The following is a 56081-nucleotide window of genomic DNA, read 5'->3' as shown; positions in this document are numbered from 1 at the left end:
TGCTGTGACTCATAATTTAATGATTATTGGAGAAGCTACTAAAAATATTCCTCCTCAAATAAGGCAAGAATATGAACAAATAAAATGGAAAGATATTATTGGTTTAAGAAATATTATTGCTCATACTTATTTTTCCTTAGATTACGAAATAATTTGGAATATTTTAAATCAAAAAAAATTAGATGAACTTAAACAAATAATCTTATTAATTTTAGACAAAGTTTAAGATCAAATAACATTTTTTACTTATTAAAATTTCTGTACTAACTGACTTCGTGAAAAATGTCTAATCCTATCTACCTAGATTATCACTCTACAACCCCTGTCGATCGAACTCAAAAGAAAATATCATTGAAGTAAAAGAAGGTTCAATTTAAAATAATAGTTTGTAAATTTCTTACTTTTTTAATAGTTTCAAAATCTTTATCATTATGAATTAAAATGAAATTATAACTGATAGCTAGTTGAGCAATGCAACAATCAATGCTACTTCTAACGGTTAAACCTTTACGTCTTAAATCATAGAAAACACGAGCTGATTTAATCAATATAGAACTATTTTCTGTAAGATAATCTTGATCATCCAAATAAATTTCCAATAGTTGCCATTCCTGTTCGTTTTTAGCACCCTGTAATAATTCCATTTGGATAAAATGACTCAAAAAGAAAGGATTATCTTGAATAATATTTTCTAAATTTTTTCTTTTAATTCCCGTTTTATCTCGAAAAATATTAACCAAAACAGAAGTATCAATTAGATACATTTTCGTTATTTCTTAACTCCTTATAATTATAGTCTTCTCTAAATTCAATTTTTCCACTTAAATCTAATAAATTCAGTTTTTTTCGATTACGAATTAACTCTTTTAAAGCCATATTTACTAACTCTTTTTTCGTTCTCACATTAGTTAAACGGAAGGCTTCTTCTAGTAAACTATCATCAAGATCAATATTAGTTCTCATTTTCTTGTGTAAAATGTCTAAATATACAAATATTATACACTAAGATTCTTAATGTCTAATCCTATCTACTTAGATTATCACTCTACAACCCCCGTCGATCGACGTGTTGCTGATAAGGTATATGATTATATGGTGCATAACTTCGGCAATAGTAGCAGTATAGATCATGTTTTTGGCGATCGAACCCAAGAAGCAGTAAAAAAAGCTCAACAGCAGATTGCGGATTTAATCAACTCATCCCCTCAAGAAATAATTTTCACCTCTGGCGCAACGGAAAGCATTAACTTAGTTATTCAAGGATTAATCCAGCCTTATCCTCATCGTTATATTATCTCACCCCTCGAACATAAAGCCGTTATCGATACTTGTCAGGCAATGGTAAAGAAGGGATTAGGGGAGATTGTGTGGTTGAAGGTAGATAATAAGGGCAGAATTGACTTAAATCACCTTGAAAAAGTATGCACTCACGGAGCAGATTTATTGTGTATCATGGGGGCAAATAATGAGATTGGCAATATCTATCCCATCGAAAAAATAGGGGGGATTGCCCATAAATATCATATCCCTTTTCTGTGTGATGGTTCTCAGGCAGTGGGCAAAATTCCCGTTAACTTCGAGGATTGGGGTATCACTTTTTTAACTATCTCTGGTCATAAATTATACGCCCCAAAGGGTATCGGTGCATTAGTCATCAAAAAAGGTTTTTCTTTACAACCTCTGATTTATGGGGGAGGACATCAAAAGGGCATTCGATCGGGTACATTAAATGTATCAGGGATAGTGGGTTTGGGAGAGGCTTGTTATTTACGACAACTAGAGATGAGAGAAGATGAAGGCTCGATCGAACTCAAAAGAAATCATCTACAATCACTATTACAAGCCAAAATTCCCGATTTAGTCATCAATGGAGATACAGAAAATCGCCTAGCAGGAAATTTACATATATCAATACCAAATATGCCCAATAGTGCCATTATAGCCCGAATTAGGCATAAATTAGCCATTTCTACGGGTTCAGCTTGTAGTAGTGCCACTTTTTCCCCCTCTCACGTTTTAAGAGCGATGAATTTAGATGATACAACCATTGAGGGGGCGTTGAGAATCGGCATAGGTAAATTTACCACGGAGATAGAAATAGAAAAAAGTGCAGAGATTATTAATAATGCCGTGATGGAAATTCTTAACTTGAGCAATAAATATTAGTTGGTGGGCAATGCCCACCCTACAATTAAAAGAATTGTGTAATCTTAATTGTTATTTCGGAATAAATAACTTCGTTTCTTCTACATATTGCCATGAAGTTCCATCAGGATCACGACTTTGACTCCACAAGGGAAAATCTGCCTCAGTCTTTCGTTTTGCCACTGTAGTTGGACTCACTTCTAAACGTTTAGCTAATTCACTTTGATTTAAAGCATTAATATTGCTTTCGATCGAGCTACTGGTGTTTTCTTCTGGGGATGAAGGGGGAGGAAGGGGATTATCAACAGAAGTAGATGCACTAGAAGGAATGACTGTAGTTGTAGAAGGTTCAGTTACTACGGGGATAACGATTTCTGGATTAACTGTTGGCGTTTGAGATTCAATAACTTGTGTTGTCGGACGATCGGAAAATGAAGCGTTTGTATCAGGTGCTAGATCAGTATCATCATCAGGCTCACTATCATCAAAGATACTGCCTAAAGCGTTAGCTGTCAAGAAATAATAGACAACTCCTTTATCTTCATATAATCTTTTTACCGCGCCATATTGTTGAGTTTTGTAATCTAAATATGAACGGGCATCTTTAACACTAAGGTTAACTTTAGTGGTAATATCAATTACCGTTAAGCAACCTTGATTGGCTTGTATTAATTGATTAAAAAAAGGATCTATTTGTTCAGATAGTTGTTTCAAATGGTATCTTTTCCATAATTTGTACCCCAATGCAAAGACGAGAATCCCTACAATTATGGGCCAAAAGGTAAATACTACCATTATGATTAACGCTAGGGGCAATATCACTAAAAGGATACTGTTAGCACCACTATCTATTACTTTTCCAGTCATAGTTTTCAGTGGTTATACTACATAATGCTTGGTTCTTGTACCAAGTATAAAGATTATACATGAAGAATGGAGAATGGAGAATGGAGAATGGAGAATGGAGAATGGAGAATGGAGAATGAAGAATGGAGAATGGAGAATGGAGAATGGAGAGTTAGAGAAAATTTTTAAATTACTTTTTACTTTTTACTTTTTACTTAATTATTGGGCTTGTTTCATCATTTCCACAAGGGTTGTATGAGCGTCTTTGGCATCGGTTAGGGTATGATCAAATTGGATTCTTAGGGGAGTTTCTTCTTGGTTATCAACTATGATATACATTCCTTGAGCATCGATCGAACTCATAAAAGCAGTGTTGGGAGTGTCGATTTTACCGTAATATTGGGCATATAGTTTCACAGCGTCTTGATGATCATTGTTCATGTGTTTACAAATTCGATCGCTGATAGCTTGAGTAATAACTTCTGTCATAGTAATTATATTTTAAAATTTTTATTTATTATAAAATGTCTGATGTCAAAATCATTTTAGTTGAACCAGCAGGGGAAAGAAATATCGGATCGATCGCGCGAGTTATGCGTAATATGGAGTTAACTAAATTAACCATTGTCAATCCCCGTTGTGATCATTTGTCGGAAGATGCTAGGATTATGGCAGTTCATGGAGTGGAAGTATTAGAAAAAGCTGAGATTGTGGATTCAATTCCTCAAGCCTTATATGGATGTAACAGAGCGATCGCCACCACTGGACGACAAAGAGATGTACATACAACCTTAGAGACTCCTAAACAAGCAATACCTTGGCTTAAAGCTGATCATATCACCAGTGCTTTAATTTTTGGTCCTGAAGATAGGGGTTTAAGCAATCAAGAATTGAGTTATGCTCAACGTTTCATTTGTATTCCTTCTAATCCAGCATATCCATCCTTGAATTTAGCTCAAGCTGTGGGTATTTGTGCTTATGAATTATATCAAATTTCCCAAGAATCGATCGAGCCAGAAAATTTATCTGTGGAAGATTTAGTCAATCTTGAAGATTTAGAAGGCTATTATCAACATTTAGAGTCCGTATTATTGCAAGTGAGTTATTTATATCCCCATACTGCACCAAAAAAGATGGAAAAATTACGGCGCATTGTTAATCGTGCCAATCTTACCAGTCAAGAATTAGCAATGATTAGAGGAATTTTAAGACAAATTGAATGGTCGATCGAGCATAAGTAAGCTGTGCTATACTTGGCGAGGGCATAATTTGAGTTTGGTGAAGGTAGGCAAAAGGCAAGTAGGCAAGAGGCAACTATACATTTTGCAACATCAGATTATAACCTTGATGAGTATAAAATAAGCTAGGAATTACGCAAAGATAACGATATTCTGTCATTGGGAAATATCAAGCAATCTCAAAAATCTTTATTAACGATCATTAGGGGTATATATATGTATAATTTCACCCTCAAAGATAATCCGATTACCTTAGCCGATTTTGCATTTAATGCCATCGCTAAACAGGTAAAAAAAATTGTTAAATATGAACAGAAAATCTTAACAGAAAATGATCCCGAAAATTTGCATCAAATTCGAGTCGGGATGAGAAAATTAAGAAGTGTTTTAAGTGTTTTTTCGATCGCCCTAATTATTCCATCAAGTATTACCGATAAAAAAATAGGAAATCTTGCCAGAATTTTAGGACAACAGAGGGATTTAGATATTCTCAAAATTAATTTAGAAAATAAATTTAATCATAAATCTTTAGATCAAGAAACTGTTATCATCGAAAAAATTATTCACAAAATCAGTCAACCTAATGTTGATTCTAACTCAAAAAATTTAGAAACTATTTTAACCAGTAAAAAATATCTGCATCTCAAAGAAGATTTGTTATTTTGGTTAGAAAATCCTCAATTTAGTTTGATCGCCCTGCAAAATATCCGCCGTATCTTACCTGATTTATTACTACCTCAAATTAGTAACTTTTTTCTACAATCTGCATGGTTGATAGGTACTTTTAGGGATTATAATGGACAAATTATAATTAAGGAAAATCTCTCAGAAAAAGATGTTGATTTATTGATTAATCTACAAGGAGAAAGTTTACATAAACTGAGAAAACAAGCTAAAAAAACTCGTTATCAGTTAGAATTATTTACTGAATTTTATCCTCAAGAATATAGAGAATATTTAGAGTTTATTGTGCAAGTTCAAGAAATTTTAGGAGAAATTCAAGATAATATTTGTTTACAGGATCATTTAACGGAAGTTATGGGGAATAAATGGTTAAAAAAACTGAATAATTTACATCAATTAATCCTTAAAGATAAACTAGATAAGTGGCAACAATGGCAACAATTACAAATTAAATTTTTCTCAGGAGATTTTTGTCATAATTTAAGAGAAATCGTGAATAATGGGTTATAAATTAGTTATTTGATGTATTATGTCGATCGAACAATTTACCCTCTTAATTCATCCATTTTTTACGGTAGTAGCGGTTTTTCCCTTAATTGGTATTGTGTGTTATTTTGCATGGGAAACTCGTCAAAGAAGATTAGAAATCAAAGAGGGAGAGAAAAGTAAAATTCCTCCTTCCGTCGGTTTAAATCATGTGCAGATTGGGAAATGGTTATCGACAGGAGTAGTTATTTCGTCTTTAATCGGATTAGCACGACCAATTATTACTAAAAATATTCTTAAAGAAACACTTTGGGAAACTAATTTTTTTCAGTTTATTTTTATTGTTTTAATGTTTGTTTTTACCATCGCTTCTTTTATTCTATTATTTCGATCGAGAGATAAATTATGGCGAGGAATTTTTGCTACTTTAAGCGGAATGGGAGTAGTTATTTTAGGTTGTCAAGATGGCATTTTTCGCCGTAGTAATGAATGGTTTTGGTCACATTATTATTATGGTGTAACTGTTTGTTTATTGATGATTTTTTCTGTGGCTATTATCGATGATATTTACCGAGATCGATCGAACAAATGGCGTAATATTCACATTATTTTAAATTGTTTGGCATTGTTATTATTTATAGGACAAGGCTTCACGGGCGCGAGAGATTTATTTGAAATTGGATTATGGACTCCTCCCCCAGCATAGCTGTTTGATTCTTAAACTTTTGATTCAAGTAAAGTAATGAGTAATGAGTAATGAGTAAAAAGTTTTATTGATCATCGGATTTTGTTAAGAAATATAGCTAAATATTAATCTTTTTTAAAAAATGTTATTCAAGTTAAAAGAAGATGTTAATTTGAATCAAAGACCAATTTTATCGATCGTAATCTTGTTTTACTGGATTAATCAATAATTAATTTTTCTTTAAATTTGGTGTTAATTTTACAATTATCTTACTCTTAAAAACCATGAATAATAATCAAGAAAAAGATTTAGTAACTGCTGGTTTAACTGCGGCTATTGGCGCAGGAATTATCACCTCTTATGCCGTTACTCAAGGGCAAAATCCTTTAGTAGCAACAGGAATCACCGTTTTTTCTGCATTATTAGCCGTAGTAATTCATCAAGCAGATTTAATTTAATTTAACTTAACTAAAAATGAATCACTATTGATGATGATAATTGATAATTAACAAGCAAAAGTTCCGATAAATAAAATCACTTTATAATAATGAATGTCAGAAAAATTATTATTACTTTTACAACTGTGTAATTCTAGTTTGCCTTTAGGTGCGTATAGTTATTCAGAAGGATTAGAAACTCTCGTTGAAAAAAAATTAATTATTGATAGTCAAGGCTTAAAACATTGGTTATTAAATGAGTTAAAATATGGCTCAATTCGAGTAGAATCGGCAATGATTGTTCGATCGTACCATAGTTATCAAGCAAAAAAAATAGAAGATTTATTATATTGGAATAATTGGTTTAGTGCCAGTCGAGAAACCGCAGAATTAAGGCAACAAAGTTGGCAAATGGGCAAAAGTTTATTACGGTTAATTAACTCTTTTGAACCTGATAATTTATTTTTACAAACAGTTATTAATAACCTAAAATCCTCTGGTCACTATTCGATCGTATTTGGAGTAATTACAGCGCATTGGCAAATTGAAATAGAAAACGTATTATTAGGCTATCTTCATAATTGGGTAAATAATTTAGTCAATGTAGGAGTCAAATTAATTCCATTAGGACAAACCGAAGGACAAAAATTATTATTAAATTTTAATAAAGAAATTACTCAACAATTAACAAAAATTTTATCCTTAAAAGATGATGAATTATCTAGTTGCAGTTGGGGATTATCTTTAGCTAGTATTCAACACCAACAATTATATAGTCGCTTATTTCGCAGTTAAAATAAAACGGAAAATTTATCTATAGCAATCAGGAATCATTTATGAGAAATTTAAACTAAATTCCCCCTTTATTTAAGGGGGGTTAGGGGGGATCAAATTCTCAAAATACCTGAATTTTACTATTAAAATATTATGGCAAACGCTATGATTTAATGCCCGTAGGCGATGAAGCTGGACAGTATCAAGATGAAAATGGTCAAAAAGCACAACGAGAAGACGGTTTGGACGATCGAGGTTTAATATATCGTCTTACAGATGAATCTATTTTTATTTACTGGGATACAGCCCCTTATCAATAAATTTCGATCGCAAAACGCTATCATATAAAGTTAGAATCTCTAATTTCATAGACACAAAAAGATAACAATGACCATTAAAACCCCCGTAGAATTTCAAGACGAATTTGACGTGATTATTATTGGCGGAGGACATTCGGGCTGTGAATCCGCTTTAGCCAGTGCTAGATTAGGGTGTCGCACCATGATGTTAACCCTGAATTTAGATAAAATTGCGTGGCAACCTTGTAATCCGGCGGTGGGTGGTCCTGCCAAATCTCAACTTACCCACGAAGTCGATGCTTTAGGAGGAGAAATCGGCAAAATGGCCGATCGAACTTACCTACAAAAAAGAGTGTTAAATAATTCCAGAGGCCCTGCTGTATGGGCATTAAGGGCGCAAACCGATAAGCGAGAATACGCCCATATCATGAAAAATATTGTGGAAAATGAGCCTAATTTGTCCATCAGAGAAGGCATGGTGACAGATTTAGTCTTAGGCAAAAATGATGAAATTATCGGTGTTCAAACATATTTTGGAACTTGTTTTAAAACCAAAGCAGTAGTATTAACCACAGGCACATTTTTAGACGGTAAAATCTGGATTGGCGGTAAATCTATGTCCGCAGGAAGGGCTGGAGAATTTGCCTCCATCGGACTTACAGAAACCTTGAATGACTTGGGTTTCGAGACAGGAAGACTGAAAACAGGTACACCAGCAAGGGTTGATAAGCGCACCGTTGACTACAGCAAAATGGAAGTACAACCCCCCGATGAGGAAGTCCGTTGGTTTAGTTTTGATCCTGAAGTTTGGATCGAAAGAGAACAAATGAACTGTTACTTAACCCGTACCACTCAAGCCACCCATCAACTAATTAAAGATAATCTGCATTTATCCCCCATTTACGGCGGTTTTATCGACTCCAAAGGACCAAGATATTGTCCTAGTATTGAGGATAAAATCGTGCGTTTTGCGGATAAAGAAAGCCATCAAATATTTATTGAGCCTGAAGGGCGAGACATTCCAGAGTTATATATTCAAGGGTTTTCTACGGGTTTACCTGAGAATATTCAATTGGCAATGTTACGCACGTTACCCGGTTTAGAAAATTGTGTCATGTTGCGCCCTGCCTATGCGGTGGAATATGACTTTTTACCTGCGACTCAATGTTATCCTACCCTGATGACAAAAAAAATTGAGGGTTTATTCTCCGCAGGACAAATTAACGGTACAACGGGCTATGAAGAAGCTGCCGCACAGGGGATCGTTGCAGGTATCAATGCGGCTAAATTTGCCCAAAATAAAGAGATGGTGGTGTTTTCCCGTGAACAAAGTTATTTAGGTACTTTAATTGATGACCTTTGTACTAAAGATTTACGAGAACCCTATAGAATGCTCACATCTCGATCGGAATATCGTTTAATACTTCGATCGGACAATGCAGATCAACGCTTAACGCCTCTTGGTAGAGAAATTGGTTTAATCGACGATCGACGTTGGGAATTATATCAACGTAAACAAACAAATATCATCGCCGAACAAGAAAGATTATATGAGACAAGAATCAAAGAAAGAGACGAAGTTGCCATAAGAATTGTGGCAGATACAGAACAAAAAATTAAAAACTCTATTACCCTAGCGGATTTATTGCGCCGTCCTAATTTTCATTATGAAGATTTAGAAAAATATAATTTAGGAAATTCTGAGTTAAATAAAGCGGAAAAAGAAGGGGCAGAAATTGAAATTAAATACTCTGGTTACATCAAAAGACAACAAAGTCAAATTGATCAAATTGCTCGTCATAGTAACCGTAAATTAGATGAAAATTTAGATTATCAAAACATCGAAACCTTATCCATGGAAGCCAGGGAAAAACTCAATAAAGTCAAGCCTTTAACCATCGGACAAGCTACCCGTATCGGAGGAGTAAATCCTGCGGATGTTAATGCTTTATTAATTTATTTGGAAATGCAAAATAAACAGTTAACTGTTGATACTTTTAAAAATAAATAATGAGGCGTTGCCTCATAGTATTTTGATGAGGGAAGGTGATAGGTGTTAGGTTAAAGAATGAAAAATCAAGATAATGATACTAATAAAATTAAAATAACTTCTGATGCCTTATTTTTACAAGATTTTTTTGCTTTAATATCCATTTTAGGTTATAAGTAAGATTGAGTTTTATCAATATATCGATCGAATGAACTATCCCCCTTAAGCATATCTCAACATCAATTATGGTGTGGAAAGAGAATTAAATAACCTACCTTAGATAAATCCCTATCGAGGTAAAAACAATCTCTAACACTAAACTTTTGGATTTTATTTAATCTTCATTACTATTCAGATTATCCAATTTTTTCTATTCATTAATTAATTTTTGAGGAGGCAATGTTAAATACAGTTACCCTAAAACGGGAGTGGTTTTCTAATGTTAAAGCGGATATTCTCGCTGGTGCAGTGGTAGGATTAGCTTTAATTCCAGAAGCGATCGCATTTTCGATCATAGCAGGAGTTGATCCCAAAGTTGGCTTATATGCCTCATTTATTATAGCAATCACTACCGCTTTTTTAGGAGGACGACCCGGCTCAATTTCCGCCGCTACGGGAGCAATGGCATTATTAATGGTAAATTTAGTTAAAAATCATGGCGTTGAATATATTTTTATCGCAGGTATTTTAACGGGTATCTTACAGTTATTATTTGGTGTCTTCAAGTTGGGCAAACAGATGAAGTATGTACCCCGTGCCGTGATGATGGGTTATATTAATGCTTTAGGGGTTTTAATTTTCCTTGCACAGTTACCTCAATTAACCAATGTACCCTATACGGTTTATGGCATTACGATCGTATCCTTAATGATCATTTATATTTTACCCCGTTTTACCCAAGCTGTACCCTCACCATTAATAGCTTTAGGAGTAATGACATTTATCACCATCTTCTTTAAACTAGATGTGCCGAAAGTAGGAGACATGGGAGAATTACCCACAACCTTACCCTTTTTTAGTTTTCCCAATGTACCCTTGAATCTCGAAACTTTACAAATTATACTGCCCTATTCCCTAACAATGGCATTAGTGGGATTACTAGCATCTTTTCTTACCGCCGCTTTAGTAGATGAATTAACCGATACCCCTAGCGACAAAAATCAAGAAGCAAAAGGGCAAGGTATCGCTAATATTATAACCTCTTTTTTTGGTGGAATGGCAGGATGTGGCATGATTGGGCAATCAGTAATTAACGTACAATCAGGAGGTAGAGGGAGATTATCTACATTTTCCGCAGGGATTTTTCTCCTTTTCGCTATTCTTATCCTGCAAAATTGGGTAAAAGAAATGCCCATGGGTGCATTAGTCGCCGTGATGATTATGGTATCTATTGGTACATTCCGTTGGTCATCCATTACAAACATACCTAGAATACCTCGAACAGAAACCGTTGTCATGTTAACCACCATGATTATTACTATTCTGACTCGTAATTTTGCTTTAGGAGTAGTAACGGGAATCATCATGAGTACAGTGTTTTTTTCCCGTCAAATCGCGCAACTTGTATTTGTGGATAGGGTATTAAGTGAAGACGGCAATCATCGTACTTATAATGTATCAGGACAAATTTTCTTTGTGTCGGTAGATGAATTTTTAAATCAGTTTGACTTCACAGAATTAGTTGATTCTATCACCATTAACTTAACTCATGCTCATCTTTGGGATCAAGGGGCGATTACTGCCATTGATAAAGTGGTACTCAAATTTCGCCGTAACGGTGTGCAAGTGGAGTTAATCGGTTTAAATGAAGCTAGTGCAACTTTACTACAAAAATTAACGATGAATGATGAAATAAACTTTTCTCAAAATTAAGATGTTATATTCAAGTTCATATAATTATTTACTATGAATCAACTTGTAGGTTTAGTTAAAGATAACGTAACCAAACAAAATTATTTAATTCATTTATAACTCTTGATGAATAAGACTCTATCTTCTCCTTCCCCGTCATAGTTTGAAAAATAAGAAATTTGATCATATTTACTATTTCCCTCTTGTATCTCAAATCCTAAACTTAAATGAAACTCGATCGAATTTTTATTTAGAGGGGATGTTACACATTTAACTATTTGTCGATTATATTGGTGAATAACCTCAAAAAATTTTTGATATAAAGATTTTCCTAAACCTTGCCCTCTAAAATTTGGATGAATACCAACAAAATGAATATATGCTTCCTGTGAATGAGTTTGAGATAAAAAACCAGTTAAAAAGCCAATTATTTCACCTTCTTTTTCGATAATAAAACTTGTTTGACTGAAGTGTTCAAAGAAAAGTTTGGGTAACATATTACTCATTTTTCTCCCATTCCACCAATGGTTAACAACGGAGATTATTATATTATAATCAGATGGATTTGGATTACGAATTAGCATATTCATTTTGAAGATGATAAAAAAGAGCCTTTGCAGACTCTATTTGTTTTCTTTTTTTTTAATACCCCCAAGGGAATTCGAATCCCTGTCGCCTCCGTGAAAGGGAGGTGTCCTAGGCCTCTAGACGATGGGGGCTTAGGTTTAGCATTGATTTAGCTTTTCACTCTTATTCAACGCACATTTATTAATATAACGAATATTTTTAGGAATGTCAAGAAAATGGGAAAATTTTTGAAAAAATTTTTTTGAGGTAAAAAAATAGACACAGAATCAGAGTCTGTGTCATATCCTATTCTTGTGTTTGTTCAAGTCAAAGGTTAATAAGCTAAGGCTTCAAGGGTTGAACGTAAATACTGTTTAACTTGATCATCAATACTGATTTCTAATTTGTTTTCGTTTTGCCAACGCTTAAAACCAGAACTTTTGGCGATCGCCTGTTTGAGACTGTGCCAGATTTGTTGATCTTGTACTAAATTGCTCGAAATAGTTGATATACCCATAGGTTTTCTGTTTTTTGAGGATGACTTAGTTAGTGATATTAACTAAGATAGCTTAATTGTTACCAATACTATTGTAACCGAGATCACATTGTGACGATGTAACTAATTAAGAGTTGTTGACAAATTCAATTTTTGTTCTTGTTGTAAGGATTCTAATTGAGCAAAAGCCTTTTCAGAAATAACAATAGTGGGGTTTGAATCATCTTGTCTCACCAAAGAACGACGAACCTGCCCTAAGTATAAAGGAATTGTTACTCCTTCTTGATGAAATTGTGTTCTTGCCCTAATCGTAAGCTGATCATCACCACTGGTGGCTGTTCTACCATAGGAGAATAAATCATTGGATGCCTGTTGTAAAGTGCTTTCTAGTTGATCTTTGGTGATGTCAATGGGTACAGTAATTACTGCTTGGTTTCCGCCAGTATCATAAACTAAGTTAAATCTGACGGCGTTGGGTATTTCTACTCGATCGAACAAGCCTAAACTTAGGGCAAATAAGCCAACGGTTAACACTCCCATAAATCCCGTAGCGCCCACGAGACGGAAACGGAAACCCCATTTAAACAAAAAGCCCACAATAGCGAGAACAAAAAAGCCAATGGTTGTATATATTGACCAAATAGTATAAGTTTTAAAATCTAAAGGTAAATCCATTTTTGTCGATAATATAATGTTAATTTCTCAATTGTACTGGATTGAGTAAATCCTCACTTAATCAGTCAATAAAATCAATGATATAGTTACCATAAAACTAATTAGTTAGAGTTATTAGATAATATGCAAGAAACCCGTTTAAACTTATTGATAGAGCGATTAGTTAATCAATTTTTTGGGTTTTTAACTAATCCTTGGCGACAATTATCCTTAATAATTATTTGTGCATTGTTGGGTTTTTTCCTTGCCAATGTGATTACTACTTCCGCAGGACAATCAGCTAGATGGGATACTTCGATCGCACTATTTTTTCTTTTATTTACAGAAACAAGCAATTATATTATATATCGTCGTCGCAATGAAAAACCTCCTTGGATGGACTTATTAAGCTCTTTAAAAATCGGTTTTGTTTATGGCTTATTTTTGGAAGCCTTAAAACTTGGTTCATAAGTATTGTTTTATAGGGTGTGATGAAAAAGTCTTTTGATGAGGGTAGGTATTAGGTGTTAGGTGTTAGGTATTAGGTGTTAGGTGTCAGGTATTAGGTGTTAGGTGTTAGGTGTTAGGTGTTAGATTAAATAATGAAAAATCAAGACTTTGATAAGCATTTATCATAACAATATTCCAGAAAATCTAAATAGGATTGCTTAAATACTTCTGTGCTAAATTTTTCCGCTTGGGTACGACAGTTTTCCAGATTAATCTCTTTCTCTAATTCTAAAAAGGTTTCTACTCCTTCTATCAACCCTTCTACTGTTTGGGGAGAAAAAAGAACTCCTGTACCTTTTTCTTTATCTTGGCGAATATCAATGACAGTTTCTGTTGCTCCGCCAGAGTTGTAGGCAATAACAGGAGTACCACAGGCTTGGGCTTCGACGATCGCAATGCCAAAATCTTCACAGGCGGCATAAACAAAGGCTTTAGCGTTGGCTAAATATTCCTTAAGGATACTATATTCCACAGACCCCAAAAGGGTGATATTGGGCTTGGCTATAGCCTGTATTTGTGCCATTTCTTCACCATCACCGATAACCACAAGGGGTTTTCCTAATTGATTGAATGCTTCTACTATCAAAGAGATTTTTTTGTAACTGACTAAACGGGAAATGGTGATATAGTAATCAGATTTTTGAGGTTGAAAAGGAAATTCTTGTACTTGCACAGGGGGATAAATAACTTTTGCTTCCCTGCGGTAACAGCGCCAAATTCTTCGTGCGGTGTGATGAGAATTGGCGATAAAATAATCAACTTGGTTAGATGAGGTAACATCCCATTGGCGCAGACGATGCAAAATATAACGGGCAATTATGCCTTGTATTCCTTTCCCTAGTTTACTTTTGTCTAAATAATCAAAGGTTAAATCCCAAGCGTAGCGCATTGGTGTATGGGAGTAACAAATGTGTAGCTGATCAGGACGGGTAATAACTCCTTTAGCTACGGCATGGGAAGATGACAGAATAACATCATACTCTGTCAAGTTCAGTTGCTCGATCGCAATGGGTAACAATGGTAAATATTTTTGTACTCCATTTCGACTAAGGGGAAAGTGTTGTAAAAAAGTCGTGTGAATTTTCCTCTGGTATAAATAGCTATGGGGATTAGTTGATTCAAAGTCGATCAAGGCAAAGATTTCAGCATCGATAAAACTCAATATCTCCTTAACAACTAATTCCGAACCTCCCGTGGCTTTTGGGGTTAACCATTCATGAACCAGAGCAATTTTCATGGATATTTTACTAAACGCAACACTATAGTTTAATGGTTCACTGTGAAGGGTGTCAAGGTGTGAAGTACCTAACACTAACCTACGGTATAGTGTAGGCTTCTCGTCTCATTTGCCAATGCTTTACAACACTCCGTTGCGTAGCACGGACGTTAGTCCGCCCCAAATCCAAGCATTGTCGAGTCTTACTTCGCATCTCTACCTATTACTAGGCTTTATGGCACATCGCCAATCCGAGCAGGAGTCCGCCTTCCGCAGACCCATAGAACACAAAATTCTATTCGCTTCCTACCAGCGTCTTGCGACCTTTTATACTACTGATAGTTGCTTCCCCGAACTCCGCTAGTACATAACTTTATACCTCAAGGGTGGCCTTTTAGTCGGTCGGGCGGGTCAATGACCAACGTTATTATAGCATAGATTTTGATTTTTTGGGGAAATGTCCTATCGGACTCTGTTATGCTGGTCGATCGGCATCCCACGCCGAAACGTTGTTTTCTTTTTCGTGTTTACGGCGTGGGACTTCTTTCTCCATTTCTGTTAAAAGTCTCCACCGCCCCCACTATTACTATAATTGTCATTGTCTTTTTTAGAGCCTAATAAATCGAGATTATTCACTCTGATTAAGGGTTTAGTGCGTTTGTCGCCACTGTTTCGATCGTTCCATGTATCAATTTTGAGAGAACCTTGAATGCCAACTAAGCTACCTTTTTTGACGTAGTTAGCGGCAATTTCTGCGGTTTTATCCCAAATTTCCAATTCAAACCAGTCTGGTTGATCTTCTTTTTTACTACGACGATTTACGGCAATATTAAACTTACAAAGAATTTTTCCACTATCAAAATAACGAATTTCTGGATTTGAACCGGCTCTACCGACTAAATGTACTATATTTAAAGTCATGATCGTTAAAAATGTATGTATGTACTAGCTTATTCAAAAATTATAACATAAGGAATGGGTAATCAGGAGCAGGAGGAGGAGAAAAAGATTCAAAACCTCGATTTTTCATTATTTAACCTAAAACTTAAAACCTGACACCTGACACCTTTACTCCATCAAAAATTTTATCTCGAACTCAGGTAATTAACTATAGATTAGTGTGCATTAGACTGATAAGATAACAAACAATAGAAAATTACTGGTATAAGTAAAATTTAGTTTTAACTATAGAGGAAAATATGACTCAAGATAGAGTAGTAATTATTGGGGTTGCGGGTGACTCTGGTTGCGGTAAATCAACTTTTTTACGTCGCTTAGAAGATTTATTCGGTAAAGAATTTATGACTGTTATCTGTCTTGATGACTATCATTGTCTCGATCGAAAAGGAAGAAAAGAAGCAGGAGTTACCGCGCTTGATCCTCGTGCCAACAATTTCGACTTAATGGCAGAACAAGTTAAAGCGTTAAAAAATGGTCAAGCTATTGATAAACCTATTTATAATCATGAAACAGGAGAACTCGATCCTCCGGAAAGAATAGAACCCAATAAAGTAATTGTGATTGAAGGTTTACACCCTCTTTATGATGCAAGAGTGAGAGAGTTAGTAGATTTTAGTGTGTATCTCGACATCAGCGAAGAAGTTAAAATTAACTGGAAAATTCAGCGTGACATGGCGGAAAGAGGTCATAGTTATGATGATGTTGTGGCTTCTATCATGGCGAGAAAACCTGATTTTACTGCTTATATTGAACCTCAAAAACAGTATGCAGACATCGTTCTTCAAGTTTTACCAACCCAATTAATCAAAGACGAAAAAGAAGGTAAAATTTTACGAGTTCGTCTCATCGAGAAAGAAGGCATCCCTCACTTTGAACCTACTTACCTCTTTGATGAAGGTTCTACCATTGATTGGCGCCCTTGTGGTCGTAAACTTACCTGTGCTTTCCCCGGTCTTAAAATGTATTATGGACCTGATAACTATATGGGTAACGAAGTTTCCATCCTTGAAATTGATGGTCAATTCGACAACCTCGAAGAAATTATTTATGTTGAAAGTCATTTAAGTCGTACTAGCACTAAATATTATGGTGAGATGACTGAATTGTTACTTAAACATAAAGATTACCCCGGTTCTAACAATGGTACTGGTTTATTCCAAGTTTTAGTGGGTTTAAAAATGCGTGAAACCTACGAACAATTAACGGGAGTTGTGGCAAAATCTGAAGAAAAAGAAGTCGCAACTGTTTAATTAGGAATCAGGAATTAGGAGTATTTATCTGCCCGTTGATGGGGAATGCCCACTTCGATAAAAGTTTCTCCTATGGGTGTGTATCGGTTTTTGAGATAAAATTTAAGGCTTTCTTGTCGTGCATGGAGATAAAAGTGTTTAATTCCTAAGTCAGAGAAAATGTCTTCAATTTTTGTTAATAACAAACTGCCGATTCCTTTTTTTTGATATTCAGGAATGACTAACATTTGTCGAATTTTGACTTTTTTATCTTCCTGAATACCTAAAACACAGCCGATTACTTTACTTTCATCATAGGCAATAACATGACAGGCTGATCGATCGATTTCTAAATCTTCGGGAGTAAAAACTAAACCAAGGGGATTACGAAGATATTGTTGTCTTATCTTTTTTGCTTGATCATATCCTTCTGACTCAAAACTAACGGATTTAATTAATATATTTTTGTGTAGCATAAGATTTTTTTTTCTTGATTATATACTGATAAAAACAATTTCAAGTTAACATTGTTAAATTATTATTAAAAATTAAATATCAACCGTGTGAGGAGATCAAATGTCAGAGGAAAATTTTAACCGTCAAGGTAAGCCTAGTAATAATCAAAAATTTGTCAACAATTCTGTCTCTAAGTCTCCAAAAAATCCTAATTGGTTATTAATGGGTTTTGGTTTAAGTGCGATCGCTGTAATCTCCTCTGCTATGGGGGCATTTTTAGCCCTATCCTTATCTAACACTCCCCTCAGACAAGCTAGATTAACTCCCGAACAAGAAGCCGTTTTTAATGACGAGGAAACTTTAACTTTTGATACTCTTCAAATTCCTAAATTAAGTCGCCCTGTTAATATTCTTGTATTAGGAATTAAAGTAACTACCGATGATGTACCCCATTTAGTCCATGAAGATGTCGGCTATCACGCCCTTGTTAATTCCTTTGAGGGTTTATCTGATAGTATGTTATTACTAAGAGTTGATCCCGAAAAAGATTATGTAACAGTATTATCTATTCCTAGGGATACCAAAACTTTGGTGAGGGGTAGGGGAATTACAAAAATCAATGATGCCAATGCTTTGGGGGGACCAGCTTTAGCGGCGGAATCCGTTAGTCATCTTTTAAATGATGTGCCGATCGATCGATACATTAGAATTAATGTGCAAGGAGTAGAAAAATTTATTGACGCATTGGGGGGGGTAAATTTATATGTTCCCCAAAATATGAAATATACTGATCATAGTCAACATCTCTATATCGATTTAAAAGAAGGGCAACAACACCTTGACGGCGATAAAGCCTTACAATTCCTCAGATTCCGTTATGATGCCTATGGTGATGTGGGTCGAGTTCAAAGACAACAAACTTTCATGCGCGCTTTGATTGAACAGGCTTTGAGTCCGAGAACTATTTTAAAAATGCCTGATATTCTATCGGTAGTTCGTTCTCATCTTGACACTAATTTAAGTACTAATGAATTAATTGCGATCGCTGGTTTTACGGCACAAAAAGATCGCTCTAGTATTAAGATGGTCATGTTACCCGGTGATTTTAACGTCCCCGGAGAAGGAGAATTAAGTTATTGGTTGCCTAATGATTCCAAAATTAAAGATGTGGTGGCACAACATTTTGACATGGAGACTGATTATTATGCCACTTCTACTATTTCAGACCCTAGTAGCCTCAGGGTAGCTATACAGACGACAAAAGAAAATCAGGAAACCGCTCAAGAGATTGTGGATTATTTACGATCGCACGGTTATAATCGCAGTTTTGTGACGAGACAATTTACGACACAACCCTTATTAAAAACTAAAATTGTGGCACAACAAGGGGATAATTTTTCCGCAGCTCAAGTGAGAGCCGATTTAGGAGTTGGGGAAGTAGTAGTGGAAAGTACAGGAGTTTTAAATTCTGATATAACTATTCAAGTCGGTCAAGATTGGCATAATATTAATTTCGATCGACCTCAAGATAATTCTTTTAAAACTATATCCTATTAAGAAGATTGAAGACCTCGATCACGAAGTGGCGCTGCGCGATCGAGCTTAACCTTTAGAGATCAGCAAAACCTCTTTTCTTCTTAACTTTTTTCGGTTTTTTAGCCGGAGGTTGATTGCGATAACCGGGACGATTTCCGCCAAATAATCCGCCCATACCTCCCATATCAGGCATTCCGGGCATTCCGGGCATACCTCCTCCCATGCTCATTTGTTGCATCATGGTGCGCATTCGGGTAAAGTCACTGACAAGACGAGATACTTCTTTTTCCTCATGGCCTGAGCCTTTAGCGACACGGCGACGACGACTAGGTGATTGGGCTAAAAGTTGCGGATTTGCCCTTTCTTCCTTTGTCATGGAGTTGATCATAGATTCGGTTTTTTTCAGTTGCACTTCTCCTTGTTCGAGCGCCCCTGCCCCTAATTTATTCATACCGGGGATAAGTTTCATTACCCCTGCAAATGATCCCATATTTTTCAACAGGCGCATCTGTTTGACGAAGTCGTTAAAGTCGAATTTCGCTTCCATCATCTTTCGTTGCATTTTTTCAACGTCGGCGATGTCTAATTCTTCCTGCGCTTTTTCCACAAGGGTGACAATATCCCCCATATTTAATATACGGGATGCCATGCGATCGGGATAAAAGGGTTCAAGCGCTTCGACTTTTTCCCCTACCCCAATAAATTTAATGGGTTGCCCTGAAATGGTACGCACGGATAAGGCTGCACCCCCTCGGCTATCCCCATCCATTTTGGTTAAAATCGCGCCTGTAATGCCAATTTCTTCATGGAATGTACGGGTAACGTTGGCGGCTTCCTGCCCTGTCATGGAGTCCACTACTAACAAAATTTCGTGGGGTTGCACTACTTCTTTGATTTGGGCTAATTCTGCCATCATGTCTCGATCGATCTGCAAACGTCCAGCAGTGTCTATAATGACAGTATCGACTTTTTGCTCTTTGGCTTGGGCGATACCCTGACGGGCAATCTCTACGGGGTTAGCATCCTTACCTAACTCAAAGACGGGGATAGAAATTTGTTTCCCTAAAGTAATTAACTGATCGATCGCCGCAGGTCGATATACGTCTGTCGCAACTAATAAACAGCTACGATTTTGTTTTTGCAGATATAAAGCCAATTTAGCGGTAGCGGTGGTTTTCCCCGCACCTTGTAAACCAGCCATTAAGATTACTGTGGGGGATTTTTCGGCATTAGCAAGGGGTACATTACTTTCCCCCATGACTTTGACTAATTCATCGTACACAATCTTGACAAACTGCTGTTGAGGATTTACCCCAGAGATAACTTCTGCACCAAGGGCTTTTTTTTCGACTTCGGCAACAAAACTTTTGACAACCTGAAAATTAACATCTGCTTCTAATAAAGCTCGTCTGACTTCCTGTAAAGCATCTTGAATATTACTTGAGGAAATTTTACCTTGTCCTCGTAACTTTTTCCATGAATCTTCTAAACGTTCGGCTAAAGCATCAAACATAATTTATTTTATATAAAAATTATCATAATATAACTAATTATTAGTTATTCCAGATGAATTGACAATATTTTTAAGCAAGGAGTAAGAAATAAAACGTAAAAAGTGAGAAGGAATAAGGATGTTAATTAGGGTTTTCCTCATAGTCTTTATCGATTAGGAAGATAGGAGTCAGAAGACAGGAGAGAGGAGAAATACTGAAACATCAAGGTTTTGATGGTGTTGATAGATAGAATAAGTAGGGTTTGCTGAAAAAGTATTTTGGTGAAGGGGAGGTATGATAAAGAATCTATGTTAATTCAATGTGAGAGTCATCACCAATCATAAAACTTAGAGCTTTTGGGCGTTTTAAAACAAGGTTAATTTTTGCTCTTTGTCCAATTACACTATCGACAATTCTTTGTTGAATACCTAACACTTGTGCTGACTCTAAAATAACACTATGTTCTAAATCTGTGTCAGTTAATTTGGCATTATCTGCTATGCTTGAATAAGGACCAATAAAGCAATTTTCTAAATAACAATTATCTCCAATAATAACAGGTCCTCGGATAGTTGAATTAATAATTTTTGTCTTTTTACCTATTTTTACTCTCCCAATTATTTGAGTACTTCCTTGAATTATTCCTAAATTTTCGGAAGTTAAATTAGTATCTAAAATAATGCGATTTGCCTCTAATAAATCATCTTTTTTTCCTGTATCTAACCACCAATTTTTTAATTCTCTTGCTGATACTAATTTTTTATTTTCTAATAAATTTTGAATGGCATCAGTTATTTCTAATTCCCCTCGTGCAGAAGGTTTTAAAATTTCGATCGAGTTGTGAATTTCAGGAGAGAAAAAATAAATACCCACTAAAGCTAAATTAGAAGGAGGATTTTGTGGCTTTTCTACTAAGGCTAAAACTTCTCCCTTTTCATTAACTGTTGCCACTCCAAAAGCCGAAGGATTAGAGACTTTTCTCAGCAGAATTAAAGCATCTAAATTTTTGAGAATAAACTCATCTAAATATTCTGATAAATCATCAGCAATTAAGTTGTCACCTAAATACATGACAAAGGGAGAATTACCGAGAAAAGGTTGAGCTATTTTAACTGCATGGGCTAAACCATCGGGACTATCTTGTAAAATATAGGTAATATTTGCCCCAAAATTACTACCATCTCCTGTTTTTTCTTGGATTTCCGCGCCAGTTTCAGGGCTGATAATGATACCTATATCTGTAATTTTTGCCTTCACTAAGGCTTCGATACCGTACCAAAGAATCGGTTTATTCGCTACAGGTACTAATTGTTTCGCCCCGGTATAAGTTAGAGGACGTAATCTTGTACCTTTTCCACCTGATAAAATTAATGCTTTCACAAATAATAACCTATTGTAAGGAGTAAGGAGTAAGAAAGGCATTTTTATTCTAACATATTTAACGATAAAAAAAGGTATTTTAAAAAAAAATTAGATTATCTTCAAGTAAGAATATACTTTTATATATCAATAATTAATCGTTAAAAATTCTCTGTTTTTTTCGGATCAACTGTACCCGGACGATTAAAAAATAAGTTTCCTGCCGCATCGTTTTGATAGACACATTCTATCCTAGGAGAACTTTCTAAAGTACCAGTAAATGCAAAAGTATTCATGCGATTTTTACACAGTCTTACCTGCTCATCAGTAATTAATTTTTGTTGTTCTAAAATTGACCAATTATTCTTTCTTAAAACACATCCGGGCTTCATGTTTGGCTGTGTTACATAAACGTTAAAAGGATTAAGGGTGATAAAGACTCGTAAATCAGATACAATAGCACTTGCGCCAAATTGTACACAAATTTCGGGGTTGGGCGCACTTCGATCGATCACTTCCCTTGACGCTACATTAGGAGTACTAATAGTCTGTCCAGAGCTTAAAGCAATACCAACTCCGATACCGAGAATAAAAATACCCGCACAAATAGCGACTAAAGTATAGTTTAAACCTTCCATAAATGAGGGGGAAGGAGGTTTATTTGTTTTACGAGGTGGCGAATTATCGTAAGGGTAGGGATTTTTTGATCTAGGTTGGCGTTTCATTCCTTTTGTGGGATTATTGATGGTTTAGTCTATTAGATAATGATAGCTTAATATGAGAATTTGATGAATTTAAAGCAATAATTTTTGAACTTTATAAACTTATTTTAAGATTTTTTTACTAGGTTTAGTGTATAATAATATAGGGCTACTGGTTGCTCGATCGCTAAAAAATAATCTGGGTCTTCTGTGGATAAATAAACGGCAGTAATTTGTTCTCCTTCTATTTTATTTTCATTAATTAAGTGATATTTTGTGGTAGTTTCTACTAAGTTTAAATAGACACTATTTGGACGGCGAAAAAATTGTCTTGTGATTTCGCTAGTGATAAAATCATTAGGTGAAACGGTTTCTTGTTTTCTTCCTATGACAGTGGAGATTAACTCATTATCTTTTTGAAAAACTGTTTTTTGTTCTGTAGAATTAAACTTATTAACAATTACTTGTTTAACATTTTTTTCTCCTAAATATGCTTGAGCTATAGATAAACCATTAAAAGCTCGATCGGGAATTATCACTTGATTCTTATTAATAATTGTTGGCACAAAATTATTATTTTTAGGTATTAAAATTGTGGGAATAAATTTAACTAAAAAATTGATCTTTTTATCAACATATATCTCATTACTATCAAAACTAGGAGTTTTAAATTGAGGTGAAAGGGGGGCAATTTGTTCTTTTAAAGTGCTAGTAACATCCCATATACCTTCAAACCAATCGGGAAAAATTAACTCTTGCCTAGGCTTCGGTAAAGAAAGTTTATGATCCCATTGGGGATATTGTGATATTCTTTGATCTAAGATACTGGCATTAACACTGGAAATATTTAAGAATAAAAAGCTCAATATTGTGAGAATAAAAAGGAGGTATTTCGTGATAAAATTAAAATTCATAAAATATAGGAAATAGGAGTTAGAAATATTTATAACTTTTCAGGAATGATTTAAGATTAGGATAACTAATTTAGAATAGTTAAATAAACATAATAAATTATATGACATTAACACTCAATAACTTAATTTTAATGGCGGAAGATCAATTAACACAGTATAGCACTGATGCTTTAAAAATTGAAAAGTTACGCCGTAAAATCGGTATAGCGTTAACATTTAAAGAACAACAAAAATTAAAAGAAGAATTATTAGCACAAATGCCCCAAGGATTTTGGGCAAAAAAACTGGAAAAAGAGCGTCAAACCTTTGCGTTACCGTTTTGGGGAATTGCAGGTTTAGGTTTATTATTAGGGATTTCTTCTCAACAATATTTAGATTTTTTAGCTCCAGCTATTGCACTTCCTATTGCCATAAAAATTCAACAATTAGGCTGGAAATTACAAGCTCAAACTTTGTTATTAAAAACTTTTGAAGACATCGAAAAAAGAGTTAATAATTGAGCAAATTTAAAAGAAATATTAAAAAAAAATATGAATTTACGAATAGTTTAGACTAAATAGAGATTGCCGAAAAATTCAGAAAGGGATAAAAATTAAGGTAAAAAATTACGTTAATAACACAGTTTTCTATCTTATGATTATTTAACAACTTAAATTTTTTTTGACTATTTACGAAGTAAAATATTCTTCCTTTATTGTTTGTCTTGTTAAGGGCATTTTTGATATTTTTCCTTTGTGTTAAAATGACAATAAAATATTTATAATATTTCATAAGTAACCTGTCTATTTTTATATAGTTATTAAGGTTTAATTTTATATTATAAAATTACTTCTGCCTTTTGGCTTTTACCTACTTGCACTAAGAGTAATCCAAATGTTGCTTACTCTAATCAGGCTCAAATTATGCCTTAGTCAAGTATAATATAATCAGAAATTTCTCGATCGAACACAATCAATCCTATGACTAGATTAAAACGCACCCCTTATCCACGTTTAGAAGTACATCTCCTTAGAGAAGGGATAGTGGAATCTATCCATCAGGGAGAAGTGGTAGTGGCGGACGATCGAGGACGTAGCCTAGCTGTCGCTGGAGATGCTGAAACTGTCTCTTTTATGCGATCGTCCATGAAACCGTTTCAAGCTCTTGCGGTGACAAGCACAGGGGTAATGGAGAGGTTTGATTTAACCGACAAGGATTTGGCAATTATTTGTAGCTCTCATCAAGGTAATATTGAACAAGCTAGACAAGTATTTAATATACTATGGAGAGCGGATATTGAGCCCAGTTACCTAAAATGCCCGATTCCTCAAGGAAAAGATAGCGCGTTACAACATAATTGCTCAGGAAAACACGCAGGTATGTTGGCGGTGTGTCAACAAAGAAATTGGGATTTAGATACTTATACTCATCGATCGAACCCTGTACAACAGCTAATATTACATAAGATAGCCGAATTATTGTCAATTCCGGGTGCAGAAATTATGACGGCGAGGGATGATTGCGGTGTGCCTACCTATGCTTTAGAATTAGGACAAATGGCGACTCTTTACGCTAAATTGGCATCGGGTAACAGCATTGATTTAGAAAGAATAGTTCGATCGATGACCCATCATCCCAGTATGATAGCAGGAGCTGGAGCATTTGACACCGAATTAATGAACTTAACCGATGGATTGTTAGTGAGTAAATCAGGGGCGGAAGGTATCCAATGTATTGGTAATATTGGGCAAAATATGGGATTAGCCATCAAAATTTTAGATGGTGCAAAACGGGCGAAATATGCCACGGCTATTCATGTATTAAAACAAATGGGATGGATTACCCCAACGGTTGCAGAGAATTTAGGGGATAAATTTTTGCGCATTGATAATTATAGGCGTTTGGAAGTAGCAGGAGAATTGGCTTTATTGTAAAAAGATAAATGATGAAAATTACCGTCAAAGTTAAACCTAATTCCTCACAATCAAAAATCACCCAAAATAGCGAAGGTATCTGGATAATTAACTTAAAATCTCCTCCCGTTGACGGTAAAGCTAATGAAGAATTAATCTCTTTATTAGCAAAACAATTTAAGGTAAAAAAATCTCAAGTTATCATCAAATTAGGGTTATCTAGTAAGAATAAAGTCATTGAAATTATTGACAGTTAATTTTTCTTAAAAAACAAACTATTTACCCCTTTTAATTGTTTTGTGCTGGAGGAATAAAGCGAATTTCAATACGTCTTCTTCTTTCGTCAGCTTGACGATTTAAGGGGGCTAATTCTCCTGATGGTAGGTATAATTGGGCAGCGGAATAGGCTCTAAATTTGACATTTTTTAAGTCGGGATTTGATTGTAATTCTTGTACCACTGCTAAGGCTCTCATTAAGGCTAAATCTGCATTTGAACCTGCATTTAATTGGTTGACTTTTAGCTGATTTTGTGCTACTTTTTCTAAGTTTCGATCGAGATTTCCTGTTAAACCTAAAACTTGTCCATCTGTATGGCCAATTACTTGGATAAAGTCGATATTTCTTTCTTTAACAATTGTTTTTATTTGGGGAATAATACTATTATTTAGAAGATATTTTAGAAACATTATTAATTATTGAAACATTTACAGAAGATTTAACGTTTGATTCTTTTGTCAATGATACAAAAACTCTATTTGCCATAAATCACGCCATAGAAAGAATAGGAGAAGCGACTAAAAATATCCCTGAAAATATCAGAATAAAATACCCTCAGATAAAATGGAAAGGATTGACTGGTATGAGAGATAAAATCATTCATTATTATTTTGGTATTAACTATCAAATTGTCTGGGATACTATCACAATAGATTTACTTTTACTAAAACCAGTCATTGAGGATATTATTCAAAACCTTTAACTAAGGATTAATGAAATAAATTTATTTTATGGAAACAGCAACAACCAGATACATACAAGAAATAAGTTATGTGGACGAATTTGAAATGATAGAAATTAATTCTAATCAAGAGTTAAATGATTCTCTCAATAACGCCAGAAATGATATTAAGAATAATAGGAGACGTATAGTTAATTAAATATCAAGTATTAACTTAAATAATAACTTTTAGCCATACATTCATTTAAAATATTGAGAACTTCATTGTTAATAAAATAAGATAAAGATAGATTATTTTTATTTGCTTTATAATGCCTAAATCTTGATATTTGATAGGAAAATAAAGAAGTTACTCTATACATTAATCTTAAATCTGATATATTTTGAATATTTCTTATTTCCATGCCTAAATATCTTAATTCATTAGCAATTATTTCTGCTTCTTCAGGAGTACATTTTCTTCCATCTTTATCAATATGATCATAATGATATTGTTTAAATTGATTTGCAGTTTCTCTCAATCTTTCTTCTATTTTGGGTAAATATTTAAAAGCAGTTTCTGTGAGAATTTTATCTCCTTCAATTCTTGATAAATAATTAATATCTTTAGCCTTTTGTTTTACCTCACTAATTAATCTATAAGTTAAGCCTTTTAAATCATAATTATTATTGGATATATCTTGCCCCAATTCGCCAATAAGAGAAGGATAATTATTATTAAAATTATCACTAAATTGCTTTGTTATCCTGTTTAAATTATCAATAACTTGACTATGGCTATTATTGGTATTAACTGCCATTTCTCCCAGTTTTAATAAAATTTCTCCGCTGGTATTAGTCATTTCTAAATATCGATCGTTAATCATGTTAATATTAGATTGAATTTGGTCAATATTTTCTGCTAGTTGTTGCATTTTGTTACTAGAAAGTTTTAAAGTTCTAATATTAATTGTTATTGGCTCTACTATGTCACTAAAATTTTTAATATTTTCTAAAAATATATTTTCCATTTTAATTATGTTACTTGTTGTTTCTTGTAAACTATCGTTAAATTTACTTTCTTTAATTGTTTCGGCGGATTGTATAAAAATATTAGCACTTTTATCTAAGAGTTCGATCGAATTGGCAAATTGCTGATAATTGGGTGAAATTTCGCTCATTTTATGAATCGATAAATTAAAAGTTTGAATATTATTTTCAAGAGGTTTAATTAAATGGTGTAAGCTATCAATTAAATCTAAAAATTGTTCTTTAATTGTTTTTAAATTATCACTAGCATAGAGTAAATTTTGAGTAAATTGACTTTCTTTAATAGTAGTAGCTGAATCGGCAAATAAAACCGAACTTTCCTCCAAACTTTCACTAGCTGTTTTTAACTCTTGGTAAATATTTAATGCTAAATCAGTGGCTTTTTTACTATCATTATGAAAAATAATTACACTTTGGGTTAATTCTTTTGTCGATAGGGTAAACTCTCTTTGAATTTGAGCTAAATTATCAGTAATTTTCTCTAAATTTTCACTAAACTTACTCGCTTCTATTTTATTCGATGCTTGTAAAATAAGTTGAGAACTATTCGCAAAATTATTGATATTTTTATCTAATTTAACTACAATATTATCGAGATTCTTTACTTGACTAGCTAATTTATCCATCGATAATTGAAAAGTATTTGCCCCTGTATTTAAACTACTAGAAACTTCCCATAAAGCATTATAAATTTGAGTAGCTAATTTTACTGATTTCTCATTTTCTTCGGCAATTCTATCTGCCGCTTGTTTAAAAGTTCGCTCTAAAACTTGCCCGACTTTTTCATGAAATCTCTCTAAAAATTCTGTTTGTTTATCCACCATTTTATTAACTGCTTTATCTAATCTGGTGTCACCTTCTACCAAAGGTTTATAAATATTATCGAGATAGTCTTCTAAGTTATTTAGTAAAGAATTTTTCTCTAAACTAATATTATATTTAAGATTAATTATTGTCAAAATTGATGCACAGAATAAACCGATTAAACTGGTAATAAAAGCAATCCCCATACTTTGTAAAGGTTGCTGTAGCTGGCTTGTTAAATCAATAATATTTGTACCGCCAGTATTAATAATTTGACTGATACTATTTAAGTTTAAGGTGATGCCTAAAAATGTACCTAATAAACCAAAAGCTAAGAGTAAATTAGGAATAGTTTTAGTGATATATTCCGCTTCTTCACAACGAATTTTAATATTTAAAAAAGTGATGGTTTCTTGATGATATACTCCGTCAATTAAGGCAATGGTATTAACATTTTCTATCTGTTGACTTGATTTTGTAAATCGTTGTTGCAAAAGATTAATAAATCTAGGTTGTATTCCTTCACTATCACCATTAACTAATCTTCTTGTTTTCTTTTCTAAATCTCGTAAATGTTGATATAAACTACGTCTAGTAAAAGCTGATAAAATAGCAGGTAAAATAACGAAAACTATTGTTGTTATGGTTAACCATAGCGGAAAAATTTTAAATGTTTCTAACATAATGTTTTTAGTAATTATAGAGTTTATCAAAAATATATCTAAGTTAAAGTTATCGTGTCATGTAATTTTATTTCATTTATATATTTTTTAAACTAGATTTATTCGATCGACTGTGGTATATTTTTTTAATAATTTTATCAGCAGTCTTGGTGTCTTTCGATTGTCCAAATGTTGTTAATAAATTTTTAATAAATTTTGACGATAGAAAAACTTATAAAATAATGATTTGATTACCTCATAAGTTTAATTCTATCTTCTAATTTTTAATCATTATAAACCCAAGACATATTTTTTGATTTTATTTACCTCCTCTGTGCTTAAAATACCTTCTTTTTTCATTTCTAATAATTCTAATGGAGTTATATTTTTCCATTTCTCATAAAATTCTCGATCGACTTCTTCTACATTAATATTAATATAATTATCCGAATTATCTATTTCAGCATCAACGAAATTAGTCTCATTATTTTGATCAAATTCTAATTCTTGATCTAACTCAGTTTTAATTTCTTCTAAAATAGTCATAAATTGCTTATAAATTCTAGTTAAAATACCTTCTTTGGGACGAGAATTAAGATTAGCAGGTTTTCCCAATAATAAATCTTTTTCTGGAAAGTTATCATCTGATTCTTTCATTTGACTAACTTTACGAGCAAATGATTTGAACTTTAAATCATAAGAAGTCCATAATTCTGGTTGAGTTTGAATGTCATAAATTAATTCTTCTTTTATATCTTCTAAATGTTCCACTAAGGCTTTATTTTGTGAAATTTGTTCTAATGCTTCAGACCAATTTTGACTTAATTCTAACTCATAATTTTCGCCTGTTAATTCATTTTCAGTTTTTAAAACTATTGCTGTATAATGACTATCAGCAGGTTTTATTTTTTTATATTTTTTATGAGTAACAGGAATATTTTTAGTAATTTTTCCAAATCCTAAACAAGTGTAAAATAAATCTTGTAATTGTTCCATTTCTCTAGCTGGAGGTGGAATTATATCTAAAAAGTTCTTTGTATAATCGTTATGTAATGAATAACCATTGAGAGATGATTTTTGTTGTTCATATTGAGATTTTAGAGTTTGTAAACCATTAATAATTCTTAAAGGAAAAGCCGCAATTTCTTGAATAATTATAATTTCATTTTTTGATTGTATTAATGGAATAACACGATCAGAAGGAAAACCTAATTTTTGAGTAATTAATTCTTGAAATTGTTTATTTTCTCTTTCATCAGTTCCTTTAAAAGCAATTATTGGTTCTACTCTAGGAGATTCATTTTTACTAGGAGCAAAATTATTTATTAAATAGGGTTCACTTAAATTTAATGGCAGTAAAAAATCTCCTTCATCAATAATTTGCTGTAAACGAATTTCACCACTAGAAAAAGGATATTTCTGCATAAAACGATTAACCACTGATTCAGTTAAATCGATAGTCTTATTCCCAAATTTTCCCTCAATATTATCATCAATAATTTCACTTAATTCTCTTTCATCAATGGCTCTTTCGGCGGTGAAAAAATACAATAATGAAGAGGGGAGAGTCGCTGTTTCGTTAATTTTATTACTAACTTCTACGAATAAGTTTCTTTTTTCTGATTCAGGTAATAAAACTTGATAATATTGATCATTATCTTCAGGTTCAAATATTGCCTCTCCGTTAATTTCATCATCATCGATTTGACTTAAATCTTCTCCTTTGCGTTTATAAAAACTTTCTATATCTTGAAGGAGATTATAAAAATTACTGGCTTTAGTTTTTAGATTTATGACTAATTGTCTTAAGTTAGTTACTATTTTGAGTGATTCTTCTGTTAAGGTTAAATCAAAGTTTCGTTGAATAAGTTTATCAATGTCTTGAATACTTTGATTTGCTTCTCGCTCAAATTCTTGATTTTTTGTTTTATTAGATTTACCACCAATACCTAAAAAACCTTTTTTATCGGTTTCAATATCATCAAATCTTTGACAAGAATCTTGCCATTTTTTATCTATATTTTCAAGGGTAACAAAAGCCATACCTTTTTCTTTTTCTTCTTCTAATTCTCTTACATATTCATTTAATTTAGTTAATAATGCCTCTAACCAACCTCGAGTATTATCTAAGGCAAAAGTAGGGTTAGAAGGTTCGAGTAAATTAGCAAAATAATCAAGAATATCTTGAGTAAATTGTTTTTCTAATTTAATACTATTTTTCTGTAATTGAGTTAACCATACACCCCTAATATTTTCGGTTTCTCCGAGTTGTACTTTTTTGAATTGGCTTTTAATTTCACTACGGATTTTATCGATAAATCTCTGTCTATCATCTGCATTGTTGCAGTTATCTATTTCAGTTTTATTTTTACTTAACCAGTTATTTAATACCTGTTTAAATGTCTTATCATTTTCTTGGGTAACAGATTCTAGTTTGGCTTTGAAAATGTTAGGATTAGTTTCATTTTTTGACTGCCAATTTAATAAAAATTTGTCTAATAATTCTACTGAATCTGGACTCTGCCCGTCTCCATATAACCAGAAGTTAATTAGTTTCATTTTAACTTTATTCAGGCAAATCGCAATGGTTAAATCTCGGGGAAAATAAATTTTTGATAAACCAAATGTTAGATAATTTTGAACATTACTACGGGGATGTTCATCAAATAATGTAATCGGTAAATCAAAGTTTTTCCGATTACGTTTTAATCCTGCTATAATTTCTTTATCTTCTGCAAAATCTGCAAAAATTTTATAGGCAATAATTTGAGAAAGTTTGTTTTTATTTAGTATTCGATGATCATTAAAAGTGCGATCGCCCACTAGGTAACAATAATCAAAAGGAGGGCGAGATTCATCAATGGAAACAATGCCTTGTGCATCATAATTTTGTTTAAATCGACGCTTAGGAGAACTATAATAATCTAATTCTTTTAATGCGGCGTAAGTATTCGCTCTGACTCCAGCGTTATTACCGTATAGTTCAGGAGTCATGACAAAGTAACCAATAATTTTGTTATACTCGCAAAGGCTATAATTTGATGTTACAAGAAAACTTTTGCCTGTTGCCCGTAGCCGGTTGCCTACCTTCACCTCGCTCAAGTTATGCCCTTTCTGAGTATATTTACTTGATCACTATACATGGCTCTGAGAGTATAAGCCATATCAATAAATGTACCGCTTCCTGTACCTCCACACAATGAACCAAAAACGAAAATATTAGTACCCGATTCAACGGCTATATTTTTACTTAATAGTTTTTCAGAATGTCCGATAGTTCTATTATCAGCATTTTTGATAGCACTCTGAATTTTATTATGATTGTGAAAAAAGGCTAATCTTCCCACTGGGCGAATTGCACCTGCACCATCTTCTATAGCTTGTAAATTTCTTACTAATTGTGGGGGAAACCAATTAGCAATATGATTGTAAGGTGATGTTCTTTCATGGGGATTTCTTTCTTCTAATCCTGCTACTAAATCATTGATTTCCTGTTTATTCATCGTAGCCGTAACATATTCGGCAGGTTTAAACAAGATATTCTCGCCGTGATAGGTGTCTCCACTTTTTAACCCTGCTACTTGGGAGGCGTTTTTATCGGTGTCTATATGCACGAAACTGACAACGGGTAACTCGCTCAGTTTACCATATCGATCGACTATTAAACGGCGAATTTGCATTAAAATATCTCTACCAGTACCCCCTAAGCCAATACATACGGTACGTTTAATATTGAGGGTTTTTGTTTCTGTAGGACTCTTGCTAACCATAATAGTTATAAAATAATTGGACTATTAATTAATTATCAGTAGGAAATGGGGAATTTATGCAAAATTTGAGATTTTTTATTCTCGTTGTGATAAATTTTTCTTTCAAAAGGTTAAATTAAAACAAGATTAGAAGTGTCATAATAAAGTAGTATTAATTGTTCTGCCCTAAGAGATACTAAAGCATAAGTTTGCCCATTGGAGTCTGAAAATTCTACTTCAAAGGCTTTTTCTTCAGAATAAACTTCAACTATTGTACCAACTTGTCCTCTGGGTATAACTATTTTTTTATCAGTCATAAATTGATTCATTGTGATATTTTCAGTTAAAGCTACAGTGTCATGTAATTTAATTTTATTCATATTTTTTTGCCTTATTTTAAAGGATAAACTGTCGTTAAACGGGGATAGTTTTCTTTATTAAGTATAATCCAAGCACTTCTGACGATCGAAAAACCATCGGGAGTTGTTAATAAAAAATCAATAACATATTTTTTGCCATAAGGGCTATTTTCACTGTGACAAATATCTTCTTCTTTAGCTATTTTAATTAATGCCTCAATTAAGAGATATTTATTATTTAGTGTAATTCCTAATATTGATTTGAATAAACGAGCTTTATTTTTACCATCTTTATGATCTTCTTTTAAAATATAAGTCGTTAATTTTTCATCAATTTGAGTTGGGTTAACTTTATTTTCATTGGGTAATTTCATCTTTTAATTGAACTTAATTTATCATAGTAAGTGTTGTATATTTTTTATTATTTCCTCATAAGTTTTCTTATCTTTTCTTCATATTCTTCTAAAGTTATATAATCTCCTGCTTGATAATCTTTTAAGGAAATAGCGATGTTAATTTTTTCTTGTTCAGTAATTTTATCTTCACTGTTATATCGTTGTTTAATAAATAACAGGAAGTCAAGAAGTTCGGATATTAAATCTTCAGGAGTTTGCTCTATTTCTTGGATTAGTTGTTCTTTAATACCCATAAATTTTTACTTATTATTTTCTTATATCTTAACATAAGAATATTCGATCGAATATGGTAGAGTTTTTCAACCTGAAACTACTTTAAATTTAAAACCTAATCAAAAATATCAAGTCACATTAATTACTGAGTTAGAAAATAATGTACCAGATGATATGATTAAATCAACAAATCTCATTCGCAATCATCAAGGATTTTTAAATGGATATGCTCCTGAAGATGAGGGTTTATATAAAGACGGCTAAAGCCGTTACTACGAACCAAGTTATAATGATTTTAGAGAAATTTAATAGTTAAACTAATTTTTAGATACAATAATTTTAATTTCAAAATCTCTGTCATTATAAGGTAAATTAAGTCTAATAATATTCCCTTCGATTAATTGTTTTTGTCTTAATTCTCTACCTCTATAAATAATAGGTAAAGTGTTATTCGGCTCGATAAAAAGTTTATTGCCTTCTCGTTTTAAATAACCTCTGATTTCTCCGCCAAAACATTCTATATCCTCCCCAATGGCTAGACTATTTTGATTTTTTAAATATTTGATTTCTTTGTCATCATTATTATTAATTTCGATCGATAATTTCAAAGGCTTACTAATACTATTAATATATCTCCACCAAAAAATTCCTCCTCCCAATAAGCTAAGAATAATGAGGGATAAAATGGTAGTAGGTAGCCATAATTGACTAGCGATATAACTATTTACTACACAAGTTTCTTTTCCGCCGGGGGCTGGAGTACAAAATTCTTGTACAGTGGGTTTAATATCAACAACAGTGAGTTGATAATTGCTAATATTCTTGCTACGAGAGTTGAGAGGAAGATGATTTAACCAGTTGGCTCGATCGAGACTCTCTGGACTGTTAGAATTACGATAGGGGCTATTATAGGGCGTTTCTACCCAGACATCAGAAGTGATACCCGCTTCGGTTTTTAAAGGTGCATCCGTTAACCACACTACGGATTGATGTTTAATAGGTTGATTCTCACAAAGACGTTTTTGATTAATATGGGCTAAATTTTGGTAAATAAAATGCTCTGCTTGGTGAATATCGGTATTTTTCTCGTTAAGATTCGCACTGAGGGGAATTTGCTCAATAATTCTCTCAATATCTTCTTTCGGATTAGCGAAGATAATGGCATTTTCCATGGAAATAGGGTTAATATCGGGATTAGTCGGATTAACTTGAGAAGAAAAGGGTACAATATAAACTCGATCGCCCTTATTTAAACTATCCTGTACAATTTGTGTTAGTCTGACTCTACCTTCCTCATCCAAACTCACACTCTGGGTTAAATCAACGGCAAAAACTACATCTCTACCGCCACTAAATTTAGAGACTAATTCTAAGCCTAATTGTTGATTATCGGATAATGTCTCACCGATGGTAATTCGATCGCAATTTTTAATCACTTTAAAGCATTAAGTTACATATTAGGGTTTGCTGAAAAAGTATTTTGATGAGGATAGGAGAGAGGAGTCAGGAGACAGGAGATAGGAGAAATACTGAAACATCAAGGTTTTGATGCTGTTGATAGATAGAATGAGTATAGTTGTATTTTAAAAAGTAAGGTCAAAAGTGTCGAATTTTTGAATAAAAATCCTCAAAACGGCGCACTTTTTGGTTAATGTATTATGCCTAAACCCTTGATTTTTATAGTTTTCTGACTTATTCAGCAGACCCTAATTACCCTCCTCCGACTATGGTAACTACTTCCAGTCGATCGAGTTCTTTGATAGTGGTAGTATTCCAGTATTGACGATGGAGGATTTCACCGTTATATTCTAGGGCAATCAAACGAGGATTGAAGCCAAATAAGTCTAATAAATCGGGTAATGATAAATTGGAAGGACAATTTTTTAATTCACCGTTGATGGTGATATTGATATTTTGACTCATAAATTTTTGATGGGATTGTGAGGGGTTGCTTCCTTCTAAGAGAGATAGGAAGCAAGAGAAAAGTTATACTAAAACTTCAAAGGCAACACCTTCTAGTTTAAATTGAGGGAAGTTTTGTAAAATACTATTTTTTTCATCTTCTCCCACAAAAATATATGTGCCGGGTTGTTGGGTATTTTGCATACGGTAAATATCAACTCCTCGATTAGCGTCTTTGTCGTAGGCATAAAATGCAACTCCCTCCTCGATAAATTGGGGGAATTTTTGACGAATATTTCGACTTTCTGCTTCTCCTGCATAAAGATATGTACCAGAAACGGCAGTATTGCGAAAACGATTAAAGACGATTAAATCATCATCGTCGGTTTTACTGACATTGAAAGCGTAGCCTTCTTCTTTAAATTGGGGAAATTTGTTGAGAATATCTTGTCTTTCAGCATCATCTGCAAACAAATATGTTCCCAGTCGATCGAGATTTTGAAAACGATACAAAGGAGAGTTAAGATTATCGATAACCGAGACTCTGACAGTATTGTTTTGGGTTTCTCCTAATAAATTGGTAGCTTGGATAGTAATTTCAGCGACACCATTAGTATTGTTCTGGTAATTAAATAAAATTTCTCCCTGATTGTTAATGGTAGAAGTAACTAAACTAGGATTGGTGTTATTTTGAACAGAAAAAGTCAATTCCGGTGTATTGCTAACGGTGACATTCTCGAATCTTACTAGATCATTGTCATCATTAACAGGAGAATTAATCACGGGTAAGTCAGTCAAGGCAGGATTCGTCTCTCTAGCATCGATGGTGTTTAAGGAGGCGATCGAATCGATAGTATTTAAGTCATTTTGAGAAAGTACTTCCCCAAATACTGTAAAACCGCCGTTTTGATTATCAAGGTTACTAGCATTATTTGCTAAGTTGAAAAACCATTGATTTGTAGCACTATTAGGATCATTTCCCAACTTTGCCATAGCAATTGTACCCCTTGTATTAGAGCGATTTGGACTAAACTCGTTAACGACAGGGGGATTGGTAGGGATGGTATTCACATCAAGATTATTAACAGTAAAACCGCCCCCTTGAATAATAAAATTAGAGATCGATCGATGGATAATAGAATTTACATAGCTATTACTATTAACATATTGTAAAAAATTGTTAACGGTTTGGGGCGCACCCTGTCCATTTTGATCAAATAATAGAACCTTAATCTCGCCATTACCAAGAGTATTGTTATGTAAATTAAAAGTAGCGATTTTACCTGTGGTAAAAGGATCATCAAAATATTGAAATAGATTTAGAATAGTATCATTACTGTTAGCATTGACAACTAAAGTGTTAAAAGGATTCGTATTGATAGTCATATATTAAGAATAAAGAATAAAGAATCGCACTATTACCTATTACCTATTACCTAACACCTAATTAGAGGATTATGGCATTTTTACCCGATTTTACCAAAAAAAATAAGTCATCCCAGATTCCTCTCAAATGGATTTTGATAGTTCCTTTTGTGTTGCAAGTAGGTATTTCCGTTGGAATAGTTGGTTATTTATCCTATCGTAGCGCCCAACGATCGATCGAAAATGTTGCTCAAAATTTAATGACAGAAATAGGGGCAAAAGTTGAAAAACATCTCGATACTTATTTACAAACAGCACAGCAAGTTAATCTCCTCAATAAACAAGTGCTAGAAAGTGGTATTATAGATCGAACTGATTTTGAGACACTAGGAAAATATTTTTGGCAACAAATACAGCAGTATAACTTTACTTATGTTAACTACGGTACAACAACACAAGAGTTTATTGGGGCAGGTTATTTTAAAAATGTTTTAGAAATAGCACAAATTAAATCACCTGATATTAATAATCTTTACAGCTACAAAGTAGATGAAAAAGGGAATCGTATTTATCCACCAAGGATTTTTGCCGGGCATACCCCCAATGATGCTGAATGGTATCATCAAGCAAAACAAGTACAAAAACCCTTGTGGAGTCCAATATATAATTGGACTGATAAATCTGAAGAAATAGCTATTTCTGCCAGTGCGCCCGTGTATAGCGAATCTCAAGAATTTTTAGGGGTAGTGGGTATAGATTTAAGTTTGTCTAACATTAGTAAATTTCTGCAAACCTTAGAAATTGGTAAAACAGGGCAAGTTTTTATTCTCGATAAATCTGGTTTATTAGTGGCAAGTTGCACCAAAAATCAACCCTACAAAATTATCGATGGTGACGCAAAAAGAATCCCTGTTACCCAAATGTCTAGTGATTTGAGTAAAAAAACCGTCAATATTCTGTACTCTCAATTACCTAATTTTCCTCAAGGTATCGAAACAGAAAATAATTTTATTAGTTATTCTGGTTTATTTATTCAAGTCATACCCTATCAAGATAATTATGGTATTGATTGGTTAATGGTTATTACCATCCCTCAATCTGATTTTATGGTAGAAATTGAAGAAAATAAACAAAACATTTTGATAGTTTCTGGTATTACCTTAATTACCACTACCATTATGGGGATTATTACCACTAAATGGATTACTAAACCTATTCTCAAAATATCTCAGACGAGTCAATCTATCATCAAAGGGGAAGCCAAAAACTATTTACCAGAAGCTACTTCTATTCAAGAAATCAATACTTTATCTTATTCCATCTCTGTTATGGCAACTAAGTTACAAGAAGCCCTTAACCAGAGTGAAAATCGTTATCGTCAAGTAGTTGAGCAACAAACCGACTTCATAATTCGATCGAACCCCGACACCAGTATTACTTTTACCAATGAGGCTTTATGTTTTGCCTTGGGATGTACCTTAGAAGAAGTTATCGGCAAAAAATGGCTAGATTTTGCTAATCCTGAAGACTTAAAAACAACCTTAGTTAAAATAACTCAACTAACCCCTGAAAATTCGAGTTTTAGAACAGAAAATAGAGATAATCGTCGTAATGGCGATATAGGTTGGACTCAATGGATTAATCAAGGAATTTTCAACGAAAATGGACAATTAATAGAAATTCAATCCGTAGGGCGAGATATAACAGAACAAAAAATAGCAGAAATTGCCTTAAAGAAAAGTGAAGCTAGATTTCAAAAAATGGCTATTTCATCCCCCGGAATTATTTATATCATAGTTCAACGTCCTGACGGTTCACGATATTTTGAGTACATTAGTTCAGTAGTAGAAGAAATATTAGAGATAAGTGCCGAAGAAGTATTAAATAATCCTGATAGCTTTTTGAGTCTATTTTATCCTGATGATATAGCAGGATTTGAACAAGCGATGATGGATAACATTCAAACAATGGAGGCTTTCACCTATCAATGGCGCATGATTACCCCCAGTGGCAAAATTAAATGGTTACAGGCAAACGATCGACCCGAATTAAGAGACAATGGAGATATAGCATGGACGGGAGTAATACTGGACGTAACAAAACAATTAGAAATGCAACATCGCTTAGATGAATTAGCCCGTCATATACCCGGGATGATTTATCAGTATCGATTACGCGTAGATGGTACGTCACATTTTCCCTACGCCAGTGAAGGCATTAAGCAAATATATAATGTTACCCCTTTAGATGTCAAAGAAAGTGCCGACAAAGTTTTGGATGTACTTCATCCAGAAGATAGAGAAAGAATTTTAGATAGTGTTTTTGAATCTGCTGATAAGTTAACCCCTTGGCATTGCGAATATCGAGTTTGTCTTCCTGAAAACAAAATTATTTGGGTAGAAGGTAATGCTACTCCCCAAAGGGAAGCGGATGGGAGTGTTATTTGGCATGGCTATATTACGAATATAACCGATCGAAAACAAGCAGAAGAAACCCTCCGACAAAGTGAAAGAAAATATCATCAAATCCTCGACTCTATCAGCGATTTGATAGTAGTCAAAAACCCACAATTTCAAATTATTTGGGCAAATAAAGCCTTTAGAGATTACTATCGTATGACTTTAGAGGAAATGCAAGGAATTGTCGATGCACATTTTAATAATCCAGATTTCACTCAACAATATATAAGAGATGATGCCTTTGTTTTTAACACAGGAGAAGTCTTAAACATTCCCGAAGAATTTGCTACCCGTTACGATGGCGAAATTCATCCTTTTAGTACCATTAAATCTCCCATTTTTGATGATAATGGAGAAGTAATCATGTTAGTTGCCGTTGCCAGAGAGATTACTGAGAAAAGACAAGCAGAAATTGCACTATCCCAAGCTAAGGAAACCGCCGAAGCGGCTACCAAGGCAAAAAGCCAATTTTTAGCAAACATGAGTCATGAAATTCGTACTCCCATGAATGGAGTCTTAGGCATGGCAGAATTATTATCCCTTTCTACCCTTAACTCGAATCAAAAAGAATATATCAACATCATTCAAGAAAGTTGTAAAACCTTATTAACCATTATCAATGATATTCTTGATTTTTCTAAAACTGAGTCGGGAATGTTGACGTTAGATAAACAACCTTTAAACCTCGAAGACATTCTTAAATCCGTTTGTCATTTATTCTCTAAACAAGCTAAAGATAATCATATTCTACTAAAATATGAGATAAAGAACCCTTTACCCAAGATATTGGGGGATAGCTCTCGATTACAACAAATTTTCTTTAATTTAGTCGGTAATGCTATCAAATTTACGAGTCAAGGAGAGGTAAATATAATAGTACATTCTGATACTGCTAATTTTGCTGAAGATGAAGAAATAGAATTGATGATCAAAATAGAAGATAGTGGGGTAGGTATAGATAATGATCGAATTACTCAGTTATTCCAACCCTTCACCCAAGCAGACGCAACCATCAGCCGTAAATATGGGGGTACAGGATTAGGGTTAGCGATATGTAAAAACTTAGTTGCCTTAATGGGAGGTACAATCTGGGTAGAAAGTAACGGTAATATGGGAGGGCTTCCTCCTTGGGATTGGGTAGTAAAACCTTCCCAAAAACAAGGCTCAACATTTTATTTCACTTTAAAACTAACCACCGTTACGGATGATGTTATCACCGAAGACAGTATCCCCACCCAAGCAAAAAATCTCTGTTCGATCGACACTTCAAAGGTTAAAATACTCATAGCTGAGGATAATAAAGTTAATCAAAAAGTTTTATTACTTACCCTCAAAAAACTTGGTTACACTGCGGATATTGCTAGTAATGGGGTAGAAGTTCTCAATTTACTAGAAACACAATGCTATGACGTGATTTTTATGGATATGCAGATGCCTGAAATGGATGGAGTTACTGCTACTAAAATTATCCGTGCATCATCACAACATCAACCCTATATTATCGCACTAACGGCTAATGCTTTAGAAGTCGATCGAGAAATTTGTGTTTCGGCTGGTATGGATAATTTTATCACCAAACCGATTAAAATAAACGAGATCGATCGAGCTTTACAGTTAACAATTAATAATTAAATTTAAGTTAAAATGAATTTAATAATGAAAAACATTACTTACCTTAAAATTGATTATTTGAAATTATTAAATTAATCCAAGTAATTTTATTTTTAACACTATTATATAAACGTTTATCTCCTGTATAAAATTGACAATTAAGACTTTGAGATAAAGCAAGATAATGAGAATCATAGGAGGCAGATAAATTAAATTGATTCGCTAAATTAATTGCTTCTTGATGAAGATTAGGTAATTGCAAATTTCCATAGAGAATAATATTAAAACTTAAAGCATCGATTATAGATTCCTTTACTTGCTCAACAGTTATTATTCCTGCTTTACCCATTCGATAAAGAGCGTTAGTTACTTCATAATAAAATAGAGTCGGTGCAACAATTACCGTTTGATTATTTTGCCATTTTTCCCATAAAATTAAAAAAGGAGAATTTTCTGATTCACTATTAACTAGATTAATCATAAAATTAGCATCAATACAAATTAAATTATTACTCATTTTCTCCTCCCTTAATAGAATTAGCAAAATCAAAATTCATCAAATCTTCACTACGCTCTTCTCGCATTTGTTCAAATATATCATCAATAAATAATTCTTGATTTTGTTGTGCTAATTGTTGTTTAATTATTTGACTACGATTAATAATTCTGCTTTTAATTGTGTGCCAATCTTTTTTATTATTTAATTCAGTTTCTAATAAGTTACGTTCTTCTTGGGATAAAGATTGAATAATTTGAGCTAGAGTTTTAATCAGTTGACTATTCATATTATTTTTTCCTTTTACTAAGGAATGAGGATTTAATAAAATATAAAAATTTATTTTAAGAGATTGCTTCGTGCCTCGCAATGACAATCCAACTTAACTAAATTATTTAATTTCCATTCCTAAAATAATAACAAATGAATTTAATCATGAAAAACATTACCTATGTTAAAATCAATTTGAGCTTAGCCATCTTTACCTAAATTTGAAGATATGTGATGTTACTCATCTTAAAATAAATGATCTTGTTGGCGAAATATTTGTTTAGATTTCCAATCCCTATTTTTCTGTAGATTAGTTTACAAGATAGTACCTAGATAAGTTAAGACGCATTTAAGTTGCATATTATTTTGTCACTTATGAATAAACCGAAACCCCAAAAACCCTTCCCCAAAAAGTCAGAAAACTCTAACAATTTTTCTTCTCCAGAGAAAAAAATATTTACCCCTCCGATGGAAACAGACACGGAAACGGAATTAAATCCAGATTTAATCTATGGTTGTTATCCTCTCTTAGCGGCGCTAGAAAATAACCATCAATTAAACCGTCTTTATATTACTGGAAAAATGGCGCACGATCGAAGGTTTGAGCAATTTTTACCCCAAGTCAAAGCCAACGGCACAGTAATTGATATAGTTGATAATAACCGCCTCAATCAAATTACTAACTTTGCTAATCATCAAGGAGTTGCCGCTACGGTTGCACCCTATGAATATATAGAATTACCAGAATTAATTAACCAAGCAAAAGCCCAAACTCAAAACCCTGTCATCATTATAGCCGATGGGATCAATGATCCCCATAACTTAGGCGCAATTATTCGTACTGCTGAGGCTTTAGGTATGCAAGGTTTAGTTATTCCTCAACGTAGAGCAGTTGGTGTTACTTCCACCGTCAAAAAGGTAGCCGCAGGGGCGTTGGAATATTTCCCCGTAGCTAGAGTTGTAAATCTACAGAGTTCGATCGAGCAATTAAAAGAAGCAGGATTCTGGATTTATGGCACAATAGCAGATAGTGGTAATGATTTACACAAAACAAAATTAGATGGAGCGATAGGATTAGTTATAGGCTCTGAAGAAAAAGGTATAAGCCACTCTACAGCAAAATCTTGTGACTTTTTAATATCAATTCCCATGACAGGAAAAACCCCCAGTTTAAACGCTTCCGTAGCCACGGCTATTTGTCTTTATGAAATTCATCGTCAACAACTTTTAAAACAATCTAGCTAAAAAATGGGTAATTATCCCCTTGTTAATTTTAGAAGTAGAAACTAAAGTTAAAGATAAGTTTTCTGATATTTAGGTTATTAATCATATTTCCTAAATAAATTGCACTTAATCGGATCGATCGATTATTATTCTAAAAATTGCTCTCATATAAATAATTAAGAACATCAAATGAAGGAACTTTTAATTAAAATTTTAGACTTGTTTGGACTTGCTTGTTGGTTAGAAATTAGTACAGAATCCCCTAGGTGTACTTATTATTTTGGTCCTTTTCTCACCAAGAAAGATGCTAGAATTTCTCAAGATGGATATATTGAAGATTTATTAGAAGAAGGTACTAAGGGTATCACCGTGACAACTAAAAGATTTAAGCCTAGGGATTTAACTATTTTTGATGAAGTAGGTGATTCTGATATTTTTAAGCCGTTTTTGAAAATTTCTACCCAAATAACCTAAATTCACCTGACTTTGAAAAACTCCGACAAACACCCCAATACCCTAAAATCTTAACTAAAAATTTCACAACATGAAAACGAGCTTAGGGGTGTTGGGGAGGTTATTAATTAGGGTTTGCTGAATAACTCATAAACCTATTAAAATCAACGGTTTATTCTTCCTCGTTGGCGACTTCCTCTCCTGCAGGAGGTACAAGTGCGATGGCTGCGATCGCATCATCGGAGTCTAGTTTTTGTACCCTTACCCCACTAGCATTACGGGATTGTAAGGATACGGCATTAACATCACAACGAATAATAATACCACGAGTAGTAATAATCATGAATTCGTCATCACCGTTAACGATGTGTAAAGCCGCTAACTCCTCCGTTGCCTTACGGAAACGAATGGCTTTAACTCCAATTCCCGCTCGTCTTTGTAAGCGGAATTGCGATACGGGAACTCTTTTTCCATAACCGCTAGTGGTGACGGCTAAAGCCCAAGGAGCATTTTTACTGGTATCATTATCGAGGATTTCTTCATTGTCATCAGTGTAGAGATTCTCGTCTTCTTCGTTTTCCCCCGCCTCAGGGATATTTGCCACGATTTGAGAAGGTAGAATATCCATACTAATAATTTGATCCCCCGATCGTAACTTCATCGATTTTACACCTTTGGCGGTACGACCGAGAGGGCGCAGTTGTTGATTATCGGCATGGAAATGAATCGCCATACCACGACGAGAACCAATGAGGATACTATCATCGGCTGTTGCGAGTCTTACCCAGCGCAATTCGTCATTATCTTCTAAGGTAATGGCAATTAAACCGTTACTACGAATATTCCCGAAAGCAGAAAGGGCAGTTTTTTTGACAAACCCTTTCTTGGTAAGCATAACTAAATATTCGTTATCGGTAAACTCGCTTACAGGGATGATGGAAGTAATTTTTTCATCCTTGCTAACAGGTAATAGTTGTACGATGGGTACTCCCCTCGCAGTACGAGAGCTAGACGGAATTTGATAGGCACTGAGTCCATATACTACCCCTTTATCGCTAAAGAATAACACTCGATCGTGATCACATCCAGTGAAGAAATGTTCCACCACATCATCTTCTTTAATTTTTGCTCCCGATTTACCTCTTGTGGCGCGATTTTGAGCTTCAAAGGTATTGACTAACATTTTTTTTAAGTAGCCCTGTTGTGTCAACAAAATTACCACTTGTTCATTAGCGATTAAGTCAATATCCCCTAAATCCCCATCATTTTGGACAATTTCCGTGCGTCTGGGAGTAGCGTGGAGGGTTTTGATCTCCGCTAATTCTTCCTCAATAATGGTAAAAATTCTTTCTCTACGAGCTAAAATGTCGTTCAAGTCGTTAATCTGTGTCATTAAGTCTTGATGCTCGGCTTCGATTTTCTCCGCTTCAAGGGCAGTTAAACGGCGTAACTGCATTTGTAAAATTGCATCCGCTTGAGTTTCTGACAGTTCAAAATTAGTCACTAACTCTTGTTTCGCATTAGCGGTATCCGCAGCACCTCGAATAATTCTGATCACCGCATCAAGGTTGCCTAAAGCGATTAACAACCCTTGTAATAAATGATCTCTTTCTTCCGCTTTGCGCAGTAAATAACGAGTACGTCTGATGATAGTTTCTACACGAAACTCTAGGAATACTTCTAAAAACTTGCGGATGGTTAATAATTGTGGCTCGTTGTTGACTAAAGCCAACATATTGGCTCCAAAATTGCTTTGAATTGCGGTTTGTTTGTAAAGATTGTTTAGCACAACCCTAGGGTAAGCGTCTCGTTTCAATTCTATCACTATGCGCATCCCAGTTCGATCGCTCTCGTCTCGGATGTCGGAGATACCATCAATTTTTTTATCGTTAACTAACTCGGCAATTTTTTCGATGAGGGCGGCTTTATTAGTTTGATAGGGTAACTCAGTGACAATGATTGCTTCTTTATCCTGTCTGCCTTTGTTAGAAACGGTTTCAATGTTTGCCACACCTCGCATGGTGATCGAACCTCTCCCCGTTGTATAAGCATCTTTGATGCCTTGTCTGCCCAAAATTTGCGCTCCTGTCGGCAAGTCAGGACCGGGGATGTATTGCATCAATTCTAAATCCGTAATTTCAGGATTATGAATCATCGCTACCGCACCATCGATTAATTCCCCTAAATTGTGAGGGGGGATATTAGTTGCCATACCAACGGCGATACCCGTTGCACCATTGAGCAATAATTGGGGTACTCGTGCAGGTAATACAACAGGTTCTTGTTGTGAACCATCAAAGTTATCGATAAAATCAACGGTTTCCGCTTCGATGTCTCGTAATAAGCCATTGGTAGCTAAAGCCTGTAAACGACACTCTGTATAACGCATGGCGGCGGGAGGATCATTGTCGATACTACCGAAGTTTCCATGACCATTTATGAGAGGATTACGCATGGAAAAATCTTGAGCCATACGCACTAAGGCATCATAAACTGCCGTATCACCATGGGGATGATATTTACCCAATACTTCCCCTACAACTCTAGCACATTTTCGGAAAGGTCGATCGGGCATTAATCCTAATTCATACATAGCGAAAAGAATGCGACGATGAACAGGTTTTAAGCCATCCCTAGCATCGGGTAACGCTCTACCGACAATGACGCTCATGGCGTATTCTAGGTAAGAGCGAGACATTTCGTTAGTGAGGTTTGTAGGTACTATGCGTTCTTGGATAGATGTCATAAGTGTTCTTTGGCAATGATTAGTTATCTACTGTAATAATGAGCTTGAGGATAACAGTATGATTCAATGAATCGTTACATTTTAGCATATTTTGCTCCATTAACCTGAAAGGGCAACAATAGACTTCTTGCAGAAGTGGAGTAATGGGTAATGAATAATAAGTAATAAGTAATAAGTAATAAGTTAAGAAATTTATGCTTTTCACCCTCAAATATATTTTACTAAGTCGTATTGCTTTGATGATTGTTGAAGATTATGAGCGAATAAAAAATAGTGGTTTGTACTCAGGGCAATATACTTTAACGGATGCAAAGGTAATTCCCCAACTTATGGCTTCAATACCATGAGGGGTATTCGGTGGAATATCTCCATTGGTAAAAAATTCTCCGACTAAGGAGGCATTGTCAGAGATAAACCTTAAATATTTAGTTTCATTTTCTGTTAATTGTTGTTTGATTGAAGAAAAATCTTTGGAAATAGGATAATTTTCTTGGAGAAATTGACAAAAATATTGAGCCGTTTCGATCGATTTTAAATTACCTCCATAATCATTAAATGTTTCCTGCATTTTTGAGGATAATTCTTTTTCTTTTAAGGATTCTTCTGCGTATTTATGAAACCATTGCAGAAATTTAAAATTATGATAAAAGTTAGATATAAAAGGAATTAATAAGATAGTAATAAAACCGAATAAAAATATATATTTAAAGTGTTTTTTTGATGATGATTTTTGATAAATAACTCGATTCGATCGAGTTTTTGGGGTAGGGTTCGATCGAAACTTACTATAGAATGGGTATTCTCGTCTGGTATCAGCTACTTTAGCAGAATTATTATGATTTATTTTACCCTTTAATTGGTTAAATTTATTAAAGTCTGCTTCTGCCCTTAAATTGAATCCTTGTTTTTCTAAAATACTACCTCGATAAAAGTAAGCCTCCGCAAAATTTTCATTAATTTTGATAGCATGAGTAAAATAAAATATTGCTTCTTCCCATTCTTCATTTTCTGCGGCTAATACCCCTAAGCGATATTGATAAATCGAAGTATCTTTTTCTCGGTTAATTTTTATCTCTTGACTATTATTTTCTGATGATAAATGTTGATTTTCTTGAATTAAAATATTATAGGCTTCATTGATATTAATAAATTTTTCTGTCGCTAAATTTTGTTCCCTCAAATTATCAATAAAATTATCAGGATGCCACTTTTTTGCTAATGTGCGATAGGCTTTTTTAATATCGTCTTTTGTAGCGTTAGGAGATAATTCTAGTATCGAATAATATCTATCTAAATCTGTCATGCTCGATCGTTTCCATAGTAATCTTTCTTTTCACTACTATAGCAATTCTATGGAGATTGTGAGAAAGAATCTAAATAGGGAGTTAGAAGATAAGGATAAAAATCCTCATTCCTAATTATTAATTTATCTAACAATAAGGACAAAAACAGCAACAGTTAAGACAAAATAACCAAATCCTTTTTGCAAATATTGAGGATTAATTTTTTTAGTTAAAAATCCACCGATAATAATACCGATACTAGAAGAAATAGAAAAAATAATCATAATTAACCAGTTTAAATCAACTTGATTTAAGTATCCATAGAAACCACTAACAGAATTAAAGGCAATAATAATTAATGATGTACCAACGGCTTCTTTCATAGGGATTCCTCCCACTAATACTAAAGCTGGAATAATTAAAAATCCCCCTCCTACTCCCACAAATCCTGTTAAAATTCCTACTCCTAAACCTTCAATTATTGTCAATAAAATTTGATTAGTTTGATTTTTAATAACTGGATTTAATTCGGCTAAATTTTTATTTTTTTGCGGAGATTTATCGCTACTTTTTTTTATCATTAAAATACTGGCTAGTAACATAATTATTCCAAAACTAACCAGTTGAATTGTGTCGTTGATGAAGGGTAAATCGCTCATTTTTGCCCCTAAAAAACTCCCTATCATCGCTGGAGGAATAAAAATTAGGGCGATCGAAAAATTGACGTTTCCTTGTCGCCAATGGGGTATTAATCCGATCGAACTTACTATCCCGACGATAAATAAACTCATGGCTATAGCTTCTTTAGTCGAAACACCAATGACATATTTAAGAATGGGTACAGCTAAAATTGAGCCACCTCCGCCAATTAAGCCGAGACTTAACCCCACGAAGATAGCTAAAATAACACCAAATGTTAAGCGCATAGAGAATTAAGAATTAAGAATTAAGAATTAAGAATTAAGAATTAAGAATTAAGAATTAAGAATTAAGAATTAAGAATTGAAAAATAAAATGGCTCTTCTATAGTAGTTATGATAAATTACTAGAAAATAATCCCTTAAAACTTTAATATATATAGTTGTGATAATTGTAAAAATGCAATTGTTATAAATTGAAAGTTTAAATTTAACCTAATACCTGCTACCTGACATCTTTTTTGAGTGATTTTCTTTTACTTGGTTAGAGGAAAATTTGCCTTTTGCCATGCCATAATTCCCCCTTCTAATTCAGTGATATTAGATATACCTAAATCAATTAATTTTTCTGCTACTTCCCGGGAACGTTTGCCCGATCGACAATATAATATAATGTTAGTTTTATTTAACCATTCTTCAGCTTTAAATTGAGAAGAAGGTTTTAAAATTGCCGTAGAAATATGACCAAAATTATATTCTTCAAATTCTCTTACATCTACTAAATAATAAGATTCGCTCATTAATTTGCTCATTAAATCTTGAGAATTAATTACTTTTATTTCAGGTTTTATAGTAGTCATTATCATAATATTTATTAGGTATTAATGTATAAATAAAATTAAATTTTTCCACATAATTGATTTGCGGGTACAGCTTCCATCATTTTATGGGGATGAGGTAAATTAAGGTTATTCATTAATTCAATAAATTCATCTCTTTTTTTGTGGGAAATTCGAGGATTAAATTCTTTTTCTTCCCCAATCGTTGATACCATATGACCACGATAATCATGACCGGGATAAACTAAGGTATCATCAGATAAACGGAAAAATCTTTCTGTGATGGTGTCGTATAAATCTCCAGCATTGCCACTCTGAAAATCTGTCCTTCCGCAACCCCGAATAAATAAAGCATCCCCTGTTAACAAGTGATTTTGGTTGACTAAATAGGCAAAATGGCAGTCTGTATGCCCCGGAGAAGCGATGGCTTTGATGTCAATATTGCCAACTTTCAACACTTCTTCATCCTTTATGTGTCGATCGGCACAGTTTACTTGAGCTTTTTCGGGTACGATGCCAAGACAATGGGTTAACTCTTTTAATTTTCCTGTACCTGTTATGTGATCTGCGTGAACATGGGTTTCTAAACAATACTTTAAGGTTAAACCTAACTCACCAATTAATTGTAAATCTCTTTCTACTTGTTCTAACACAGGATCAACTAATACGGCTTCTTTGCTATCTGTATCAGCGATAAGATAAGTATAAGTCCAAGTGTCTCGATCGAAAAGTTGACGAAATAACATTTTTATTACTTTTTGATTTTTGATTATATAATCATCTTACTCTATGGTTATATAATTGACAATATTAAAATAAGCGAAAGTAGATCTAAAAGACTTCTGGGAGAAATTAAATTTTTGATGCCTGAAACTATGTAAAGACGCAAAATTTTACGTCTCTACTTAAATTATTGGAGATGTCTCATGATGGATAAAGACGATCGAACCTTCCTCTACAACCTCAAAAATCGATCGCTAAAAGCGGCGCTGCGCGATCGAACTCCCCTAAACTCGATCGCTGTTAATCGGATCAAATTAAGAAAAATAACTTATAATCAAAATGATACGATAATTACTCCTAAAAATTTAATTTAATTGATTATTGATCAAAAATGAAAACTAAAGAATTGAAATTATTGATTAAAGAAAGTTTACGAGAAGTTTTAAGGGAAGAAAAATTACTGTTATGCAATAATCTCATTCCCTATGTTAGTCAAGACGAACAAAATGAAATAGAAGCCGAATTTGGAAAACCAACAGATTATGAGCAAGATGAATTAATAGATATGACAGACTGGGTAAAAAATGGTGGTAAAGTTTCGTAAACACGCACTAAAATTTCTACAGAAAACTACTGGTGATGATGTTAGTCAAATACAAAGTCAGCTTAGACAATTAATAATTTCTATTGAAGAAAAAAGTATTATCCCTTTTACCGAATTAGATATTAAAAAACTAAAATATCGATCGAACCCTCCCCTACAATCCTATAACCTCGATCGAACCTCACCTATAATCTGAATCTTGATCACGAAGTGGCACTGCGCGATCGCACAAAAATAATTAATGAGGTATTTTTTGATTTAACTTTGATTGAAAAATTTGTTCCATTTCCTCTGCGGACAAATCAGGAGAATATCCCTGATTTTCGTTCAAATTACCGAGTTTTTCCATAAAAACAGACCATGCTTCCTCATCTTGTCTATGAGATAGTAAGTATTCTTTGATCTGTTTTCTTGTCATATTTTCATAATCTTGTTTCATCATCAATAAATCTCCAAATACCGTTAGCAAAAATAATGATTTGTAATTCTTCATCAATATCGTTTTGATTTTTCGCTAATATAAAAACTGTTTTATATTTTGAGTCATAGCGAAACAAATAAATAGCTTGGTACAGATTTGATAACATTTGACAAACCCGTACACAACTTAATGCCTGTTCTACTGTTAACAATTATCCTCCCCAATTTTAACTTATCCTTACATTTATAGCATATCCCACAGTCGATCAAACCTCCCCAAAATCGATGCCAAAGGCACGCTGCGCGCCCGAACTTCCCCTATCCTGTCATTGCGAGGTACGAAGCAATCTCCAAAATTGATCGCTAAAAGCGGTGCTGCGCGATCGAACCCTCCTCATGGCGAGGCACAAAGCAATCTCTTTACTCCTTGACAAAAAGCTAAAAATTAGAGTTACAATTAGGAAAATCTAAAAACTTTGCTTAAATGTCAGAAATAACAGCAAATTATGATGAATCATGGAAAGAGATTATAGGAGATTATTTTGAGTCTTTTTTAATCTTTTTTTATCCCGATATTCATAGTCAAATTAATTGGGAAAAAACACCAATACCTTTGGATAAAGAATTAGAACAAATCACAGCCTCTGCTGAAACAGAAACTCGTCATGCCGATAAACTATTTCAGGTTTGGTTATTAAATAATTAAGAAGTGTGGTTATTAATCCATATTGAGGTGCAAAGTCAGTATGATAAGCAATTTCCCCAAAGAATGTTTATTTATAATTATCGAGCTTTTGACCTGTATAATAAACCAGTAATTAGTTTAGCTATACTAGGAGATGACAGTAAAAAATGGCGACCTAATTCTTATGAATATGGGTTAGGAAAAAGTAAATTAAAACTAGACTTTTCGATTATTAAATTACAAGATTATTCATGGGAGGAATTAGAGCAAAGTAACAATATATTTTCGATCGTGGTAATGGCACACTTAAAAACGAAAGCCACTACCAGTAATTTATCAGAAAGAGAACAATGGAAATGGAATCTATCCCGTTTACTTTATGAAAAAGGTTACAACAGAAAAGAAATAACCGATTTATACAAAGTCATTGATTTAATGATGACATTATCGGAAGATTTACAACTACAATTTGAAAATAAATTAACACAATATGAGGAGGAAAGAAAAATGCCTTTATTAACTAATATTGAAAGACGTGCTTTACAAAAAGGAGCTAAAGAAAATTGTCAAGAAAATATCCTTGACTTACTTAATATACGTTTTAATTCTGTACCGAAAAGTATAGAAGATTCCCTCAAAAATATTGATGATTTAGCTTTCTTAAAACAGTTACATTTAGCAACAATTAGTGTTAAATCTCTGGAAGACTTTGAACAATTAATTAACAATTTACGCTAATTTTATCTCTCGATCGAACCCTCCAAACCTCGATCGAACTCCTCCTGTCATTGCGAGGTAACGAAGCAATCTCTCTAAATTATCTGTCGTTTGTAGATTGGCTTAGTCACAGCGTAACCCAACATCTTTAAGAGAGCGATCGCGCCTCCTCTTTTTCCAAAATGCGATCACCCTAGTAAAAATAGATCACACTTTTTTTGTTTTAAGATAATCTTTGTATAATTGGAGTTTTTATCTAGGAGGAAAATCTTATTGTTCATCGTTTTTCTAGAAAAAGAGTGATTGATATTCTCAAGCAAAAAAAAGGGAGTATCAAACAAGCACACCTACCCGAAGGTTCACCCAGTTGGGATGAAATTAATTAGATGACTTGGGAAGAAATTGAATCCAATGCCAATAGCAATGTAACAGGATTCAAAGCTATTCGTAAACTATTAAGCGATCGGAGATTTGACAAATGAAAACAGTTTTATTTAATAAGTTCCTTACTTTTTTAAATGAGTTAGAACAGAATAAAATTAATTATCAAATTGCTCATCATCGGGATGAAGCAGTTATGATAACAGTTTCCATTGTGGGAGAACGTTGGGAAATTGAATTTTTAGATAATGGCGATATTGAAGTTGAAAAATTTATTAGTAATGGAGAAATCCAAGGAGAAGAATCGTTAAAAGAACTTTTTGAAAGGGAAACCGCAAATGATCCGATAATTGAGAAAATATCTGTTTTAACTTAGTGATCAAATCCTATAAGTATCAATGCCTAAATGTTTTGGGGTTTCAATATTAATTTCTTAAAACTGATCGCCCCCCAAAATCGATCACTAAAAGCGGCGCTGCGCGATCAAACCCCCTCAACTGATTAGTTTAAAACTTTGTTTAAATATTGTTTACGTTGATTACGATTTTCTTGCTCTAAGAGTGCGATCGCTTCGTCTAATTCTAACCTTGCTAATTCCATTTCTTGACAAGCACGACGAGCTTTTTTCAGAGTTTTGGCAATTTTTTCCGGATTTGGGATTTTTGGTTCTGGATTCATCATAAACTCCAATCTAATTTAATTTCTTTAATACTTTGTTCTAAGGCAGGAATTCTCTTTTCGATTTTATCAATTACTTGATGGATAAATTGTAGCAAAGATGGAGAAATAACTGGTTGTGCTTCTGCAATATGTATTTGTAAATTATTAATTTGAAAAAAGCCTTCTCTAGCTTGTTCACTAATTTCGGTTAATTGTTCTAAACTAATTAAAGTATCTGAGTTTTCACCAAAACGCTGTAATAACAAAAACTCAACTTTTTTAGCTTCGTTCAAAATTTCTAACAATTTATCTTTAAGATGATTGATTATTTGTTTATTTTCTGGAGACAAATCAGCCATAATTTATCGTATTTTAAAGGACTTGAGAATATATTATACGCAAAAGATTCGATCGAACCTCCTTCTAAACACGATCGAACTCCCTTATCCTGTCATTGCGAGGAAACGAAGCAATCTCTCAAAACTCGATCGAACTCCCCTTATCTTGTCATTGCGAGGCACGAAGCAATCTCCGCAAAATCGATCACGAAGTGGCGCTGCGCGATCACGAAGTGCCACTTTTAGTGATCGTACTCTGATAAAATAAAGAATAAAATCTGTGAAACCGATAAAGTGAAAACCGATAAGTTATTTTACCGTATCTTTTTAACTCAACCCAGTCTCATCTCCGAATTAATCCCCGAAATTCCCGAAGGTTGTCAGTTTGATTATAACGCTCCCGTAATCAAAGAAAAAGAGTTTCGTCTTGATGGATTATTAACACCCCTCGGCAGTGATGAAAATGTCCCCCTTGTGTTTCTCGAAGCACAAATGCAGAATAACACAGAATTTTACAGTCGTTATTTTGGGGGAATATTCGTCTATATTCATCAGTATAAAGTCAAAAGAAATTGGCGAGGATTGTTAATATTAAATAACCGTAATCAAGAATTAGGTTGTGAAATTCCTCATGGAGATTTGCTAGATAAAAGAGTGCAAAGATTATTTTTATCCGACTTGTTAAATCAAGAAAATTTAAGTACAAATTTAGCAACATTAAAATTAATCGTTACCCCAGAAAATGACGCAGTATCCGAAGCTAATAAAATCTTAGAAAACACTCAAACTCAAGAGGAGTTTAACTTAAGATTAGATTTAGTGGAGGCTATACTGGTAAATAAATTCCCTAAACTAACCATCGAGGAGATACAAAAAATGATTAACTTAAGAGAAGCAGACGTAACCCAGACTCGTTTTTATCAACAAGTTTTACAAATTGGACGTAATGAGGGAGAAGCAAATATCGTTATCCGCTTGTTAACTCGCCGTTGTGGTAATCTCAGTGATGCTTTACAAGCAAAAGTTCGAGCGTTATCCATTCCTCAATTAGAATCATTAGGAGAAGCGTTATTAGATTTTCAGGATATTAACGATTTAGAAAATTGGTTAATTAACCACACTCCCAATTAATCCCATAGGTTGGGTTAAACGAATTGCAACCCAACATCATCAAGCAAAAATACGATCGAACCTCCCTTATCCTGTCATTGCGAGGTACGAAGCAATCTCCAAAATTGATCGCTAAAAGCGGTGCTGCGCGATCGAATCCTCCTCATGGCGAGGCACAAAGCAATCTCTTTACTCCTTGACAAAAAGCTAAAAATTAGAGTTACAATTAGGAAAATCTAAAAACTTTGCTTAAATGTCAGAAATAACAGCAAATTATGATGAATCATGGAAAGAGATTATAGGAGATTATTTTGAGTCTTTTTTAATCTTTTTTTATCCCGATATTCATAGTCAAATTAATTGGGAAAAAACACCAATACCTTTGGATAAAGAATTAGAACAAATCACAGCCTCTGCTGAAACAGAAACTCGTCATGCCGATAAACTATTTCAGGTTTGGTTATTAAATAATCAAGAAGTGTGGTTATTAATCCATATTGAGGTGCAAAGTCAGTATGATAAGCAATTTCCCCAAAGAATGTTTATTTATAATTATCGAGCTTTTGACCTGTATAATAAACCAGTAATTAGTTTAGCTATACTAGGAGATGACAGTAAAAAATGGCGACCTAATTCTTATGAATATGGGTTAGGAAAAAGTAAATTAAAACTAGACTTTTCGATTATTAAATTACAAGATTATTCATGGGAGGAATTAGAGCAAAGTAACAATCTATTTGCGATCGTAGTGATGGCACATATAAAAACGAAAGCCACTACCAGTAATTTATCAGAAAGGGAACAATGGAAATGGAATCTATCCCGTTTACTTTACGAAAAAGGTTACAACAGAAAAGAAATAGTCGATTTATACAAAGTCATTGATTTAATGATGACATTATCAGAAGATTTACAACTAAAATTTGAAGATAAATTAACACAATTTCAGGAGGAAAGAAAAATGCCCTTATTAACTAATATTGAAAAACGTGCTTTAGCAAGAGGTGAAAAAAAAGGAGCGAAAGAAACTCGTGAACAAGATATTCTTGATTTACTTAAACTACGGTTTAATTCTGTACCAAAAAGTATAGAAGATTCCCTCAAAAAAATTGATGATTTAGCTTTCTTAAAACAGTTACATTTATCGACAATTAGTGTTAAATCTTTGGAAGAATTTGAGCAGTTAATTAATCGTTAATGCAAATTTTAAAGTTCGATCAAACTGCTCAACCTTTGACGATCAAACTCCTCTATCCTGTCATTGCGAGGTAACGAAGCAATCTCTAAAATCGATCGAACCCTATAACCTCGATCGAACCTCCTTCTAAACACGATCGAACTCTCTTATCCGTCATTGCGAGGCACGAAGCAATCCCAAAACTCGATCGAACTCCCTCTAAACTCGATCAAACTTCCCCCCTGCCCCCAACTTTGGGGGAGAATGAATGAATTAATAAATTGAAGTCCCCAGTATTGGGGATTTAGGGACGTATCAATGTAAACAAATAAAACAAATTGTTACGATTTCGTGATCTTTATCCCTTAGGG

General features: G+C 33.7%; 65 protein-coding genes and 1 tRNA gene (1 of these 66 running past the window's edge). 30 read left to right on the top strand and 36 right to left on the bottom strand.

Going from position 1 to position 56081, the window contains the following annotated elements; all coding sequences use genetic code 11:
- A protein-coding gene (locus SYN6308_RS14540; RefSeq protein WP_017295180.1) for a HepT-like ribonuclease domain-containing protein crosses the window boundary here: on the top strand, positions 1 to 226 show its 3' portion. 116 nt of this gene lie to the left of the window's left edge; the window shows 226 of its 342 coding nt (coding positions 117-342); its start codon lies off the left edge, out of view; the stop codon is at positions 224 to 226.
- Positions 227 to 368: 142 nt separating this feature from the next.
- On the opposite strand, the gene vapC is transcribed toward SYN6308_RS14540, so the two are convergent.
- Both vapC and SYN6308_RS14530 read right to left on the bottom strand, forming a co-directional pair.
- On the bottom strand, positions 369 to 764 hold the full coding sequence (gene vapC, locus SYN6308_RS14535; RefSeq protein WP_017295179.1) for a type II toxin-antitoxin system VapC family toxin: 396 nt from the start codon (positions 762 to 764) through the stop codon (positions 369 to 371).
- The gene (locus SYN6308_RS14530) at positions 751 to 963 is read right to left on the bottom strand and encodes a type II toxin-antitoxin system VapB family antitoxin (RefSeq protein WP_017295178.1); all 213 of its coding nucleotides are present in this window, start codon (positions 961 to 963) and stop codon (positions 751 to 753) included. The genes vapC and SYN6308_RS14530 overlap by 14 nt, the downstream gene beginning before the upstream one ends.
- Before the next feature lie 51 nt (positions 964 to 1014).
- On the opposite strand from SYN6308_RS14530, the gene SYN6308_RS14525 reads away from it, so the two are divergent.
- Positions 1015 to 2166, top strand: a complete 1152-nt coding sequence (locus tag SYN6308_RS14525) for a cysteine desulfurase family protein (RefSeq protein ID WP_017295177.1) — start codon at positions 1015 to 1017, stop codon at positions 2164 to 2166.
- 51 nt (positions 2167 to 2217) lie between these two features.
- On the opposite strand, the gene SYN6308_RS14520 is transcribed toward SYN6308_RS14525, so the two are convergent.
- Complete coding sequence (locus SYN6308_RS14520) at positions 2218 to 3012, bottom strand: hypothetical protein (protein WP_017295176.1); 795 nt, start codon at positions 3010 to 3012, stop codon at positions 2218 to 2220.
- Positions 3013 to 3210: 198 nt separating this feature from the next.
- Positions 3211 to 3480 (bottom strand): DUF2470 domain-containing protein, encoded by a 270-nt coding sequence (locus SYN6308_RS14510; RefSeq protein WP_017295174.1) that lies wholly within the window; start codon positions 3478 to 3480, stop codon positions 3211 to 3213.
- A gap of 35 nt (positions 3481 to 3515) precedes the next feature.
- Between SYN6308_RS14510 and SYN6308_RS14505 the strand changes: the two genes are divergently transcribed.
- The 8 genes from SYN6308_RS14505 to SYN6308_RS14465 all read left to right on the top strand — a co-directional run bounded on the left by SYN6308_RS14505 (position 3516) and on the right by SYN6308_RS14465 (position 11456).
- Positions 3516 to 4232: an RNA methyltransferase gene (locus SYN6308_RS14505; protein WP_017295173.1), complete on the top strand. Its 717-nt coding sequence runs from the start codon at positions 3516 to 3518 to the stop codon at positions 4230 to 4232.
- Positions 4233 to 4445: 213 nt separating this feature from the next.
- Positions 4446 to 5423 (top strand): CHAD domain-containing protein, encoded by a 978-nt coding sequence (locus SYN6308_RS22585; RefSeq protein WP_017295172.1) that lies wholly within the window; start codon positions 4446 to 4448, stop codon positions 5421 to 5423.
- A gap of 19 nt (positions 5424 to 5442) precedes the next feature.
- On the top strand, positions 5443 to 6105 hold the full coding sequence (locus SYN6308_RS14495; RefSeq protein WP_017295171.1) for a DUF4079 domain-containing protein: 663 nt from the start codon (positions 5443 to 5445) through the stop codon (positions 6103 to 6105).
- Positions 6106 to 6368: 263 nt separating this feature from the next.
- On the top strand, positions 6369 to 6542 hold the full coding sequence (locus SYN6308_RS25165; protein WP_017295170.1) for a hypothetical protein: 174 nt from the start codon (positions 6369 to 6371) through the stop codon (positions 6540 to 6542).
- A gap of 93 nt (positions 6543 to 6635) precedes the next feature.
- Positions 6636 to 7316 (top strand): urease accessory protein UreF, encoded by a 681-nt coding sequence (locus tag SYN6308_RS14485; protein WP_017295169.1) that lies wholly within the window; start codon positions 6636 to 6638, stop codon positions 7314 to 7316.
- A 152-nt stretch (positions 7317 to 7468) separates the two neighbouring features.
- On the top strand, positions 7469 to 7615 hold the full coding sequence (locus tag SYN6308_RS24955) for a hypothetical protein (protein ID WP_017295168.1): 147 nt from the start codon (positions 7469 to 7471) through the stop codon (positions 7613 to 7615).
- A gap of 67 nt (positions 7616 to 7682) precedes the next feature.
- On the top strand, positions 7683 to 9605 hold the full coding sequence (mnmG, locus tag SYN6308_RS14475) for a tRNA uridine-5-carboxymethylaminomethyl(34) synthesis enzyme MnmG (protein WP_017295167.1): 1923 nt from the start codon (positions 7683 to 7685) through the stop codon (positions 9603 to 9605).
- Between the two features lie 378 nt (positions 9606 to 9983).
- On the top strand, positions 9984 to 11456 hold the full coding sequence (locus SYN6308_RS14465; RefSeq protein ID WP_017295165.1) for a SulP family inorganic anion transporter: 1473 nt from the start codon (positions 9984 to 9986) through the stop codon (positions 11454 to 11456).
- Positions 11457 to 11545: 89 nt separating this feature from the next.
- Here the strand turns inward: SYN6308_RS14465 and SYN6308_RS14460 are convergent, their stop codons facing one another.
- From SYN6308_RS14460 to SYN6308_RS14445, 4 genes are all read right to left on the bottom strand, one after another.
- The gene (locus SYN6308_RS14460; protein WP_026102091.1) at positions 11546 to 12019 is read right to left on the bottom strand and encodes a GNAT family N-acetyltransferase; all 474 of its coding nucleotides are present in this window, start codon (positions 12017 to 12019) and stop codon (positions 11546 to 11548) included.
- 62 nt (positions 12020 to 12081) lie between these two features.
- Positions 12082 to 12154, bottom strand: a tRNA-Glu gene (locus SYN6308_RS14455).
- A 182-nt stretch (positions 12155 to 12336) separates the two neighbouring features.
- The gene (locus SYN6308_RS14450) at positions 12337 to 12519 is read right to left on the bottom strand and encodes a hypothetical protein (protein WP_017295163.1); all 183 of its coding nucleotides are present in this window, start codon (positions 12517 to 12519) and stop codon (positions 12337 to 12339) included.
- 102 nt (positions 12520 to 12621) lie between these two features.
- Positions 12622 to 13173, bottom strand: a complete 552-nt coding sequence (locus tag SYN6308_RS14445) for a Ycf51 family protein (protein ID WP_017295162.1) — start codon at positions 13171 to 13173, stop codon at positions 12622 to 12624.
- 123 nt (positions 13174 to 13296) lie between these two features.
- On the opposite strand from SYN6308_RS14445, the gene SYN6308_RS14440 reads away from it, so the two are divergent.
- Entirely contained in the window at positions 13297 to 13623 is a 327-nt protein-coding gene (locus tag SYN6308_RS14440; protein ID WP_017295161.1) for a DUF565 domain-containing protein, read from the top strand.
- A gap of 139 nt (positions 13624 to 13762) precedes the next feature.
- Here the strand turns inward: SYN6308_RS14440 and SYN6308_RS14435 are convergent, their stop codons facing one another.
- Positions 13763 to 14899: a glycosyltransferase gene (locus SYN6308_RS14435; protein ID WP_017295160.1), complete on the bottom strand. Its 1137-nt coding sequence runs from the start codon at positions 14897 to 14899 to the stop codon at positions 13763 to 13765.
- A 537-nt stretch (positions 14900 to 15436) separates the two neighbouring features.
- Positions 15437 to 15799 (bottom strand): single-stranded DNA-binding protein, encoded by a 363-nt coding sequence (locus SYN6308_RS14430; protein ID WP_017295159.1) that lies wholly within the window; start codon positions 15797 to 15799, stop codon positions 15437 to 15439.
- 278 nt (positions 15800 to 16077) lie between these two features.
- Here SYN6308_RS14430 and SYN6308_RS14425 point away from each other — a divergent pair, with 278 nt between their 5' ends.
- A complete protein-coding gene (locus SYN6308_RS14425) occupies positions 16078 to 17088 on the top strand; it encodes a phosphoribulokinase (protein ID WP_017295158.1) in 1011 nt (336 codons plus the stop codon).
- A gap of 14 nt (positions 17089 to 17102) precedes the next feature.
- Here SYN6308_RS14425 and SYN6308_RS14420 read toward each other — a convergent pair whose 3' ends face one another.
- A complete protein-coding gene (locus tag SYN6308_RS14420; protein ID WP_017295157.1) occupies positions 17103 to 17543 on the bottom strand; it encodes a GNAT family N-acetyltransferase in 441 nt (146 codons plus the stop codon).
- Positions 17544 to 17643: 100 nt separating this feature from the next.
- On the opposite strand from SYN6308_RS14420, the gene SYN6308_RS14415 reads away from it, so the two are divergent.
- Positions 17644 to 19080: an LCP family protein gene (locus SYN6308_RS14415; protein WP_017295156.1), complete on the top strand. Its 1437-nt coding sequence runs from the start codon at positions 17644 to 17646 to the stop codon at positions 19078 to 19080.
- A gap of 52 nt (positions 19081 to 19132) precedes the next feature.
- Here SYN6308_RS14415 and ffh read toward each other — a convergent pair whose 3' ends face one another.
- The 4 genes from ffh to SYN6308_RS14395 all read right to left on the bottom strand — a co-directional run bounded on the left by ffh (position 19133) and on the right by SYN6308_RS14395 (position 23478).
- Positions 19133 to 20572 carry a signal recognition particle protein gene (gene ffh, locus SYN6308_RS14410; RefSeq protein WP_017295155.1) on the bottom strand — a complete coding sequence of 480 codons (1440 nt, stop codon included), beginning with the start codon at positions 20570 to 20572 and terminating at the stop codon, positions 19133 to 19135.
- 286 nt (positions 20573 to 20858) lie between these two features.
- On the bottom strand, positions 20859 to 21932 hold the full coding sequence (locus tag SYN6308_RS14405) for a glucose-1-phosphate thymidylyltransferase (RefSeq protein WP_026102090.1): 1074 nt from the start codon (positions 21930 to 21932) through the stop codon (positions 20859 to 20861).
- Positions 21933 to 22072: 140 nt separating this feature from the next.
- Complete coding sequence (locus SYN6308_RS14400) at positions 22073 to 22636, bottom strand: DUF3172 domain-containing protein (RefSeq protein WP_017295153.1); 564 nt, start codon at positions 22634 to 22636, stop codon at positions 22073 to 22075.
- 104 nt (positions 22637 to 22740) lie between these two features.
- Positions 22741 to 23478: a DUF6816 family protein gene (locus tag SYN6308_RS14395; RefSeq protein ID WP_237741220.1), complete on the bottom strand. Its 738-nt coding sequence runs from the start codon at positions 23476 to 23478 to the stop codon at positions 22741 to 22743.
- Between the two features lie 149 nt (positions 23479 to 23627).
- Here SYN6308_RS14395 and SYN6308_RS14390 point away from each other — a divergent pair, with 149 nt between their 5' ends.
- From SYN6308_RS14390 to SYN6308_RS14380, 3 genes are all read left to right on the top strand, one after another.
- The gene (locus tag SYN6308_RS14390) at positions 23628 to 24026 is read left to right on the top strand and encodes a hypothetical protein (RefSeq protein ID WP_017295151.1); all 399 of its coding nucleotides are present in this window, start codon (positions 23628 to 23630) and stop codon (positions 24024 to 24026) included.
- 459 nt (positions 24027 to 24485) lie between these two features.
- Positions 24486 to 25439: an asparaginase gene (locus tag SYN6308_RS14385; protein ID WP_017295150.1), complete on the top strand. Its 954-nt coding sequence runs from the start codon at positions 24486 to 24488 to the stop codon at positions 25437 to 25439.
- Between the two features lie 11 nt (positions 25440 to 25450).
- The gene (locus tag SYN6308_RS14380) at positions 25451 to 25675 is read left to right on the top strand and encodes a DUF167 family protein (protein ID WP_017295149.1); all 225 of its coding nucleotides are present in this window, start codon (positions 25451 to 25453) and stop codon (positions 25673 to 25675) included.
- Between the two features lie 31 nt (positions 25676 to 25706).
- On the opposite strand, the gene SYN6308_RS22580 is transcribed toward SYN6308_RS14380, so the two are convergent.
- Positions 25707 to 26105, bottom strand: a complete 399-nt coding sequence (locus SYN6308_RS22580) for a hypothetical protein (protein ID WP_017295148.1) — start codon at positions 26103 to 26105, stop codon at positions 25707 to 25709.
- On the opposite strand from SYN6308_RS22580, the gene SYN6308_RS26020 reads away from it, so the two are divergent.
- Positions 26093 to 26398 (top strand): HepT-like ribonuclease domain-containing protein, encoded by a 306-nt coding sequence (locus SYN6308_RS26020; protein WP_026102089.1) that lies wholly within the window; start codon positions 26093 to 26095, stop codon positions 26396 to 26398. The two genes, SYN6308_RS22580 and SYN6308_RS26020, sit on opposite strands and share 13 nt — an antisense overlap.
- Positions 26399 to 26426: 28 nt before the next feature.
- Positions 26427 to 26576: a hypothetical protein gene (locus SYN6308_RS24950; RefSeq protein WP_017295146.1), complete on the top strand. Its 150-nt coding sequence runs from the start codon at positions 26427 to 26429 to the stop codon at positions 26574 to 26576.
- 10 nt (positions 26577 to 26586) lie between these two features.
- Here the strand turns inward: SYN6308_RS24950 and SYN6308_RS23465 are convergent, their stop codons facing one another.
- The 9 genes from SYN6308_RS23465 to SYN6308_RS14315 all read right to left on the bottom strand — a co-directional run bounded on the left by SYN6308_RS23465 (position 26587) and on the right by SYN6308_RS14315 (position 36897).
- On the bottom strand, positions 26587 to 28893 hold the full coding sequence (locus tag SYN6308_RS23465; protein ID WP_017295145.1) for a MotA/TolQ/ExbB proton channel family protein: 2307 nt from the start codon (positions 28891 to 28893) through the stop codon (positions 26587 to 26589).
- Between the two features lie 270 nt (positions 28894 to 29163).
- Positions 29164 to 31965 (bottom strand): tubulin-like doman-containing protein, encoded by a 2802-nt coding sequence (locus SYN6308_RS14355; RefSeq protein WP_272943064.1) that lies wholly within the window; start codon positions 31963 to 31965, stop codon positions 29164 to 29166.
- A gap of 5 nt (positions 31966 to 31970) precedes the next feature.
- Positions 31971 to 32642 (bottom strand): tubulin-like doman-containing protein, encoded by a 672-nt coding sequence (locus SYN6308_RS25805; RefSeq protein WP_026102087.1) that lies wholly within the window; start codon positions 32640 to 32642, stop codon positions 31971 to 31973.
- A gap of 110 nt (positions 32643 to 32752) precedes the next feature.
- A complete protein-coding gene (locus tag SYN6308_RS14345; protein WP_017295144.1) occupies positions 32753 to 33001 on the bottom strand; it encodes a DUF4926 domain-containing protein in 249 nt (82 codons plus the stop codon).
- A gap of 11 nt (positions 33002 to 33012) precedes the next feature.
- A complete protein-coding gene (locus tag SYN6308_RS14340) occupies positions 33013 to 33354 on the bottom strand; it encodes a DUF6883 domain-containing protein (RefSeq protein WP_017295143.1) in 342 nt (113 codons plus the stop codon).
- Positions 33355 to 33401: 47 nt separating this feature from the next.
- On the bottom strand, positions 33402 to 33629 hold the full coding sequence (locus SYN6308_RS14335) for a DUF2281 domain-containing protein (RefSeq protein WP_017295142.1): 228 nt from the start codon (positions 33627 to 33629) through the stop codon (positions 33402 to 33404).
- A 297-nt stretch (positions 33630 to 33926) separates the two neighbouring features.
- Positions 33927 to 35045: a vWA domain-containing protein gene (locus SYN6308_RS14325; protein WP_017295140.1), complete on the bottom strand. Its 1119-nt coding sequence runs from the start codon at positions 35043 to 35045 to the stop codon at positions 33927 to 33929.
- 274 nt (positions 35046 to 35319) lie between these two features.
- Positions 35320 to 35532: a sulfur carrier protein ThiS gene (gene thiS / locus SYN6308_RS14320; RefSeq protein ID WP_017295139.1), complete on the bottom strand. Its 213-nt coding sequence runs from the start codon at positions 35530 to 35532 to the stop codon at positions 35320 to 35322.
- 63 nt (positions 35533 to 35595) lie between these two features.
- On the bottom strand, positions 35596 to 36897 hold the full coding sequence (locus SYN6308_RS14315; RefSeq protein WP_017295138.1) for a peptidylprolyl isomerase: 1302 nt from the start codon (positions 36895 to 36897) through the stop codon (positions 35596 to 35598).
- Between the two features lie 71 nt (positions 36898 to 36968).
- Here SYN6308_RS14315 and SYN6308_RS14310 point away from each other — a divergent pair, with 71 nt between their 5' ends.
- Entirely contained in the window at positions 36969 to 40967 is a 3999-nt protein-coding gene (locus SYN6308_RS14310) for a PAS domain S-box protein (protein WP_017295137.1), read from the top strand.
- Between the two features lie 43 nt (positions 40968 to 41010).
- On the opposite strand, the gene SYN6308_RS14305 is transcribed toward SYN6308_RS14310, so the two are convergent.
- Positions 41011 to 41463, bottom strand: a complete 453-nt coding sequence (locus tag SYN6308_RS14305) for a type II toxin-antitoxin system VapC family toxin (RefSeq protein ID WP_017295136.1) — start codon at positions 41461 to 41463, stop codon at positions 41011 to 41013.
- The gene (locus SYN6308_RS14300; protein ID WP_026102085.1) at positions 41456 to 41731 is read right to left on the bottom strand and encodes a hypothetical protein; all 276 of its coding nucleotides are present in this window, start codon (positions 41729 to 41731) and stop codon (positions 41456 to 41458) included. Before SYN6308_RS14300 ends, SYN6308_RS14305 begins: the two co-directional genes overlap by 8 nt.
- A 356-nt stretch (positions 41732 to 42087) precedes the next feature.
- On the opposite strand from SYN6308_RS14300, the gene rlmB reads away from it, so the two are divergent.
- Both rlmB and SYN6308_RS14290 read left to right on the top strand, forming a co-directional pair.
- Entirely contained in the window at positions 42088 to 42957 is an 870-nt protein-coding gene (gene rlmB / locus SYN6308_RS14295) for a 23S rRNA (guanosine(2251)-2'-O)-methyltransferase RlmB (protein WP_017295134.1), read from the top strand.
- Between the two features lie 168 nt (positions 42958 to 43125).
- Complete coding sequence (locus SYN6308_RS14290) at positions 43126 to 43410, top strand: DUF1816 domain-containing protein (protein WP_017295133.1); 285 nt, start codon at positions 43126 to 43128, stop codon at positions 43408 to 43410.
- Between the two features lie 151 nt (positions 43411 to 43561).
- On the opposite strand, the gene gyrA is transcribed toward SYN6308_RS14290, so the two are convergent.
- The 5 genes from gyrA to SYN6308_RS14265 form a co-directional block, all read right to left on the bottom strand.
- Positions 43562 to 46135 carry a DNA topoisomerase (ATP-hydrolyzing) subunit A gene (gyrA, locus tag SYN6308_RS14285; protein ID WP_017295132.1) on the bottom strand — a complete coding sequence of 858 codons (2574 nt, stop codon included), beginning with the start codon at positions 46133 to 46135 and terminating at the stop codon, positions 43562 to 43564.
- Between the two features lie 253 nt (positions 46136 to 46388).
- Positions 46389 to 47438: a J domain-containing protein gene (locus SYN6308_RS23460; protein ID WP_017295131.1), complete on the bottom strand. Its 1050-nt coding sequence runs from the start codon at positions 47436 to 47438 to the stop codon at positions 46389 to 46391.
- 123 nt (positions 47439 to 47561) lie between these two features.
- A complete protein-coding gene (locus tag SYN6308_RS14275) occupies positions 47562 to 48344 on the bottom strand; it encodes a sulfite exporter TauE/SafE family protein (protein ID WP_017295130.1) in 783 nt (260 codons plus the stop codon).
- 248 nt (positions 48345 to 48592) lie between these two features.
- A complete protein-coding gene (locus SYN6308_RS14270) occupies positions 48593 to 48916 on the bottom strand; it encodes a rhodanese-like domain-containing protein (RefSeq protein ID WP_017295129.1) in 324 nt (107 codons plus the stop codon).
- A gap of 38 nt (positions 48917 to 48954) precedes the next feature.
- A complete protein-coding gene (locus tag SYN6308_RS14265; RefSeq protein ID WP_017295128.1) occupies positions 48955 to 49641 on the bottom strand; it encodes an MBL fold metallo-hydrolase in 687 nt (228 codons plus the stop codon).
- 180 nt (positions 49642 to 49821) lie between these two features.
- Between SYN6308_RS14265 and SYN6308_RS24945 the strand changes: the two genes are divergently transcribed.
- The 3 genes from SYN6308_RS24945 to SYN6308_RS22560 are packed head-to-tail and all read left to right on the top strand — an operon-like array spanning position 49822 to position 50418.
- Positions 49822 to 49992: a hypothetical protein gene (locus tag SYN6308_RS24945; RefSeq protein ID WP_158412758.1), complete on the top strand. Its 171-nt coding sequence runs from the start codon at positions 49822 to 49824 to the stop codon at positions 49990 to 49992.
- 17 nt (positions 49993 to 50009) lie between these two features.
- A complete protein-coding gene (locus tag SYN6308_RS14260; protein ID WP_017295118.1) occupies positions 50010 to 50222 on the top strand; it encodes a hypothetical protein in 213 nt (70 codons plus the stop codon).
- Complete coding sequence (locus SYN6308_RS22560; protein ID WP_017295127.1) at positions 50203 to 50418, top strand: hypothetical protein; 216 nt, start codon at positions 50203 to 50205, stop codon at positions 50416 to 50418. Before SYN6308_RS14260 ends, SYN6308_RS22560 begins: the two co-directional genes overlap by 20 nt.
- A gap of 42 nt (positions 50419 to 50460) precedes the next feature.
- On the opposite strand, the gene SYN6308_RS14250 is transcribed toward SYN6308_RS22560, so the two are convergent.
- A complete protein-coding gene (locus tag SYN6308_RS14250) occupies positions 50461 to 50640 on the bottom strand; it encodes a DUF6887 family protein (RefSeq protein ID WP_237741219.1) in 180 nt (59 codons plus the stop codon).
- A 4-nt stretch (positions 50641 to 50644) separates the two neighbouring features.
- Entirely contained in the window at positions 50645 to 50854 is a 210-nt protein-coding gene (locus SYN6308_RS14245) for a DUF6888 family protein (protein WP_026102084.1), read from the bottom strand.
- 272 nt (positions 50855 to 51126) lie between these two features.
- On the opposite strand from SYN6308_RS14245, the gene SYN6308_RS25575 reads away from it, so the two are divergent.
- From SYN6308_RS25575 to SYN6308_RS14225, 3 genes are all read left to right on the top strand, one after another.
- A complete protein-coding gene (locus SYN6308_RS25575; RefSeq protein ID WP_017295126.1) occupies positions 51127 to 51348 on the top strand; it encodes a hypothetical protein in 222 nt (73 codons plus the stop codon).
- Positions 51349 to 51351: 3 nt separating this feature from the next.
- Positions 51352 to 52065: a hypothetical protein gene (locus tag SYN6308_RS22555; RefSeq protein ID WP_017295125.1), complete on the top strand. Its 714-nt coding sequence runs from the start codon at positions 51352 to 51354 to the stop codon at positions 52063 to 52065.
- A 457-nt stretch (positions 52066 to 52522) separates the two neighbouring features.
- Positions 52523 to 52801, top strand: a complete 279-nt coding sequence (locus SYN6308_RS14225; protein WP_017295123.1) for a hypothetical protein — start codon at positions 52523 to 52525, stop codon at positions 52799 to 52801.
- Positions 52802 to 52926: 125 nt separating this feature from the next.
- Here the strand turns inward: SYN6308_RS14225 and SYN6308_RS24640 are convergent, their stop codons facing one another.
- Both SYN6308_RS24640 and SYN6308_RS14210 read right to left on the bottom strand, forming a co-directional pair.
- Positions 52927 to 53106: a hypothetical protein gene (locus SYN6308_RS24640; RefSeq protein WP_144051445.1), complete on the bottom strand. Its 180-nt coding sequence runs from the start codon at positions 53104 to 53106 to the stop codon at positions 52927 to 52929.
- Complete coding sequence (locus tag SYN6308_RS14210) at positions 53103 to 53444, bottom strand: hypothetical protein (RefSeq protein WP_017295120.1); 342 nt, start codon at positions 53442 to 53444, stop codon at positions 53103 to 53105. The genes SYN6308_RS24640 and SYN6308_RS14210 overlap by 4 nt, the downstream gene beginning before the upstream one ends.
- A 273-nt stretch (positions 53445 to 53717) precedes the next feature.
- Between SYN6308_RS14210 and SYN6308_RS14205 the strand changes: the two genes are divergently transcribed.
- The 3 genes from SYN6308_RS14205 to SYN6308_RS14200 are packed head-to-tail and all read left to right on the top strand — an operon-like array spanning position 53718 to position 55731.
- The gene (locus tag SYN6308_RS14205) at positions 53718 to 54554 is read left to right on the top strand and encodes a DUF2887 domain-containing protein (protein WP_017295119.1); all 837 of its coding nucleotides are present in this window, start codon (positions 53718 to 53720) and stop codon (positions 54552 to 54554) included.
- 23 nt (positions 54555 to 54577) lie between these two features.
- A complete protein-coding gene (locus SYN6308_RS24940) occupies positions 54578 to 54733 on the top strand; it encodes a hypothetical protein (RefSeq protein WP_158412759.1) in 156 nt (51 codons plus the stop codon).
- 53 nt (positions 54734 to 54786) lie between these two features.
- The gene (locus SYN6308_RS14200) at positions 54787 to 55731 is read left to right on the top strand and encodes a hypothetical protein (RefSeq protein ID WP_017295114.1); all 945 of its coding nucleotides are present in this window, start codon (positions 54787 to 54789) and stop codon (positions 55729 to 55731) included.
- Positions 55732 to 56081: the final 350 nt, after the last annotated feature.

The sequence above is a fragment of the Geminocystis herdmanii PCC 6308 genome (genome assembly GCF_000332235.1).
Classification (GTDB): domain Bacteria; phylum Cyanobacteriota; class Cyanobacteriia; order Cyanobacteriales; family Cyanobacteriaceae; genus Geminocystis; species Geminocystis herdmanii.
This window is presented reverse-complemented; position numbering and strand designations above follow the sequence as displayed.

What these genes read in the sequence shown, in the direction of transcription:
- vapC (WP_017295179.1), bottom strand. Translation starts at nt 764, where the DNA reads ATGTATCTAATTGATACTTCTGTTTTGGTTAATATTTTTCGAGATAAA.
- SYN6308_RS14530 (WP_017295178.1), bottom strand. Translation starts at nt 963, where the DNA reads ATGAGAACTAATATTGATCTTGATGATAGTTTACTAGAAGAAGCCTTC.
- SYN6308_RS14525 (WP_017295177.1), top strand. Translation starts at nt 1,015, where the DNA reads ATGTCTAATCCTATCTACTTAGATTATCACTCTACAACCCCCGTCGAT.
- SYN6308_RS14520 (WP_017295176.1), bottom strand. Translation starts at nt 3,012, where the DNA reads ATGACTGGAAAAGTAATAGATAGTGGTGCTAACAGTATCCTTTTAGTG.
- SYN6308_RS14510 (WP_017295174.1), bottom strand. Translation starts at nt 3,480, where the DNA reads ATGACAGAAGTTATTACTCAAGCTATCAGCGATCGAATTTGTAAACAC.
- SYN6308_RS14505 (WP_017295173.1), top strand. Translation starts at nt 3,516, where the DNA reads ATGTCTGATGTCAAAATCATTTTAGTTGAACCAGCAGGGGAAAGAAAT.
- SYN6308_RS22585 (WP_017295172.1), top strand. Translation starts at nt 4,446, where the DNA reads ATGTATAATTTCACCCTCAAAGATAATCCGATTACCTTAGCCGATTTT.
- SYN6308_RS14495 (WP_017295171.1), top strand. Translation starts at nt 5,443, where the DNA reads ATGTCGATCGAACAATTTACCCTCTTAATTCATCCATTTTTTACGGTA.
- SYN6308_RS25165 (WP_017295170.1), top strand. Translation starts at nt 6,369, where the DNA reads ATGAATAATAATCAAGAAAAAGATTTAGTAACTGCTGGTTTAACTGCG.
- SYN6308_RS14485 (WP_017295169.1), top strand. Translation starts at nt 6,636, where the DNA reads ATGTCAGAAAAATTATTATTACTTTTACAACTGTGTAATTCTAGTTTG.
- SYN6308_RS24955 (WP_017295168.1), top strand. Translation starts at nt 7,469, where the DNA reads ATGCCCGTAGGCGATGAAGCTGGACAGTATCAAGATGAAAATGGTCAA.
- mnmG (WP_017295167.1), top strand. Translation starts at nt 7,683, where the DNA reads ATGACCATTAAAACCCCCGTAGAATTTCAAGACGAATTTGACGTGATT.
- SYN6308_RS14465 (WP_017295165.1), top strand. Translation starts at nt 9,984, where the DNA reads ATGTTAAATACAGTTACCCTAAAACGGGAGTGGTTTTCTAATGTTAAA.
- SYN6308_RS14460 (WP_026102091.1), bottom strand. Translation starts at nt 12,019, where the DNA reads ATGCTAATTCGTAATCCAAATCCATCTGATTATAATATAATAATCTCC.
- SYN6308_RS14450 (WP_017295163.1), bottom strand. Translation starts at nt 12,519, where the DNA reads ATGGGTATATCAACTATTTCGAGCAATTTAGTACAAGATCAACAAATC.
- SYN6308_RS14445 (WP_017295162.1), bottom strand. Translation starts at nt 13,173, where the DNA reads ATGGATTTACCTTTAGATTTTAAAACTTATACTATTTGGTCAATATAT.
- SYN6308_RS14440 (WP_017295161.1), top strand. Translation starts at nt 13,297, where the DNA reads ATGCAAGAAACCCGTTTAAACTTATTGATAGAGCGATTAGTTAATCAA.
- SYN6308_RS14435 (WP_017295160.1), bottom strand. Translation starts at nt 14,899, where the DNA reads ATGAAAATTGCTCTGGTTCATGAATGGTTAACCCCAAAAGCCACGGGA.
- SYN6308_RS14430 (WP_017295159.1), bottom strand. Translation starts at nt 15,799, where the DNA reads ATGACTTTAAATATAGTACATTTAGTCGGTAGAGCCGGTTCAAATCCA.
- SYN6308_RS14425 (WP_017295158.1), top strand. Translation starts at nt 16,078, where the DNA reads ATGACTCAAGATAGAGTAGTAATTATTGGGGTTGCGGGTGACTCTGGT.
- SYN6308_RS14420 (WP_017295157.1), bottom strand. Translation starts at nt 17,543, where the DNA reads ATGCTACACAAAAATATATTAATTAAATCCGTTAGTTTTGAGTCAGAA.
- SYN6308_RS14415 (WP_017295156.1), top strand. Translation starts at nt 17,644, where the DNA reads ATGTCAGAGGAAAATTTTAACCGTCAAGGTAAGCCTAGTAATAATCAA.
- ffh (WP_017295155.1), bottom strand. Translation starts at nt 20,572, where the DNA reads ATGTTTGATGCTTTAGCCGAACGTTTAGAAGATTCATGGAAAAAGTTA.
- SYN6308_RS14400 (WP_017295153.1), bottom strand. Translation starts at nt 22,636, where the DNA reads ATGAAACGCCAACCTAGATCAAAAAATCCCTACCCTTACGATAATTCG.
- SYN6308_RS14390 (WP_017295151.1), top strand. Translation starts at nt 23,628, where the DNA reads ATGACATTAACACTCAATAACTTAATTTTAATGGCGGAAGATCAATTA.
- SYN6308_RS14385 (WP_017295150.1), top strand. Translation starts at nt 24,486, where the DNA reads ATGACTAGATTAAAACGCACCCCTTATCCACGTTTAGAAGTACATCTC.
- SYN6308_RS14380 (WP_017295149.1), top strand. Translation starts at nt 25,451, where the DNA reads ATGAAAATTACCGTCAAAGTTAAACCTAATTCCTCACAATCAAAAATC.
- SYN6308_RS22580 (WP_017295148.1), bottom strand. Translation starts at nt 26,105, where the DNA reads ATGTTTCTAAAATATCTTCTAAATAATAGTATTATTCCCCAAATAAAA.
- SYN6308_RS24950 (WP_017295146.1), top strand. Translation starts at nt 26,427, where the DNA reads ATGGAAACAGCAACAACCAGATACATACAAGAAATAAGTTATGTGGAC.
- SYN6308_RS23465 (WP_017295145.1), bottom strand. Translation starts at nt 28,893, where the DNA reads ATGTTAGAAACATTTAAAATTTTTCCGCTATGGTTAACCATAACAACA.
- SYN6308_RS25805 (WP_026102087.1), bottom strand. Translation starts at nt 32,642, where the DNA reads ATGGTTAGCAAGAGTCCTACAGAAACAAAAACCCTCAATATTAAACGT.
- SYN6308_RS14345 (WP_017295144.1), bottom strand. Translation starts at nt 33,001, where the DNA reads ATGAATAAAATTAAATTACATGACACTGTAGCTTTAACTGAAAATATC.
- SYN6308_RS14340 (WP_017295143.1), bottom strand. Translation starts at nt 33,354, where the DNA reads ATGAAATTACCCAATGAAAATAAAGTTAACCCAACTCAAATTGATGAA.
- SYN6308_RS14335 (WP_017295142.1), bottom strand. Translation starts at nt 33,629, where the DNA reads ATGGGTATTAAAGAACAACTAATCCAAGAAATAGAGCAAACTCCTGAA.
- thiS (WP_017295139.1), bottom strand. Translation starts at nt 35,532, where the DNA reads ATGAGTCAAAATATCAATATCACCATCAACGGTGAATTAAAAAATTGT.
- SYN6308_RS14315 (WP_017295138.1), bottom strand. Translation starts at nt 36,897, where the DNA reads ATGACTATCAATACGAATCCTTTTAACACTTTAGTTGTCAATGCTAAC.
- SYN6308_RS14310 (WP_017295137.1), top strand. Translation starts at nt 36,969, where the DNA reads ATGGCATTTTTACCCGATTTTACCAAAAAAAATAAGTCATCCCAGATT.
- SYN6308_RS14305 (WP_017295136.1), bottom strand. Translation starts at nt 41,463, where the DNA reads ATGAGTAATAATTTAATTTGTATTGATGCTAATTTTATGATTAATCTA.
- SYN6308_RS14300 (WP_026102085.1), bottom strand. Translation starts at nt 41,731, where the DNA reads ATGAATAGTCAACTGATTAAAACTCTAGCTCAAATTATTCAATCTTTA.
- rlmB (WP_017295134.1), top strand. Translation starts at nt 42,088, where the DNA reads ATGAATAAACCGAAACCCCAAAAACCCTTCCCCAAAAAGTCAGAAAAC.
- SYN6308_RS14290 (WP_017295133.1), top strand. Translation starts at nt 43,126, where the DNA reads ATGAAGGAACTTTTAATTAAAATTTTAGACTTGTTTGGACTTGCTTGT.
- gyrA (WP_017295132.1), bottom strand. Translation starts at nt 46,135, where the DNA reads ATGACATCTATCCAAGAACGCATAGTACCTACAAACCTCACTAACGAA.
- SYN6308_RS23460 (WP_017295131.1), bottom strand. Translation starts at nt 47,438, where the DNA reads ATGACAGATTTAGATAGATATTATTCGATACTAGAATTATCTCCTAAC.
- SYN6308_RS14275 (WP_017295130.1), bottom strand. Translation starts at nt 48,344, where the DNA reads ATGCGCTTAACATTTGGTGTTATTTTAGCTATCTTCGTGGGGTTAAGT.
- SYN6308_RS14270 (WP_017295129.1), bottom strand. Translation starts at nt 48,916, where the DNA reads ATGACTACTATAAAACCTGAAATAAAAGTAATTAATTCTCAAGATTTA.
- SYN6308_RS14265 (WP_017295128.1), bottom strand. Translation starts at nt 49,641, where the DNA reads ATGTTATTTCGTCAACTTTTCGATCGAGACACTTGGACTTATACTTAT.
- SYN6308_RS24945 (WP_158412758.1), top strand. Translation starts at nt 49,822, where the DNA reads ATGATGGATAAAGACGATCGAACCTTCCTCTACAACCTCAAAAATCGA.
- SYN6308_RS14260 (WP_017295118.1), top strand. Translation starts at nt 50,010, where the DNA reads ATGAAAACTAAAGAATTGAAATTATTGATTAAAGAAAGTTTACGAGAA.
- SYN6308_RS22560 (WP_017295127.1), top strand. Translation starts at nt 50,203, where the DNA reads ATGGTGGTAAAGTTTCGTAAACACGCACTAAAATTTCTACAGAAAACT.
- SYN6308_RS14250 (WP_237741219.1), bottom strand. Translation starts at nt 50,640, where the DNA reads ATGACAAGAAAACAGATCAAAGAATACTTACTATCTCATAGACAAGAT.
- SYN6308_RS25575 (WP_017295126.1), top strand. Translation starts at nt 51,127, where the DNA reads ATGTCAGAAATAACAGCAAATTATGATGAATCATGGAAAGAGATTATA.
- SYN6308_RS14225 (WP_017295123.1), top strand. Translation starts at nt 52,523, where the DNA reads ATGAAAACAGTTTTATTTAATAAGTTCCTTACTTTTTTAAATGAGTTA.
- SYN6308_RS24640 (WP_144051445.1), bottom strand. Translation starts at nt 53,106, where the DNA reads ATGATGAATCCAGAACCAAAAATCCCAAATCCGGAAAAAATTGCCAAA.
- SYN6308_RS14210 (WP_017295120.1), bottom strand. Translation starts at nt 53,444, where the DNA reads ATGGCTGATTTGTCTCCAGAAAATAAACAAATAATCAATCATCTTAAA.
- SYN6308_RS14200 (WP_017295114.1), top strand. Translation starts at nt 54,787, where the DNA reads ATGTCAGAAATAACAGCAAATTATGATGAATCATGGAAAGAGATTATA.